The 40,535-nt window shown below is 37.9% G+C and carries 34 protein-coding genes and 3 pseudogenes; all 37 read right to left on the reverse strand.

Annotated elements, in window-relative coordinates:
* Positions 1 to 30: 30 nt before the first annotated feature.
* Positions 31 to 800, reverse strand: a pseudogene (recA, locus tag J416_RS09610) (recombinase RecA); the annotation flags it as partial.
* A 767-nt stretch (positions 801 to 1,567) separates the two neighbouring features.
* Positions 1,568 to 1,858: pseudogene (locus J416_RS09615) on the reverse strand (recombinase RecA); the annotation flags it as partial.
* A gap of 190 nt (positions 1,859 to 2,048) precedes the next feature.
* Positions 2,049 to 3,290 (reverse strand): competence/damage-inducible protein A, encoded by a 1,242-nt coding sequence (locus tag J416_RS09620; RefSeq protein ID WP_003469757.1) that lies wholly within the window; start codon positions 3,288 to 3,290, stop codon positions 2,049 to 2,051.
* Positions 3,290 to 3,868, reverse strand: a complete 579-nt coding sequence (pgsA, locus tag J416_RS09625) for a CDP-diacylglycerol--glycerol-3-phosphate 3-phosphatidyltransferase (protein ID WP_003469760.1) — start codon at positions 3,866 to 3,868, stop codon at positions 3,290 to 3,292. Before pgsA ends, J416_RS09620 begins: the two co-directional genes overlap by 1 nt.
* A 188-nt stretch (positions 3,869 to 4,056) precedes the next feature.
* Positions 4,057 to 4,989 carry a helix-turn-helix domain-containing protein gene (locus J416_RS09630; protein ID WP_003469763.1) on the reverse strand — a complete coding sequence of 311 codons (933 nt, stop codon included), beginning with the start codon at positions 4,987 to 4,989 and terminating at the stop codon, positions 4,057 to 4,059.
* A gap of 386 nt (positions 4,990 to 5,375) precedes the next feature.
* A pseudogene (locus J416_RS09635) lies at positions 5,376 to 5,632 on the reverse strand (DUF3243 family protein).
* 76 nt (positions 5,633 to 5,708) lie between these two features.
* On the reverse strand, positions 5,709 to 6,428 hold the full coding sequence (gene ymfI / locus J416_RS09640; RefSeq protein ID WP_003469769.1) for an elongation factor P 5-aminopentanone reductase: 720 nt from the start codon (positions 6,426 to 6,428) through the stop codon (positions 5,709 to 5,711).
* A 9-nt stretch (positions 6,429 to 6,437) separates the two neighbouring features.
* Positions 6,438 to 7,727 carry an EF-P 5-aminopentanol modification-associated protein YfmH gene (yfmH, locus tag J416_RS09645; RefSeq protein ID WP_003469770.1) on the reverse strand — a complete coding sequence of 430 codons (1,290 nt, stop codon included), beginning with the start codon at positions 7,725 to 7,727 and terminating at the stop codon, positions 6,438 to 6,440.
* A complete protein-coding gene (gene yfmF / locus J416_RS09650) occupies positions 7,714 to 9,003 on the reverse strand; it encodes an EF-P 5-aminopentanol modification-associated protein YfmF (RefSeq protein WP_003469771.1) in 1,290 nt (429 codons plus the stop codon). Before yfmF ends, yfmH begins: the two co-directional genes overlap by 14 nt.
* Positions 9,004 to 9,178: 175 nt before the next feature.
* Complete coding sequence (locus tag J416_RS09655; protein ID WP_003469772.1) at positions 9,179 to 9,904, reverse strand: GntR family transcriptional regulator; 726 nt, start codon at positions 9,902 to 9,904, stop codon at positions 9,179 to 9,181.
* Between the two features lie 79 nt (positions 9,905 to 9,983).
* Positions 9,984 to 12,290 (reverse strand): FtsK/SpoIIIE family DNA translocase, encoded by a 2,307-nt coding sequence (locus tag J416_RS09660; RefSeq protein WP_003469773.1) that lies wholly within the window; start codon positions 12,288 to 12,290, stop codon positions 9,984 to 9,986.
* Positions 12,291 to 12,418: 128 nt separating this feature from the next.
* The gene (locus J416_RS09665; RefSeq protein WP_003469775.1) at positions 12,419 to 12,661 is read right to left on the reverse strand and encodes a YlzJ-like family protein; all 243 of its coding nucleotides are present in this window, start codon (positions 12,659 to 12,661) and stop codon (positions 12,419 to 12,421) included.
* Positions 12,658 to 13,383 carry a ClpP family protease gene (locus J416_RS09670; protein WP_003469777.1) on the reverse strand — a complete coding sequence of 242 codons (726 nt, stop codon included), beginning with the start codon at positions 13,381 to 13,383 and terminating at the stop codon, positions 12,658 to 12,660. The genes J416_RS09665 and J416_RS09670 overlap by 4 nt, the downstream gene beginning before the upstream one ends.
* A gap of 159 nt (positions 13,384 to 13,542) precedes the next feature.
* Positions 13,543 to 14,415: a 4-hydroxy-tetrahydrodipicolinate synthase gene (dapA, locus tag J416_RS09675; protein WP_003469778.1), complete on the reverse strand. Its 873-nt coding sequence runs from the start codon at positions 14,413 to 14,415 to the stop codon at positions 13,543 to 13,545.
* A gap of 109 nt (positions 14,416 to 14,524) precedes the next feature.
* Positions 14,525 to 15,730, reverse strand: coding sequence for an aspartate kinase (gene dapG / locus J416_RS09680; protein WP_003469780.1), 1,206 nt, complete (start codon positions 15,728 to 15,730; stop codon positions 14,525 to 14,527).
* Between the two features lie 21 nt (positions 15,731 to 15,751).
* Positions 15,752 to 16,795: an aspartate-semialdehyde dehydrogenase gene (locus J416_RS09685; RefSeq protein ID WP_003469783.1), complete on the reverse strand. Its 1,044-nt coding sequence runs from the start codon at positions 16,793 to 16,795 to the stop codon at positions 15,752 to 15,754.
* 72 nt (positions 16,796 to 16,867) lie between these two features.
* Positions 16,868 to 17,464: a dipicolinate synthase subunit B gene (locus tag J416_RS09690; protein ID WP_003469786.1), complete on the reverse strand. Its 597-nt coding sequence runs from the start codon at positions 17,462 to 17,464 to the stop codon at positions 16,868 to 16,870.
* Between the two features lie 96 nt (positions 17,465 to 17,560).
* Positions 17,561 to 18,439 carry a dipicolinic acid synthetase subunit A gene (dpaA, locus tag J416_RS09695; protein ID WP_003469789.1) on the reverse strand — a complete coding sequence of 293 codons (879 nt, stop codon included), beginning with the start codon at positions 18,437 to 18,439 and terminating at the stop codon, positions 17,561 to 17,563.
* Positions 18,440 to 18,592: 153 nt separating this feature from the next.
* On the reverse strand, positions 18,593 to 18,835 hold the full coding sequence (locus J416_RS09700; RefSeq protein WP_003469792.1) for a YlmC/YmxH family sporulation protein: 243 nt from the start codon (positions 18,833 to 18,835) through the stop codon (positions 18,593 to 18,595).
* Positions 18,836 to 18,847: 12 nt separating this feature from the next.
* Entirely contained in the window at positions 18,848 to 20,071 is a 1,224-nt protein-coding gene (locus J416_RS09705; RefSeq protein WP_003469794.1) for a M16 family metallopeptidase, read from the reverse strand.
* A gap of 80 nt (positions 20,072 to 20,151) precedes the next feature.
* The gene (gene pnp / locus J416_RS09710) at positions 20,152 to 22,266 is read right to left on the reverse strand and encodes a polyribonucleotide nucleotidyltransferase (protein ID WP_003469809.1); all 2,115 of its coding nucleotides are present in this window, start codon (positions 22,264 to 22,266) and stop codon (positions 20,152 to 20,154) included.
* Between the two features lie 212 nt (positions 22,267 to 22,478).
* Positions 22,479 to 22,748, reverse strand: a complete 270-nt coding sequence (gene rpsO / locus J416_RS09715; RefSeq protein ID WP_003469811.1) for a 30S ribosomal protein S15 — start codon at positions 22,746 to 22,748, stop codon at positions 22,479 to 22,481.
* Positions 22,749 to 22,872: 124 nt separating this feature from the next.
* A complete protein-coding gene (locus J416_RS09720; RefSeq protein WP_003469814.1) occupies positions 22,873 to 23,817 on the reverse strand; it encodes a bifunctional riboflavin kinase/FAD synthetase in 945 nt (314 codons plus the stop codon).
* Between the two features lie 24 nt (positions 23,818 to 23,841).
* Positions 23,842 to 24,732, reverse strand: coding sequence for a tRNA pseudouridine(55) synthase TruB (truB, locus tag J416_RS09725; protein ID WP_003469816.1), 891 nt, complete (start codon positions 24,730 to 24,732; stop codon positions 23,842 to 23,844).
* A 292-nt stretch (positions 24,733 to 25,024) separates the two neighbouring features.
* On the reverse strand, positions 25,025 to 25,381 hold the full coding sequence (gene rbfA, locus J416_RS09730) for a 30S ribosome-binding factor RbfA (RefSeq protein ID WP_003469818.1): 357 nt from the start codon (positions 25,379 to 25,381) through the stop codon (positions 25,025 to 25,027).
* A gap of 30 nt (positions 25,382 to 25,411) precedes the next feature.
* Positions 25,412 to 25,690, reverse strand: coding sequence for a DUF503 domain-containing protein (locus J416_RS09735; RefSeq protein WP_003469821.1), 279 nt, complete (start codon positions 25,688 to 25,690; stop codon positions 25,412 to 25,414).
* On the reverse strand, positions 25,690 to 27,813 hold the full coding sequence (gene infB, locus J416_RS09740; protein WP_003469823.1) for a translation initiation factor IF-2: 2,124 nt from the start codon (positions 27,811 to 27,813) through the stop codon (positions 25,690 to 25,692). Before infB ends, J416_RS09735 begins: the two co-directional genes overlap by 1 nt.
* A gap of 4 nt (positions 27,814 to 27,817) precedes the next feature.
* Positions 27,818 to 28,138 (reverse strand): ribosomal L7Ae/L30e/S12e/Gadd45 family protein, encoded by a 321-nt coding sequence (locus J416_RS09745; protein WP_003469825.1) that lies wholly within the window; start codon positions 28,136 to 28,138, stop codon positions 27,818 to 27,820.
* Positions 28,131 to 28,412, reverse strand: a complete 282-nt coding sequence (gene rnpM, locus J416_RS09750) for an RNase P modulator RnpM (RefSeq protein ID WP_003469827.1) — start codon at positions 28,410 to 28,412, stop codon at positions 28,131 to 28,133. Before rnpM ends, J416_RS09745 begins: the two co-directional genes overlap by 8 nt.
* Before the next feature lie 13 nt (positions 28,413 to 28,425).
* On the reverse strand, positions 28,426 to 29,580 hold the full coding sequence (nusA, locus tag J416_RS09755; RefSeq protein WP_003469829.1) for a transcription termination factor NusA: 1,155 nt from the start codon (positions 29,578 to 29,580) through the stop codon (positions 28,426 to 28,428).
* Between the two features lie 16 nt (positions 29,581 to 29,596).
* Positions 29,597 to 30,067, reverse strand: a complete 471-nt coding sequence (rimP, locus tag J416_RS09760) for a ribosome maturation factor RimP (RefSeq protein WP_003469831.1) — start codon at positions 30,065 to 30,067, stop codon at positions 29,597 to 29,599.
* A gap of 258 nt (positions 30,068 to 30,325) precedes the next feature.
* Positions 30,326 to 34,621, reverse strand: coding sequence for a PolC-type DNA polymerase III (locus tag J416_RS09765; protein WP_003469832.1), 4,296 nt, complete (start codon positions 34,619 to 34,621; stop codon positions 30,326 to 30,328).
* A 168-nt stretch (positions 34,622 to 34,789) separates the two neighbouring features.
* Positions 34,790 to 36,496: a proline--tRNA ligase gene (locus tag J416_RS09770; protein ID WP_003469833.1), complete on the reverse strand. Its 1,707-nt coding sequence runs from the start codon at positions 36,494 to 36,496 to the stop codon at positions 34,790 to 34,792.
* Positions 36,497 to 36,530: 34 nt separating this feature from the next.
* Entirely contained in the window at positions 36,531 to 37,790 is a 1,260-nt protein-coding gene (rseP, locus tag J416_RS09775; RefSeq protein ID WP_003469834.1) for an RIP metalloprotease RseP, read from the reverse strand.
* A 34-nt stretch (positions 37,791 to 37,824) separates the two neighbouring features.
* Positions 37,825 to 38,976, reverse strand: coding sequence for a 1-deoxy-D-xylulose-5-phosphate reductoisomerase (gene dxr / locus J416_RS09780; RefSeq protein WP_003469835.1), 1,152 nt, complete (start codon positions 38,974 to 38,976; stop codon positions 37,825 to 37,827).
* A gap of 29 nt (positions 38,977 to 39,005) precedes the next feature.
* Positions 39,006 to 39,785, reverse strand: a complete 780-nt coding sequence (locus J416_RS09785; protein ID WP_003469836.1) for a phosphatidate cytidylyltransferase — start codon at positions 39,783 to 39,785, stop codon at positions 39,006 to 39,008.
* 13 nt (positions 39,786 to 39,798) lie between these two features.
* A partial coding sequence (locus J416_RS09790) for an isoprenyl transferase (protein WP_003469837.1) occupies positions 39,799 to 40,535 on the reverse strand: 737 nt, incomplete at its 5' end.

Below are 40,535 nucleotides of genomic sequence, written 5' to 3' on the forward strand. Positions count from 1 at the left end.
TAAACGGAAAAGAAGCAGTTCTTTAGACTATTATTTTAAGTCATCAAGCGTTTCTTGTTTTTCACCTTGATCGTCAGTTTCGTCGTCATCTTCTGGTGAATCTGTCAAGCCATAATGTGCACGAATTGCATCATGAATTTCTTGAGCTACCTGTGGATTTTCTTTTAAAAATTGTTTCGCATTTTCTCTTCCTTGCCCAAGACGTTCTTTATTGTAGGAATACCATGCGCCACTTTTCATCACGATATCTAGCTCGTACCAATATCTAATAATTCGCCTTCTTTAGAAATGCCTTCTCCGTACATAATATCGACTTCTGCCTGTTTAAATGGAGGTGCTACCTTATTTTTAACAATTTTTACTCTTGTTTTATTCCCTACCATATCGTTACCTATTTTTAACGTTTCAGCACGTCTAACCTCCAAGCGAACAGATGAATAGAATTTCAATGCTCGACCACCTGGGGTTGTTTCAGGGCTTCCAAACATAACGCCGACTTTTTCACGGATTTGATTAATAAAGATAGCTGTCGTTTTTGATTTATTAATCGATCCTGACAGTTTTCTTAATGCTTGAGACATAAGGCGAGCTTGTAAACCTACGTGAGAGTCTCCCATCTCACCTTCAATCTCAGCTTTTGGTACTAGCGCTGCAACGGAGTCAATGACAACCATATCAACTGCACCACTTCGAACCAATGCCTCAGCAATCTCTAAAGCCTGCTCACCTGTATCAGGTTGAGAAAGCAACAACTCATCTACATCCACGCCTAATTTTTTTGCATAAGCGGGATCCAACGATGGCGATAGGTAATAGTCATCCTCAGCATGACTGTTAGGAGCTATTTTCCCCCGCCTCACACCGTGCATGCGCGTTTCCACGCACACGGCGTTCCATCAAAGAAGAAAGCCGTTTATAAAACATGAAAAAATGATAGCTATATCGTATGGCTTGTCTTCACTTGACTATGCCCCTTCGCTCCACTTTCATTACAAAAGCTTCCTTACTACTACGGGCTGCTGCCCCTTCCCTTTAATGGTCATTTCCTACCATTTCGTGACATTAGGTGATGCTCCTTTTGCATTCACGGGGAAGGTTCTCTTGTACCGTATATCCTATCCTTCTCCACTCCCTTAGATGCCCACTCTAGCCCGTCAGTCATTCATCCGCTTATTGGTAAAAAAACGAATGAAATAAACAGCACTGTGCTGTATTTAGCCATGATAAGCACGAATACCATGTCTAAGACTGAAATAATTTAACGCCTTACGAGCTGTACCTTCGTGGATTCGTTCCAGTGCATACACACACGTTACTCATCATAGGAGTGTACTTAGACCCCCGGCTACTAAACTTGTAAAACATACAATATTTCGCCGCCCTCTCCGAACTTCGTACAACAATAAAGCACCTTATTCTTGCACGTCGGGGTATTAGGGCAAAGACGTTTACCAGCGTCTTTGATTTGGACTTTCACCAAACATATCAGATATACAATTAGAACAGTAAATTACTGTTCCTCTAACTTGATAGAGTATTTCTACTCTACTTTCGTTTAGAAACAAGACATACCATGCTCGGCGTCAATAAATGCTGCTTGTCCTCCAGACTTTTGGGCTTCAGCAATTGCATGCAATGAAACAGTTGTTTTACCAGATGATTCCGGTCCATAAATCTCTACTACGCGGCCTCTTGGATATCCACCGACACCAAGCGCAGTATCTATAGCTATGGAGCCACTCGATACAGTCGCTACTTTTTGCTCGGTTTGCTCTCCCAGTTTCATAATTGAGCCCTTGCCAAATTGTTTTTCAATTTGTTTGAGCGCCATATCTAGTGCTTGTTTTCGATCACTCAATGAAATACCTCCTCTTTTATTCTATTACTATCTTACAATGTTTTGTTCAATTCTACAAGCATTTTACGAATAAACGTTCCCTTATTTTCATAAGAAATCAAGGAAAAATCTACTTTTTATAAAAGAAAAAGCATTCACTCAGGGGAAAACGAGTGAAAATGCTTTTTTATTCCATCTATAATGACGATTTTCATTGCAACATCTGATAAAGTAATGCGTATCCTTTCTTTATACTTCTCGTTTGAATCGCTTCACGATCTCCATGGAACAAAAATTTATGAGTGGCGACATTTTGTTTTGTAGCAATCGAAATAAATACAGTTCCTACTTCTTTCCCTTCTGATGGATTCGGTCCTGCTACACCTGTAAAACTAATACCTACATCCGATTGATAAACATCTCTCACTTGTATCGCCATGTCTTCAGCACATGCTTGACTAACCGTACCATCATCATCAATGACTCGTTTGGATACGCCTAATACCTTTTGTTTTGATTCTGGCTGATAGACAACTGCACTACCATGAAAGATACTTGATGCCCCACTTCTTGCTGCAAGTTTTGAAGCAAAGCCTCCTGCAGTAAAACTTTCCGCAGATGCAATCGTTAAGTGTTTCTTTTGTAATAAATCAAATACTTTTTGATCAATCGATGTATCATTATAACCATAAAAATAATCGCCGACGCTACCCATGATACGATCTTCGACTTCATCAATTAATTGATCTGCTTCTTTTGGATTGAATGCTTTTGCTGTTAAGCGAATGGACACCTCTCCTTCTGTGGCAAGAGGAGCGATCGTTGGATTCGTTTGTTCAGAAATCATGTCTTGTAATTGATGTTCTAACTGCGATTCACCTATACCAATAAAGCGAAGCACCCTCGACTGTATAATAGCATCCAATGAATAATACTCAGCGACAAACGGTAATATCTTATTGTCCATGATAGCTTGCATTTCTCTTGGAACCCCAGGCATAAACAACCATTGTACATCGTTATATTCCACTTGTATCCCTGGTGCAATCCCTACTTGATTATCAAATATTTTTGATCCTTCAAAAACATGCGCTTGTTTTCGATTATTGGGCGTCATTTGCATGTTTCGCTTCTTAAAAAAATCAGCGATATGCTGCAATATATTTTCATCTTCTACAACTTTCAGACCTGAAACTTGTTCAAAAGCTTCCCTTGTTAGATCATCTTCTGTCGGACCAAGTCCACCGGTAACGAACACGACGTCTGACCGATCAGCCGCTAATTCAAACACATCTCGTAAGCGTTGTAAGTTATCACCAACTACTGTATGGTAATAGACAGACACCCCAATATTTGCAAGTTTTTTTGACATCCATGCCGCATTCGAATTCACAATTTGACCAAGTAAAAGTTCTGTACCAACAGAAATGATTTCGGCTTTGACGTTTTTCATTATTTTGAGTCCTCCATAACATGCCAGTTTTTTACAAAATATTCAACGCCAGAGATAATCGTTACAAGTACAGCAGCATAAAGTAATATATTCGCAACTGGTACATGGATAAACGCAAATGGAATATTATGAAGTAAAAGAGTAATGATCGCTAAGATTTGCAACACCGTTTTTAATTTTCCCATTTGACCAGCTGCCATCACTACCCCTTCACCAGCAGCTACTAATCGTAAACCTGTTACTGCAAATTCCCGACTGATGATTACAATAACAGCCCAAGCAGGTGCTAGTTCTAATTGGATCAATAAAATAAATGCAGCGGATACAAGTAATTTATCAGCCATAGGATCTAAAAATTTGCCCAAATTGGTTACTAAATTGTATTTCCTCGCATAATACCCGTCAACCCAGTCTGTCGCAGAAGCAACAGCAAATAAAATGACAGCCATCAATTGAGCTACGGGCAATGATTGATCAAATAATGTTACCGTCCCCCAGTTAAACGGATATGACAGTAGTAAAATAAAAATAGGAATAAGTAAAATTCGAGATATAGTGATTCGATTTGGTACATTCATTACATTCCACTCCTTCAATTCAATTATTCTTCTGTAGAAAGTAAAGTCATCATACTAAACATAAGAAGTCAAGGCAAAAAGAACCCCCTCTTCTTTTTTATATGAAAGAGGGAGACAGAACACCAAGATTTTTTAGACTTTATTGATAATATAAACATCTTTGTACTGTTTCACGTTTGGTATGAGCACTATTGATGCTGAATGTTTATATTAATATTCTGTGGTTGGTTTGGATTAATATCCTCTGGCAATTCAACTGCCATATCATTGATCATAATCGATAATTCTTCTGGAGCTCCAAAACTGAATGCTAAAGACTCAAGATCCGTAATACTGGTTTCGAATGGACTCGCTTCAGCTGTTAAATTATCAAAATATAGTTGCTCACCATTACCATCATAGATTTCAAGCCAATTTCGACTATTAGAAGTGACCGATAACTGTAATTCTTCTGCTGATGATTCTACCGTATAGTTGTGAGTTGTATCTTCTGATTGATTGAGTGTAACGGTGGTGCTTGGCTCTTCTTCTTGATTCTCATCTTGTTGAGTGGATTCTTCATTTGACTCATTGGTGTCTTCTGGCTGATTGGTTTCTTCACTGGATTCTTCGTTCGCTCCCTCGTCATCTGAAGCATTTGTTTCTTCTTGCTCTGGTGGCAACTCTACTTCATCGGCTGAATTATTTTCAGATTCAACAGGCGCCTCTTGGTTTGTATTGTCATCCGTAAAAAACCCTTGACTAAACAACCATATGACTGCCACTACACCAATGATGAGAACAACAACGATAATTGAAGGTAAGAGTGAAAAGATGGCTGGTACTTTTGTTGTGATTTTATTTTTTTTACTACTATTTACTCGGGACATCTCGACTTGCTCTTCTTGCTCAAATGGCAAATCTTGTTGATATTCCTCCATTAATTCACTTGGATCCAGCCCAAGAACTGTTGCATACTCTTTAATAAATGCACGAACATAGAAATTACCAGGCATCGCTTTAAAATTTTCTTGTTCAATGGCATATAAGTATCTCGTTTGAATCTTCGTTTCCTTCTGGATATCATCAAGTGATAATTCTTTTAATTCACGTTCTTGTTTAAGTCTTTCACCGATTCCCATATATGTAACACCATCCATCAATCATTTATCATATATTGTAAAGATCACATTCTATATCCAAATTATGACTCACATTAATCATATCTCAAAATGTCATATATGAAAAGGGGAATCTATCGACTACATAAAAAAGTGACAAACATCATTAACGATAACTATATTTTTCCATATAACATAAGAGAATGGTCTCCCCAATGAAACATTGTAACACCGTAGTTCTGGGTCATTTGATGTGTTGAAAAAAGAAGCGTATATCAACGGCGGTATGCATTTGTTGATTTTAACATTAAATAAAGAACCTTCTCACCTATCTAATGTATTTCATTTTGGAAAATGAAAAGAACCCTATAAAGTTGAGGTTCACTCTATAGGGTCTTTTGTCATCGTTATTTTGTACCTTCATTTTGAACGAGCTTGACCATAATATTTGCGATGGCATGTTGTTCTTTTTGATCAGCTGCATTCCATAAGTCACGCAATATTGCCTCTTCATTATTCTGGGCTTCGACTTGTGTTGATAAGTAATTCCCAATATCATAAGCCAATTCTGAAATCGCCTGATTACTAATACCATTACCTTGTGCGTCATGTAGCGATCGCCTAAAAAATCTTTCCATGAATCAAAGTTGTCTAATACAGACATCGTTCATTCCTCCTTTGTCAGCATACATTTATATCTTGCGAACAAAAAATGATTTTATGCATGCTTCGAGGAATTTTTACATCCAACCACCTTGGACGCGAACTATTTCACCTTGTATATAACTGGACTTCTCGCTCAAAAGAAAAGAAACAATATGAGCGACTTCATCTGGTGTCCCACTTCGTTGCAACGGGATTTCAGCATGCAACGCATTCTTTTCTTCATCTAATAAATGTCGATTCATTTTTGTCTGAATGAATCCTGGGCTGACACCATTTACACGAATGCCACTTGGCCCGACTTCTTTTGCTAAAGCTTTGACAAAACTATCCTGACCACCTTTTACTGATGAATAAGCAACCTCACAACTCGCTCCGAATTCACCCCATATCGAACTGATCAAAATAATGGCACCAAATTTTCGCTGTATCATATGAGGCAATAGATGCTTCGTAATTTTCCAAGGTGATGTTAAATGCAAATGAAGGATGTGATCCATATCCATATCATGCATCTCTTGAAATAGACCAAAGTAAGAGGTCCCACTAGCAAACACAATATGATCAATATCTACCGGTAATTCTAATAAAAATGAAGTTAAACCTTCTTTTGTTGCTAAATCAGCTTGAATCACATCATATATCGCATCATCTGAGATCAATGTTTTCAAATCAGAAATGGCTTCAAAATGGTGACAATAATGCAAAATTAGCTGATAATCTAAATCAGCCAGTTGTTTTGCAATTGCTGAACCTATGTCACCACTAGCTCCTACAATCAAACATTTTTTGCTCATAACAATACCTCAAGATTGATTGGATTGAACGATACAAGTAGCGATTCGACTTTCATCGATCCAATCATGTAAAAATTGATTTAATTCTTGATAATGTAGATCTTCTAACCATTGGATAGTCTCAAAGAAGTCAACCCCTAGCATGTCATAATGCGTATATTGGTTGGCCATAAACTCTAATGAATTCATCGCACGTAATGTCTGACCGAGCTTTTTGCGCTGTAAACGCTGGAAACTTTCCTCATCCAATTTTTGTTCTTTCAAACGCAACAAACTATGTTGAATATTTTCTGCTAACCCTTCTGGATCTTCCGTATTACCACCAATAATCGTAAAACCAAAATTGCGTTCTAAATGGTTCTCATAACTAAAGGATTGATCAATCAAACCTTCTTCATACAATTTTTTATACTCGATACCACTTTTAGAGAATAAATAATCAAGGATCATATCGATAAACCATTCTTTTTTTACAAATTCTTTCGGATCTTCTGGTAAGTCTGTTTCTTTTAATCCTACTAATGCTTTCGGAACAGCTACTGGCATATCGATACGTTTTTCTTTTTCAGCAACTGCTTTCGGTTCACTAGGGAATTGTCGCTTTAATGGTTCTGCAGGTTCAAAATTTTTGTTCTCTTGATTTTCTCTCACAAATGCTCCGATTTCTTCAGGATCAACATTGCCAGCAATAAATAACACCATATTAGACGGATGATAAAAGGTGTGATAACAAGTATACAAATCATCTTTTGTAATATTTTGAATCGAATCCACCGTTCCCGCAATATCGATTTGAACCGGATGATATTGATACATGCTTTTAATCGTCCCGAAAAAAGCGCGCCAATCCGGTTGGTCATTATACATCTGAATTTCTTGCTCAATGATTCCTTTTTCCTTCTCAACAGACTCCTCTGAGAAATAAGGATCTTGCACAAAATTGAGTAATGTACGTAAATTTTCTTTCACTTCAGCTGTAGCTGAAAATAAATAGGCAGTTTTTGTAAATGACGTATACGCATTCGCTGATGCTCCACGCTTTGAAAAATCCTGAAATACATCTCGATCTTCTTTTTCAAACATTTTATGTTCTAAAAAGTGCGCAATGCCGTCTGGAACTGTGATCGATTCTGATTGTTTAATCGGTACAAAAGACTGATCAATCGATCCATAATTCGTTGTAAAAATAGCATAAGCTTTCGTCATTTCTGGCTTAGGTAAAATGTGAACTCTCAAACCATTACTTAACTGATCACTATATATGGTTTCATTCAATTGCTCGTAATTATGACGCTTCATTTGAATCACCATCCTCACTTGTAAGTAAATATACCGTATCGAGCTGGATTTGTTTCGCCACATCCGTGACCTCTTGTTTGGTCACTTGTTGCACTTCTTGAATGAACTGTTCTGGTGAGCGCTGGCTATTACCAAGCACTTGTTGATAATGCAACTCCATCATACCTTGCGGGTTATCTAAAGTTTCTTTCAATTGATTCACTAACATGTCTTTTGTTTCTTGTATATCTTGCTCGGTAAAATCACCAGTACGCATTTGCTCCATTTGCTCTAAAATAATACTACGTGCGCGGTCATATTGATCTGGAGCGATTCCACTAAATACAAATAATAACCCTTTATGACTTTCCACACGGGACGCTGCATAATAAGCGAGACTGTGTTTTTCACGTACATTTAAAAACAATTTGGAACTCGGAAATCCACCAAACAATCCATTAAATACATGTAAAGCAGGGTATTTCTTATCATCATAAGTAATACCTGTACGATAGCCAAAATGTAGTTTGGCTTGTTGTACTTGATCTGTTTCAATAATGGTTTGTGACGATTCAATCTGTTGTTGTGTTGTTGGTTGTGTCAGTTGTTGCTGCGTGTTCCTTTGGATCATTTGATTTATTTTATCCATAACATCTAATTCATCGATATCCCCTATCGCAAACACATCAAGTCGATCTTCTTGCAACATTTTTTGATAATACTGATATAAACTTTCACCATTGATTTCTTCAAGGTCTTCACGATATCCATGCACACGTAATTGATAAGGCTCTGATTCACACATTTCCTCAATCATTCTTGTATTAGCAAATGACATTTTATCCTCAGTTAATGCTGTCATTTTGCTTTGTAGCGTTTGTTTTTCCCGTTCTACTTGTTGAGGATCAAATCCATTTCCCTCTAATTTCGGTCGATAAAGAATTTCTTCTAATAGTTGAATCGCTTGATCCAATAATGATGTTTGGCTTGAGATATATTGCTCATTAGCCATTTCTAAACGAACCGTTATGATGTGATTTTCCCCTTTTTTGCTACTGTCCATATGCAAAACGGCACCATATAATTCATCCAGTTGTTGCCTGAGTGCTATCGCAGTTGGATAATTCTGTGTCCCTTGTTGCAATACATATGGAAGTAATGCCCGTTTTGTAATCGAATCACGCGACAAATTGGTAACAAATTTAAAAGCAATATGTATCGTCTTAAATTTCTTCGTATGTAACAAGTGGATATCATACCCTTGTTTTGATATGACTTCTTCTACATTTTCTCTCATCATCAAGCTCCTTTTTCATATTTTTTATTAAACGATCGTTAAAATAAGAACTTAGTATATTTTATCTGATTTATCCGCAAATATTCTTGATCTGTGCGATCAGATAAAAAGAGATCTAGTACGTTTACCAGATCTCCAATTCTTGATTCAATTATGACATATCTAAAGTTGTTGTTTAACTCATTCGCTTACGGAGCACATAAAAACTAAAAACATCTGCACGAAAATAATTGGCTGAATATAAGACAGGTGTATGATCTTTCGTGTAGTGAATTTGTTTCAATAATAAAATGGCTTGATCCGGTTGGCAATTTAACATCGGTGAAATTCGCTCGTGATATCCAATCGGCTCTATATAAGCCACTGCATAGTCAATTTCAATTTTCGCATATCGTTTCAAAGCGTTAAAAATGGACTCCTGAGAATGGATCAATTCAAGTGGTAGTAAATGATGATCGACTTTATCAATCGCATATACGACAGGTTCACCATCCGCTGTGCGCAAGCGTTCCAGCTGAGCCAAATGACGAATCGAAAGCGGATCAAATCGGTTCATGTCTTCTTCTGTTGGCTCAACAATCTCAGCCGATATATATTGCACACCAGGTAGTTTCCCTGATTTTTCGATCATTTCAGTCACACTACCTAATTCCTCGATTCCCGATGAGAGAATAGGCTGCTTATTGACAAACGTACCAACACCCGGTCGATCAACAAGGACATTTTCTTCTTCTAAGATTTCGATCGCATCACGCACGATGCCACGAGTCACGCCGAAACGAGTAGCCAATTCATACAATGTAGGTAATTTTTCTCTTTCTTGATAAAAACCACGTTTAATTAAATCTCTGATTTCATGAACAACATCTAGCACCGAAGCGTTTTCCATGTTTGATAACATAGTCCCCCAACCATTCCTTATATAAATTATTATTACTACTAAATATAACACTTTTCTCACAATTTATAAAGATTTTTTTCTAAGAACTATTTGTCGTTGTTTGTTCCTCTACTTGACTTACTAATACATTTCTTGGTTTAGACCCTTCATAAGGCCCAACAATTCCGTGATCCTCCATCGCATCAATGAGCCGAGCCGCTCTTGTATAACCAACCCGAAAACGTCTTTGGATCATAGATACACTTGCACTTTGCATTTCAAGTACGAGTTGAACAGCATCATCATATAATTCATCATCGACTTCTTGAACCGTTTCACTCTCTTCTTCAGGAATCATTTCTTCTTGGTACTGAGCTTTCTGCTGTTCAATACAAAAGTCAACGATTGTTTCAACTTCCGTATCAGATAAAAATGCACCTTGAATCCGAACTGGTTTCGATAAGCCAACAGGGATAAACAGCATATCGCCTTTACCAAGTAGTTTTTCCGCCCCACCAGCATCTAAAATTGTTCGCGAATCTGTTTGTGATGATACGCTAAAGGCAATACGTGATGGAATATTTGCTTTAATCACACCAGTAATCACATCGACAGACGGACGTTGGGTAGCAATGACTAAGTGGATGCCTGCCGCCCGCGCCATTTGAGCTAGTCGTGTAATCGCATCTTCTACTTCATTCGAAGCTACCATCATTAAATCTGCCAACTCATCGACGATCACTACAATATACGGTAAATGAGGCTGATTTTCACCCGTGTCTTGATTATATCGCGATATATACTCATTATAACTTTCAATATTACGCGTTGCTGTTTCGGAGAAAAGGTCATATCTGCGCTCCATTTCACTAACGACTTTTTTTAGTGCACGAGATGCTTTTTTTGGCTCCGTAACCACAGGCGATAATAAGTGCGGAATCCCATTATATACATTTAATTCTACTTTCTTCGGATCAATCATCATCAATTTCACTTCATGAGGTTTTGATCGCATTAATATGCTCGTAATAATTCCATTAATACAAACACTTTTACCACTTCCTGTAGCACCGGCTACGAGTAAGTGTGGCATTTTGTTCAATTCTGCCATGATTGGTTCACCAGAAATGTCTTTGCCTAATGCGAACGAGAGCTTGTTCGACTGATTGTTTTTCTTCGATTCTAAGACTTCTCTTAAAGACACCATGGCTGTTTCCTCATTTGGCACCTCAATGCCTACAGCCGATTTTCCAGGTATTGGCGCCTCAATCCGAATTTCTTTCGCTGCGAGCGCCAAAGCCAAATCATCATGTAAATTGACGATCTTACTCACCTTGACCCCAGCTTCTGGATATACTTCATATTTTGTCACAGATGGTCCTACATGCACTTTCGTTACTCTCGCTTTAACACCGAAACTTTGAAACGTTTTTTCGAGTTTTCTTACAATTTGTTGAATAAATGACTTATCTTGTTGATTGACGGGATTTTTTGGTGCTTCAAGCATATTCATCGTTGGTAGTTGATAATCGATATTTTCATGCTCAGTCATCGGTAAAGTTTCGATGGAAGCATCTTCTTGTTCCATTTCAACTGGTTCATCCGTAGGTTCGACTTCACTACGATCATATGTTTTCTCTTGTTCTGTATCGTCAATTACGGAAGATTCATCCTGTGCATAAGCAATTGCTGGGAATTCTTCTTCCTGCTGTTGGTTGGTCTCAATAACTGGTTCTTGTTGATTGGTTATCTCTGCTTCTTTTTGGCGCTGTTTTTTCGATTCTCGCCAAGCTTTTACTTTTTCCATTTGGTTACTTAACCCATTTTTTAGTTTTTGGTATGCTTTCTGCAACAATTCACCCACTGACACATTGGTGAACGTAATGATACCGACACCAATCATGAAAAAGGAAACAAATAATGCCCCATAACTGGAAAATAGAAAGCTAAAAATTGCAAACAAGACAGCACCAACCATTCCTCCGCCAAGATAAACTGTATCACGTTCACCATCTAAATAACCGGTATAAAAATTAAAAGATTGATTGATAATGGATGGATCGTTGTTCATATCAAAAAGATCCATAAATAAATCAACATGTGTGTATACCAATAAACCCAGTAAAATCATGTATGTACTGTACCATTTTCGAGTCAACAATTGTGGCCATTTTCTTTTGATCATGACGTATACACCAATAAATACAAAGAAGATCGGTATTACAAAATACCATTGACCGAATAATAAGCGAAATATGTTTTCTAAAAGTGAAGAAATTGCTCCATCACTGATCATAGAGGCTCCACTACTAAAAATCGCGAGAAAAATAAATAGAATGCCGAGTAACTCCAACTTTATCTTATTTCGTAATGACTGTTTCTTTCTTCTTTTTTTCTTTTTTGCCATTTCTTTCACCTCTACATGCTAGATTCATAGCATACTTGTTTATGTCATAACGAAGCTACCCCTGCCATATCGGCAAGGGTCATTTAGACAATTCAATCGTTGATCTATTTCCATTATAGCATATTTAGCTAGGAAGGACGAACATCCTTTCCATAATCATTATCTGGCTTTACAATTGTTCCCGGTAAAAATTGTTCATTAAGGAAATCATTTGGATCTGTAGAGAGTAATTGAACTAAACGTAAATCGCCATTTTCTAATCGTTCCACAGCACAACTTTTTTCTTGAACTTGTACAACTGACTGTTTTTGATAATCAGATGAAGAAGCTTGATAAATATCTTCTTGTGCTAAAGGAGTATACAAAATCAATGCACATCATCTCCTTTTTCATCATCTTTTTGTTCTTCGATATATTGATTCAGTTTCTTCATTGCACCACTGACACCACCCACTTCATTAATCAATCCATTTTCAACTGCATCTTCACCGACTACATTCGTACCAATATCTCGCGTAAGGTTTCCTTTTGCAAACATCAAATCTTTAAAAGTTTCCTCTTCAATATTGGAATGGTCCCTAACGAAATGAATCACGCGATCCTGCATTTTATCAATATATTCAAATGTTTGTGGCACTCCAACGACTAACCCATTTAATCGAATCGGATGGATGGTCATTGTAGCTGATGGCGCGATAAATGAATAATCGGTGGATACAGCAATAGGTACACCAATCGAATGTCCACCGCCCAATACAACGGAAACAGTAGGTATAGATAATGAGGCAATCATTTCTGCTAATGCTAACCCTGCTTCCACATCACCTCCCACTGTGTTTAAAATAACAACAAGACCTTCGATTTTAGGATTTTGCTCGATGGCCACGATTTGTGGAATTAAGTGCTCGTATTTCGTTGTTTTGTTTTGTGGCGGCAATTGAACATGTCCTTCAATTTGCCCAATAATAGACAATACATGAATATTCGAATCTGGTGCCTTTGGTAAGTTGGATTGACCGAGCTGCTGAATTTTTTCTACAAGCTTGGATGCCTGTGCTTCATTATCTGTAGACTCTGAAGGATTTTTATCCATAAAAAACTCCCCTTTCACAATCGTTGTTCACTTAGTATGATCGTTACCTTGTGATTTCATACGTTCGAACAAGATCGTAAAGAGGTATATTTACTTCATTAAAATAAAAAGAGGGCTGTACCCAATCGTCAATATAAATATGACGTTTGGGACAGTCCCTTAGCTATACTGATCAATTAAACGATATAAGTTTTGCTCTTCAAATGGTGACAGTGGTACAAGTGGCAAGCGAACTGAACCTACATCTATATCCTTGTAGGCAAGTGCTGCTTTTACCGGTGAAGGAGATGGTGCCATAAACAAGGCTTTCATCACAGGTAACAGTTGACGATGTTTGTGGGCAGCTTTCGCCACATTTCCCTGTTCAAATAACGAAATCATTTCTTTCATTTGATTACCGATGATATGTGAAGAGACAGAAACGACACCTGTACCACCAATCGATTGAATTGGAAGTGTTAAACTGTCATCACCACTATAAACGGTGAAATCTTCCGGAACTTGTTCCAATAAAGATGATATGCCATCAAGATCTCCAGTGGAATCCTTTACCGATACAATATTTTCGATCTGTGCTAGAGCTGCGACGGTTTCAACTGTCATCTTCACAACCGCACGTGACGGGATATTATATAACATGATGGGAAGATTCGTTTCCTTGGCAATAGTGGAAAAATGATGATATAAACCGTCTTGATTCGGTTTATTATAATAAGGTGAAACTAACAGCGCCCCATCAACACCAATTGCTTCAGCTTCCTTTGTTAATTGAATCGATGCTTGTGTATTATTGCTTCCCGTACCAGCAATCACTGGAACTCTGCCATTTACGATCTTTACGACATGTTCAAATAAGTCCAACTTTTCCTGTAGACTTAATGTCGGGGATTCACCGGTCGTTCCAGCTACAACGAGTCCATCGGTGCCATGGGATAATAAATATTCGATAAGCGTTGTTGTTTGATCGAAATCAACGCGATTATCTTGATTAAATGGAGTGACCATCGCTGTTAGAAGTCGGCCAAAATCCATGATGTCACCATCTCCTTTCTTATCATCGCTAAGCCTAACGCGATGCCTCTATTTCCTATAATCTATCGTAGTTTCTCTTCACAAGCAAATCATCCAATTTGCATTGTCATCACTCATCTAAGCGAAACGTATGGTGCAAAACATTGACGGCTTTTTCTAGATACTGTTGTTCAATGAGTACCCAAATGGTTGTATGACTATCTGCAGATTGAAGGATCGGTATGTTTTCATCCGTTAATGATTGTACAATCTTTGATGTCACCCCAGGGACACCACTCATACCAGCCCCAACGATCGAGACTTTTGCACAATTTCTTCTTACTGTTGGGCGTAAATCTAATTGTGTTAAAATACGAACAGCGAGCTGTTCGTATTTGCTTAAGATCGTATATACAACACCATTTGGAGAAATATTGATAAAATCAACAGAAATGCCTGCTTCAGCCATTGCCCGAAACACATTCACATGAATTTGCTGTGGTTCTTTGCTTTCTTCAATTTTTATTTGAACGACGTCTTTCATATAAGCAATTCCAGTAATTAATCGATCATAGGACTTCTTTTTCATATGCTCATCCGAGATAATCAATGTACCGAAATCATTACTTTTCGTCGATCGAACCCGAAGAAGTAAATTCTCCTGCATCGCCAGTTCTACTGCCCGTGGATGAATCACCTTTGCTCCTTGATATGCTAAATGACATATTTCTGTGTAGGACATTTCCGTTCGTTTCTGAGCTGAAGACACCATCTGTGGATCAGCTGTCATAATTCCTTCCACATCTGTGAAAATATCCACATAGTCTGCTTGCAAAGCGACACCTAAAGCAACAGCAGAGGTATCACTACCACCTCTACCTATCGTTGTCACTTCGCCATCTTCCGTTTGCCCCTGAAATCCAGCAACAACCACAACTTGATACTCTTTCAATAACTGTTGAATGTTATGTTGCTGTATCGTTTTTATTTTGGCATTGGTAAAGTCGTTCGTTGTTATCATTCCCGCTTTAGCTCCGGTTATAGCAATAGATTGTAGATTTTGGTGTTGCAGCTCATTTGAAAACACAACAGAGGATAAAATTTCACCACAAGACAACAATAAATCCTCTTCTTTTTCCGAAATTTTCCTACTCTCTCCTAGTAATGCTAGCAATGAATCCGTTGCATATGGAGAAGGGGATCGCCCCATCGCTGAAACGACGACAACGACTTGATACCCTTCACGCACTGCAGATTGCACATGTTCGATCGCATACAGGCGTGTTTCTTTATCCTGTAATGAAGTACCGCCGAACTTTTGAACCAATATGGACAATGGTTTCCACCTCAAATTGGTTTAGAGCCAGTTATTTTTAATTAAGGATTCTGCAATTTGAACAGAATTCCACGCTGCTCCTTTTAATAAGTTATCTGATACAACCCATAAATGATATCCATTTTCTACATCTAAATCTTTACGAATACGTCCAACAAAAACTTCGCTTCTTCCAGCAGAAGCTAATGGCGTTGGATAGACTTGATTAGCAGGATCGTCCTCTAATTCAACGCCATCCGCTTGACCAATCACTTGTTTTAGTTCGTCAGTCGTAACATCAGTTTTGTCAACTTCAACATAAACACTTTCTGCATGCGAAGTGAAGAATGGTAGACGTACACACGTTGCCGATACTTTAATCTCATTGTCATGCATAATTTTCTTCGTTTCATTAATCATTTTCATTTCTTCAAACGTATAATCATTGTCTTCAAAAGTATCAATTTGTGGCAATGCATTAAATGCAATTGGGTAATGATGTTTGTCACCTGAAACCGGTAGTAATTCAGCATGTAAATCTTCACCGTCTAAGAATGCTTGTGATTGTGTACGTAGTTCCTCTACTGCCTCCGTACCTGCTCCAGATACAGCTTGATAAGTGGACACAATTACACGTGATAAACCAAACTCATCTTGGATTGGTTTTAATGATGCAACCATTTGGATTGTCGAGCAGTTTGGATTAGCAATAATCCCGTTATGTGTTTGAATATCTGATTCGTTCACTTCTGGTACAACTAACGGAACTTCAGGATCCATTCGGTATGCACTCGTATTATCTACAACAACGGCACCTTTCTTTACAGCCTCAGGTGCTAGCTTCTTAGAAACAGATCCACCAGCTGAAAATAGTGCAATATCTATTCCTTCAAAGCTTTCAGGCGTTGCTTCTTGTACGACATACGTTTCACCTTTAAATTCCATTTCTTTTCCTGCTGAGCGTTTTGAAGATAATAGATGTAGTTCCTTTATCGGGAAGTTTTTATTATCTAATGTTTCAAGCATTTTCTCCCCTACGGCTCCAGTAGCACCTACTACGGCTACATTATAGCTTTGTTGTGTCATTTGTTTCGTCCCCTTCCATTTTCTTTGCTAGATTTATTTTAACATAAACGTGAGCATCCTTATATTATTTCATCACATTTCGCTATTTCTTGCAATAAGTACTGGCTGAATTTGTTTATATTCTAACGCATGCTCAATGGTTTGCGGAATGAAAGTCATATCTGCTACTAATGAATTCGGTTTTTTTACTGGATCGTCTTGCCCATAAGGAACAAAATACATTAACTTAGTAGCCATTAGTTTCATTAAATTCACACCATTTAAACCAAGTGCGTCATTTGTGGAAATAGCAAGTACGATAGGATTACCATTGCGAATCGTTGCTTTAGTTGCCATAAGTACTGCTGAATCAGTAATTGCATTAGCTAATCGACTCATCGAGTTTCCTGTTAATGGCGCTAATACCATACAATCCAATGGTGCTTTTGGTCCTAATGGTTCTGCATCAACAATAGAAGTGACCGGCTCTTTACCCGTTAATTTTCGTACGTAATCCATATGGTCGCTAGCCTTCCCAAACTTTGTATCTGTCGTTTGAAAGGTATAAGAAGCTACCGGCACTACTTCCGCTCCCATTTCAACAAGCCGTTCAATCTGCGGAAAAACATCTGCATACGTACAATGTGATCCTGTTAAACCGAAACCAATTCGTTTCCCTTTTAGCTCCATGGTGAGACCTCCTCATGAAGATGATGATCATTCACTTGATTATTCGTTTGTCAGCTAATGCCCAGTATATGCCTAGACATCTGTTTTGCTACTCTTTCATGAGGAAAAAATAATTTTTTCAATACAATGAGCTAATATTTCTCCTGCTGTTTTCGGTGCCACTAACCCTGGTAAACCGAGCGCATGAATCGCGTGAATCCCTCTTGTTTTCGCATAATCAAAATCAATCCCACCCGGTTTTGAAGCTAAGTCAATAATTATCGCATGTGCTTGCATTTCTTGTATGATCGAGATATCCACTACATGTGCTGGTATGGTATTAATCAATACATCACATTGATTAATATATTTATGAACATCATTCAAATGATAAGACGTCCATCCTCTCTCAAATGCTCTTGCTAAGTCTTTTTCATCGGTAGAAATAACGGACACATTTGCCCCAAGCCCACTAAACACAGTAGCACATGTTTCTCCCACTCGTCCCATACCAAAAACGTAAACATTGGACTGATGAATCGTGATGTCAGTATGTTGTATGGCAAGCATAACTGCACCTTCAGCTGTTGGAATCGAATTGTAAATGGCTACATCATCTCGTTCCATTAACTTATTTAATGACAGTTGAGAAGCAGAAGTATATTGGATTAACGTTTGATTCGCAATTCCTGTAAATACTTCACAGTGTTTCGGCAATTGATCAAACCAATCTTTCGTTAAGTAAATCGTCTCTTTTGAAAATACTGTTTCGACAATGCCTTGATCGTCAATACCTGTTATAGGCAAAATCACGGCATCTAATGTCTCTAATCTGAGTTCATTTATACGCAGTTGTTTCACACCCGTATAGCTTTGTTCCACTTGATCAAATCCGATTAATTCTAGATCTACACTATCATTTTTATTTAAAGTATGAATAAGTGGCAAATATCGAGCATCACCACCAATAATCGCAATTTTTTTCTTATTACGCATGCTGTCACCTCACCGATATTTATCTTCTTTTCATCATATGACATCACGAAATAGAAGTGAATCCGCTTATGACTCATTATCATTTATAAAGAAAAACGAAGCGACATTTCATCGCCTCGTTATTATCAGTTACTTCATATTCACGCGAGTTTTTCATCGAATTTGATCCGTTTCAACAATAATCATATCTTCGCCGACTTTCTTTATTTGTCGCCAGTGAATTCTTGAATACGTATCGCTTTTTCGTAACCCAAGAAAACGATATTGCGGTATGGTAAATGAAATGATTTTTCCCGTTTTCTCATCGATTTCCAAATCCGTTTGACCAAGTACACCTAATCGGCTACCCGTGGTTAGATCAATTAATTCTTTGGAACTAAGATCATTAAAGCGCACTATATCACCTCCCTAACCGAGTGATGATGGGGTGATTGTGGCATGTGCTGTTCCCCTTTCAAATAAGCGGGTGACTACGTGATTGATTTGCGAAACATCGACTTGATCAATTTCTTCTTGCACTTGATCGATTGTAGGATGTTCAGAAATGGCCCACTCATTTCGTGCATTTCTACTCATTTTACTACTTGTACTTTCTAAACTTAACATCAACATCCCTTTTAACTGTTCTTTTCCATTCGTAAGTTCTTTATCTGTAATGCTTTGCGTCCATAATTCTTCAATCATGTCATCAATTTTCTGATCAACTGTATGGCGCTGTTCATTTGATGTACCCGCATAAATTGTTAATAAACCTGTATCAAGAAATGTACTATGATAAGAAAAAATGGCATACGCTAATCCATGTCTTTCGCGAATATCTTGAAACAACCTTGAACTCATGCTTCCACCAAGTAGATTATTAACAAGCAACATACTGTAAATATTGTCATCTTGCATCGAAATTCCTTGGTATCCTTTGCAAATATGTGCTTGTTCGATTTCTTTTTGCTTAACAATCTGATTTGATGTAAAAACAGGTGTTTCCCAGTTCATATGCAATGGTTGACTAGATAATTTGCTAAAATCCTTTTCAATTTGTTGAATAAAATCAGGTTCAACATTTCCAGCAACCGATATTACGATATTTGATGCAACATAAAACGTATCTTTAAATTGAAGCAGTTCATCTCTTGAAAACCCTTGAACATTTTCCTTCGTGCCAAGAATCGGTAATCCTATCGAATGATGTGGAAAGGCCGATTCTTCTAATAAATCATGTACGATATCATCTGGCGTATCTTCTGTCATATGAATTTCTTCCTTTACGACTTGTTTTTCTCTTGCTAATTCTTCGTCATCTATCGTCGCATTGATCACGATATCAGCTAATACTTCTACAGCTAAATGTTTATGAGTATCTAAAACCTTTGCATAAAAACAAGTAAACTCCTTAGAAGTGAATGCATTTAATTCGCCACCCATTTTATCAAATACTTCGGCTATTTCTTGCGCCGAACGATTCACTGTTCCTTTAAACATCATATGCTCTAATAGATGTGATATGCCATTATTTGAGATAGTTTCCATTCTCGATCCGGTCCGCACCCAAATGCCAATTGTGAGCGATCGCACCGCTTTCATTTCTTCTAAAACAATTCGAAGTCCATTGCTACACGTATGACGATAAATCAAAAAAATCCTCCGTTCTCCCTTTATAAAACATTTTTATTTATACATGAAAAAAGAAACTGGTTGGCCAGCTTCTTTTTTGATTAGTTATTTTCTTTTGTCTCATTTTGTTCTTGTAAGACCGCTTTGTGTGATAAATTGATTCGTCCTTGTCGATCAATTTCTTTCACTTTGACCATTATTTGATCACCTATAGAAACGACATCTTCAACTTTTCCAATTCGCTCTTCAGCTAATTCGGAAATATGAACAAGTCCTTCTTTCCCTTTAAATAATTCAACGAATGCACCAAATTTTTCAATTCGTTTGACTGTACCAAGATACATTTGTCCGACTTCTACTTCTCGAACAATATCTTCAATTCGTTTTTTCGCCGCTTGATTCATTTCACTATCTGTTGATGATATAAAGACATGACCGTCTTGTTCAATATCGATCTTCACACCAGTTTCTTCAATAATTTGATTAATTTGTTTACCGCTTGGACCGATGACATCACGAATTTTATCTGGATTAATGTCCATTGTTAAAATTTTTGGTGCGTAATCTGATAACTCATCTTTCGGCTTACCAATGGTTTCAAGCATGTGTGATAGAATATGCATTCTACCTTTTCTCGCTTGGTTTAATGCTTCTTCTAAAATTTCTCTTGATAATCCTTCAATCTTAATGTCCATTTGCAGTGCCGTAACCCCTTGTTCGGTACCTGCCACTTTAAAGTCCATATCTCCTAGGAAATCTTCCATCCCTTGAATATCACTTAATATTGTATAATCATCACCTGATTTTACAAGTCCCATAGCGATTCCTGCTACCGGTGCCTTGATCGGTACGCCTGCATCCATCATCGCCATTGTACTCGCACAAATACTTGCCTGTGATGTTGAACCATTTGATTCAAGCACTTCTGATACTAAACGAACGGTATACGGAAATTCTTTTTCATCTGGAACAACCACTTCTAATGCACGTTCGCCTAATGCACCATGTCCAATTTCGCGACGACCCGGTCCACGAATGGGTCCCGTTTCGCCTACACTAAAAGATGGGAAGTTATAATGATGCATAAACCGTTTGGACTCTTCGGTATCTAACCCATCTAAAATTTGTACATCACCTAAAGCACCTAATGTACAAACACTCAAAGCCTGCGTTTGTCCTCTGGTAAACAATGCTGAACCGTGCGTTCTAGGTAACAAACTCGTACGAGAAGACAACGGACGAATTTGATCAACTTGACGTCCGTCTGGGCGAACATTTTCTTTCGTGATCAAACGACGGACCTCTTCTTTCACGATTTTATCCATCACTGATTCCACTTGTGTGATCGTTTTTTCATCCGCCTCTTCCGCTTCATAAGCAGCTAGTACGTCTTTTTTTACTTGATTAATGGCTTCATCACGTTGATGTTTTTCCTCTACTTGAATCGCTTGAATTAAGTCATTTTTCGCTTTTGCCTCAACTTGAGATTGAATGGTTTCATCTAGTTCAAATAATTGTACATCCATCTTCTCGATATGAAGTGCTTCGATAATCTCTTCTTGAAATGCAACGATTCGTTTAATTTCTTCATGACCGAACATAATCGCTTCTAGCATGACATCTTCAGGGACTTCCTGTGCGCCTGCTTCAACCATATTAATTGCATCTTTTGTTCCGGCAACAGTTAAATCAATATCACTTTTTTCTTGTTGTTCAACAGTCGGGTTGACGACAAATTCACCGTCAACACGTCCGATAATCACACCCGCAATTGGACCACCAAACGGGATATCGGATACACTTAAAGCGATTGATGAACCAATCATTGCAGCTATATCTGCTGGATGATCTTGTGAGACACTTAATACCGTACTGATTACTTGAACATCGTTACGAAATCCATCAGGAAACAACGGACGAATCGGACGGTCAATAAGGCGAGAAGTTAATACAGCTTTTTCGCTCGGCTTTCCTTCACGCTTAATAAATCCTCCTGGAATTTTACCAACCGCATACAACCTCTCTTCGTAGTTGACTGTTAATGGGAAAAATGGTAAGTCTTTCGGTTCCGTCGACGCTGTAGCTGTTGATAATACAGATGTATCTCCATATTGGATAAAACATGCGCCATTGGCTTGCTTAGCTAACTCACCAATTTCAACACGAAAGGTTTGTCCAGCGATTTGCGTGGTAAATACTTGTTTTTCTTCTTCCATGCATTTGTACTCCTCTCAGGAAGCAACTTACGAATTGCGTTCCATTTTAATCAATCATAAAAACATATGTATAGCATCCTACTGCCCTATAAATATTATAGCCATAGTATTTTCGATTTACAAAGATTTATCATGAATTTTTTAAGATAAACTTACGCTTTTTCTCTCATGATAGAGAAAAAAGCGGGATATCTCCCGCTTTGTCAATTGGTTTAGCGACGTAAACCAAGCTTTTGAATTACATTACGATAGCGTGATACATCTTTATCACGAAGGTAGTTCAACAAATTACGACGTTTCCCTACCATCTTTAAAAGACCACGACGAGAGTGGTGATCTTTATTGTGTGTACGTAAATGATTATTCAAGTTCGTAATTTCCTCTGTTAGGACAGCGATTTGAACCTCTGGAGAGCCTGTATCACTCTCATGTGTTCTAAACTCATTAATAATTTCATTTTTACGTTCTTTTGTAATAGCCATCCTTTTCACCTCCTAATACATGAATTGAACCCCTATTCCCTAGCAAGCGTCGGAGTTATCGCTTTGCCAAGCAATGGTTCCACCTAAAAATGGTACAATGTTTTTCATAAAAACGCAAGGATTTTTAGTCATTCTTTGCAAAAAATTGCCGAGAGACGTGTTCATCTTCCTTTAATTTATCGATCAATTCATCAACATGATCAAACTTCTCTTCATCTCGTATATATTTTCGCCAATAAAGCCGTAACGTTTCACCATATAAGTTTTGTTGGGTATCAAACAAGTGTACTTCGATTTTAGGTTTTAATAAGTGGTCGACAAATGTTGGGTTATATCCTACATTTGCCATCCCTTGAAACCACTGTCCTTTCCAATCGACTTCTACTGCATAAACACCGATTCTTGGCAAATAATATGGTTCATCTACATATAAATTAGCGGTAGGATAACCAATGGTTCGTCCTCTCTGATCTCCGGTTACCACTTCACCCCTTACAGATATTGAGTAGCCCAATAATCGGTTGGCTTCATCAATATTTCCTTGTTGTAGTGCATGACGTATTCGGGTAGAACTAATTTTTTCTCCTTGATCTTCTACTTTTTCGACAGCAGAAACGTTGATATTTTGATCAACCATCGACCGAATATTCTCCATATTGCCTAATCCTTTATAACCAAATGTAAAATCGAAACCAGCAATAATATGTTGAATATTTAACCCATGAATAAACAGATCAATAAATTCCTCAGGAGAAAGCTGACTTAGGGCGTGATTGAAATGGATCACGTACAATTGATCGACTCCTAACCGTTCAAAAATCTGTACTTTTTCGTCATATGGCGTTAAATATGTGATTTCTTTTTTTGGCTTTTGTAAAACGACTGAAGGATGTGGATCAAACGTTATAACAACGGAATGTTTTTGTTCTTTTTGGGCAGTCGATACAGCTTGACGAATCACTTTTTGATGTCCGCGATGAATCCCATCAAAAAAACCAATCGCAGCGATGGATTCTGGCAAGTCTGACTTCATTTCATCATTTGGATACGAAAGTGTGATGACCTCCACACCAATCACCTTCTTTCTTCTGTTTTACAGCACGCGAGCTGGCTTAATTTCTGTTTGATTTTGATGTAGCTGATAAATGGCGAGTACCTCGTCTTGATAAAGCATGCGAAAGTAATCCGTTTCGGGTAAATGATCTGGTACAGGTAATTTTTGTCCATATTGTACTTTTCGTTTCGTCTCAGCATCTACTGAAATCGCCGGTAAATGACGAATCCCCATATTGATTGGACATATATACGATGTTATCTCTTGGTGATGATCTTCTATCTCAGCTAAAGGAATGCTATTCGATTTATTAAATGAACCTACTTCTGTTCGCTTTAAATCACTCATATGCGCTGGGACCCCAAGCGCTTTTCCAATATCGACACAAAGTGTACGTACATAAGTCCCTTTCGAACAAGTGACATCAAAACCGATATGTTCAGTTCTCTCGCCAGCATGATAATGGATATCTTTTACATGTATCGACGAAATATAAATGGACCGAACGGGTCTTTCGACAGGTATGTTTTCTCTCGCATACTGATAAAGTTTTTTTCCGTTGACTTTCACTGCTGAGTATAGTGGTACTTGTTGTTTTTGCTCACCATGAAATTGTTGAATGACTTCTTCTATTGTCTCATTTGCGATTGGTTTTTCCAAATGTTGAATCTTAGTCACCGAACCTGTATGGTCTTGTGTTTCAGTGGCTATTCCTAATGTTATTGAAGCTTGATACGATTTTGATACGTCCGTTAAAAAGGGAACGATTTTGGTTGCTTTTCCAATGCATAATGGTAATACGCCTTCAACTTCTGGATCAAGTGTACCTGTATGACCTATTTTTTTAATCCCTAACCACTTACGCACTTTCATAACACAGTCATGCGACGTATACCCTTTAGGTTTCCAAACTGGTAATATACCCTCCATAACTACCTCCGTACTCATATAGCACTACTTTTTATGTACCATGGTTCAGTGTAGAACCCTTGTTATTGTCTTAAAATATAAGATATTTCATCCAGCACAAAGGGAAAATAAGCTCGTTTTAGCTAAAAAAACATAGAGTCTTTTTGCGAGCGAAGAACGCCCGCTTTGAACGCACCTTTAATGTTCTTTTTAGCGTATCGCCTATTTTCCCGTTGATCTATTTCCTATTTTATCTATCATTGTTTCTTCCACAAAGTGAAAGGTTCTATCTATAACCATGCTTATTTCATGATTACTCATGATCACTTGATTGATTTAATTCACGAAGAATGTGTTCAATACGATTACCTCGTTCCATGGCATCGTCAAATTCAAATTGTAACTCAGGTGTTTTTCGTAGACGAATTCTTTGACCAATTTCTGAACGGATAAATCCTTTTGCTTTTGCAAGTCCGACTAATGTTTCTTGTCTATTCTCTTCTTCTCCAAGAACAGAAATAAACACTTTCGCCTGTTGCAAATCGCCAGTTACTTCTACATCGGTAATCGTGACAAAACCAACCCTTGGATCTTTGATTTTTCGTGAAATGATATCGCCGAGTTCCTTTTTCATTGATTCAGCTACACGATTCGCACGTAAATCACCCATTTTTCCACCTCTTTCTCACAGCGTCATGACTTAACGCACCTCAACATTTGTAATGGTTCTCTCTACTTCAAGAAATGAATCAATAAGATCAATGGCTTGTTGGATAATTTTTTCACTGATATCTTTTGATGATGAGACGGTAACGATTGCTAGCCTCGATCGTTGCCAAATATCTTGAAAATCAATTTCACTCACCGCAACATTTAACTGTTTGTGTAATTGATTTTTTAATCTTGATAAAATGGATCGTTTGTCTTTTAAAGAATAAGGCTCATATAGCAATAATTCCACTTCTGCGTATACAACCATTAGACTTTGATCTCTTCCATAATATAGGCCTCGATTACGTCTCCTTCTTTTATATCATTATAGTTTTTAATCGTAATACCACATTCGTAATTTTGGGCGACTTCTTTTACATCATCTTTGAAACGTTTTAAGGTATCAACTTCACCTTCATAAATCACCACACCATCACGAATTAATCGGATGCCGGAGTCGCGAGTGATTTTGCCTTCCATGACATAACTACCTGCAATGGTACCGATTTTTGAAACTTTGAAAATTTCACGTACTTCCACTTGACCAATGACTTTTTCTTCATATTCAGGATCGAGCATTCCTTTCATCGCCGCTTCTACTTCTTCAATGGCTTTATAAATGACACGATGTTGACGAATATCAACTTGTTCAGATTCTGCTGCTCGTTTCGCATTTGCATCCGGTCGTACGTTAAAACCGAAGACAATTGCATTAGATGCAGAAGCAAGAATAATGTCAGATTCTTTAATGGCACCTACACCCGTATGAATAATATTGACTTTCACACCTTCTACCTCAATTTTCTCTAATGATGCAGCAAGTGCTTCCACTGACCCTTGGACATCAGCTTTTACAATGACATTGATATCTTTAATTTCTCCTTGTTTGATTTGATCAAACAAATCATCAATGCTAACTCGCGCTTGGTCATTACGTCTTGCTTCAATATGCTGTTGTTGACGTTTTTCACCAACTTGACGTGCTGTCTTCTCATCTTCAAAAACAACAAATTGATCACCTGCTGATGGGACATCGTTTAATCCTGTAATCTCAACTGGCGTAGATGGTGTGGCTTTTTTCACACGTTTTCCAATATCATTTACCATTGCACGTACACGACCGAATGTATTACCAACAACGATCGGATCACCTACTTCTAAAGTCCCGTTTTGAACAAGTAATGTTGCTACGGACCCACGACCCTTATCAAGCTGTGCTTCGATAACTGTACCATTTGCTAAACGATCAGGATTTGCGGTTAATTCTTCCATCTCAGCAACTAACGTAATCATTTCTAAGAGTTCGTCGATGCCCTCGCCTTTAATTGCGGATAAATGGACAAAGATAGTATCTCCGCCCCAGTCTTCTGGAATTAATTCGTGTTCTGTTAATTCTTGCATGACACGATCGGGATTGGCTCCTTCGACATCCATTTTATTTACCGCTACAATAATTGGCACCTCGGCTGCTTTAGCGTGGTTAATCGCTTCTTCTGTTTGTGGCATGACACCATCATCAGCTGCGACAACTAAGATGGCAACGTCAGTTACTTGAGCACCTCTAGAACGCATACTGGTAAAAGCTGCGTGACCTGGCGTATCTAAAAAGGTGATTTTGTTGCCATTTTCTTTTACTTGATAAGCACCGATATGCTGGGTAATACCACCTGTTTCGCCTTCAGTCACTTTCGTATGGCGAATAGAATCAAGCAATGTTGTTTTACCATGATCAACGTGACCCATAATCGTAACAACAGAAGGGCGTTCGATTAATTTAGCTGGATCATCTTCTTCAATATAAGTCGATAAATCTGATTCGTCCACTTCTACCTGCTCTTCTGCTTCTACACCATATTCACTACAAATGAGCTCGATTGAAGCATCATCTAGATCTTGGTTTTTCGTAGCCATGACACCAAGAAACATCAATTTTTTTATAATTTCATTGGTTTCTTTATTTAATTTTTCTGCAAGCTCCTCGACAGTAACCGCACCAGAATACGTAATTTTACTAGGCGTTCCTTGGTTCTTACCTTTATCTTTGGTTTGCTTGTTGTTTTTACCTTGTTCTTTATGGTTATTCTGTTTGTTTCCTTTATTTTGTTGCTTCTTGTTCTTTTTATTCGACTTCTTCTTGTCGCTATTGTCATTGCTTGATTGATTTTTGTTTTGATTTTGATTTGATTCATTCGCCTTATGATTTTGAGAAGCTTCTTCTTGCTGATTCGTTCCGTTTACTTGAAAAGACTGATCCAATGTCGCTCTCATATCATCGTCAATCGTGGACATATGATTGGATACGGATAATCCTAATTCTTTCATTTTTGTAATCACTTCTTTACTTGACTTATTTAATTCTTTGGCATACTGATATACTCGTATTTTAGCCATACATTCACCCCCGAATATTGTTATCCAGTAACGATATCAATTTATCTCTAAATCCTTCATCATCAATTGAGATCGCCACTCGACCTTGTTTGCCTACAGCGTGAGACAATGTGTTTCTGTCTTCGATCACTCGATACGGAATATGATAAGAAACGCTTTTATCAATTAGTTTTTTCCTCGTTTGTTTTCCAATATCTTCAGCAATTAAAATGAGTTTGGATCGATTCGCTTGAATTTGTTTCACAATCTGTTCTTCCCCAAAAGTGCATTTTCCAGCTCGATTGGCGATGCCGATAAGTTGTAAATGCCGCTGTTCATTACCCACTTTGATCCCCTTCTATCTCATACCTTAATTCTTGATAAATTTCTGTAGGTATCGATGCGTTCAAATGTTTTTCTAATTCCTTCGATTGCTCTGCTTGATCGACTACAGAAAGATCTTTTGACACATACGCGCCTCTTCCATTCTTTTTGCCAGTCGTATCAACAAAAACGTCCCCTTCTTTATTACGCACCACTCGAATTAATGACTTTTTCGGAAACATTTCTTGTGTAATGACACATTTACGCATTGGCACCTTTTTTTTCTTATTAGGCATTAGATTCTCCTCCTTACTTAAACAGATCTTCATCCATGTCTTCGTAAGAATCTTCATAGTCTAAAGAATCATCATCATCTAATGCTTCAGTTTCATCATCTTGTTCTACTGCATTTTCTGATAAAATGCCTTCTTCTCTAGCTTCTGACTCACTCTTGATATCGATTTTCCAATTCGTAAGCTTGGCTGCTAATCGCGCATTTTGCCCGCGCTTTCCAATGGCTAGCGATAATTGATAATCTGGCACAACGACTGTTGTAGCTTGATCTTCTTCATCAACTAATACTTCGACTACTTTTGATGGACTTAACGCATGAGAAACGAAAACAACGGGATCTTCCGACCATTCGACAATGTCAATTTTTTCACCTTTTAATTCATCAACGATCGTCTGTACACGTTGTCCTCTCTGACCAACGCAAGAACCTACTGGATCAATCTCAGGATCCGGTGCATAAACAGAAATTTTTGATCGATCTCCAGCTTCTCGAGCGACAGATTTCACTTCGACAGTACCATCATATATTTCAGGTACTTCCATTTCAAATAACCGTTTTAATAGCCCTGGATGACTTCTAGACACAAAGATATTCGGCCCTTTGTTTGTATCTTCTACTTTTGTAACAAACACTTTAATTCTATCATGTACACGATACGTTTCAGTTGGCATACATTCATTAAGCGGCAACTTTGCTTCAACTTTCCCTAAATGTACATAAATAAATCGATTATCCATGCGCTGAATAGTTCCATTCATAATATCTTCTTCACGGTCAATAAATTCATCATAAATAATGCCTCTTTCAGCCTCACGAACACGCTGGGTCACTACTTGTTTGGCAGCCTGGGCAGCAATCCGCCCAAAATCTTTTGGTGTGACTTCAATTTCGACGACATCCCCAACATCATAAATCGGATTGACTTGTTGGGCTTCATCAACGGATATTTCTTGTTGTTCATCTTCCACTTCATCTACTACGTTCTTTTGGGCTAATACGCGCATAGATCCTTCTTCTTCATTTAAGTCAACTCGAACGTTTGTGGCAGATTTAAAATTTTTCTTATACGCTGAGATTAATGCCGCTTCAAGTGCATCCATTAATATGTCCTTATCGATCCCTTTTTCATTTTCCAAATAGTTCATTGCTTCGAATAACTCAGTATTCACCTTTTTTCCCCCTTTATCAAATATCAACGGCCAAATGGGCTTTGGCAATTTTCTGAAATGGTATCTCCACTTGGTGTTGCCTTGTCTTGATACGATAAGTGATTGTGACAGTATCATTTTGAAAATTTGTTAATTCGCCAGTATATTCTTTCTCACCGTCAATTGGTTCATAGAGCTTCACGAAAATATTTTTTCCAATATGTTCTTGATAGTCCTTTCTCTTCTTTAACGGACGTTCTACACCTGGTGAAGATACTTCAAGAAAATAAGCATTGCTCACTGGATCTACTTCATCTAGTTTCTCACTTAACTTCTCAGAAACTTGGCCGCATTCTTCAATATCCACGCCACCTTCTTTATCAATGTAAATTCTGAGAAACCAATTAGGTCCTTCTTTTTCATACGTAATATCAACAAGTTCCAAATTCATTTCATCTAGAATCGGAGTGACTAGTTCTTCCGTTTGTTTCACTATTTTTTGAGCCATAGGCACCCTCCTTTAGTCACGTCTTCTTTTATGTAGGATTTCATATTTATCATGGTAAAATGTCTGTAGCGCACATATGTCAGTGATGCGTTGAATGATAAATCCCTTGCCATCAAAGCCGGCAAGGGATAACATTCATCCAATCGCACTATGAAGAAAGAGTGGGGGCGTCCCCACTCTTTCTCCTTTCTAAGATAAAGTCTGATTTAACTATAGCACGAAACCATTCACATTGCAAACGAAAAGGTGACTCATCCATTAAAACAGAGAGAGTTGGTTCTTTTCTGCCATACCATCTAAGCAACCATGTTGATCAAGATACTCTAATACCGTTTTCGAAATTCGACTCCGTTCACGTAAATCTTCTTTCGATAAAAATTCACCATCTTCTCTTGCTTGAACGATATTAATCGCAGCGTTTGTTCCTAGACCATCGACAGCATTAAACGGTGGTATTAACGCATGCCCATCAACAATAAACTCAGAAGCCGTTGAGCGATATAAGTCAACTTTCGAAAATGTATATCCTCTCTCATTCATCTCGAGCGCCAATTCCAATACAGTTAACAAACTCTTTTCTTTTGGCGAAGCATCTAAGCCCTTGTCTTGAATATCTTTTATTCGGTTACGTATCGCTTCTGCCCCTTTTACCATCGTCTCTAGCTCAAAATCACTCGCACGCACTGTGAAGTAAGCAGCATAAAAATACAATGGATAATGAACTTTAAAATAAGCGATTCGAATCGCCATTAATACATACGCTGCCGCGTGTGCTTTCGGGAACATATATTGGATTTTCTTACAAGATTCGATATACCAATCAGGAACATCGTGCTTTTTCATTTCTTCAATCCATTCATCCTTCAAGCCCTTACCTTTACGGACAAACTCCATGATTTGAAAGGCCATCGATGCTTCAATTCCTTTATGCATTAAATAAACCATAATGTCATCACGGCAACCTATGACATCAGGTAGATCACAAATTCCTTGACTGATTAGTTCTTGAGCATTGCCAACCCATACATCAGCACCGTGACTTAATCCTGAAATCAGCACTAATTCCGCAAATGTTTTCGGATTGGTTTCTTCAAGCATTTGGCGAACAAATCGTGTACCGAATTCTGGAACACCTAACGTACCTGTCTTACACATAATTTGTTCAGGCGTAACCCCTAATACTTCAGGACCAGAAAATATTTTCATTACTTCTTCATCATCTGTCGGAATTGTGGTTGGATCAATGCCACTTAAATCTTGCAACATTCGAATCATGGTTGGATCATCATGACCTAAAATATCAAGTTTTAATAAGTTGTCGTGAATGGAATGGAAATCAAAATGTGTCGTCCGCCATTCAGAATTTCGGTCATCCGCTGGGTACTGAATCGGCGTGAAATCGAATATTTCCATATCATCTGGCACGACGATAATACCGCCTGGGTGTTGTCCGGTTGTTCGTTTTGCTCCCGTACACCCTTGTACGAGACGATCCACTTCAGCATTCTTTAATTGTAACTCATGATCACTAGCATAGCCTTTAACGAATCCATAAGCTGTTTTATCCGCTACTGTACCGATTGTTCCCGCTCGATAGACATTATCTTCTCCAAATAATACTTTCGTATAATTGTGTGCTCTTGGCTGATATTCACCAGAAAAATTCAAGTCGATATCAGGTACTTTATCACCTTTAAAACCTAAAAACGTTTCAAATGGAATATCTTGTCCATCTTTATTTAATTCTGCACCGCATTTTGGACATTTCTTGTCTGATAAATCAAATCCACTACCTACAGATCCGTCGTTATAAAATTCACTATACTTACAAGATGGGCATACATAATGTGGTGGTAATGGATTCACTTCGGTAATTTCAGTAAATGTCGCGATTAATGATGAACCAACTGATCCGCGAGAACCAACAAGATACCCATCATCGAGAGATTTTTTTACCAGTTTTTGAGATATTAAATAAATAACTGCAAAGCCGTGTCCAATAATACTTTCGAGTTCATTTTCCATTCGTTGCTGAATTAATTCTGGTATCGGATCTCCATAAATCGATGTGGCATAAGAATAACTAAGATTGCGTATTTCCTCGTCTGCGCCTTCAATATTTGGCGTGTATAAATCTTCTTTTACTGGTTTCACTTCACCAATTTGATCTTTAAGAGCATGTGGATTGGATACCACAATCTCTTTTGCCTTCTCTTCACCAAGAAATTGAAATGCATCGATCATTTCATCCGTTGTACGAAAATACGTATTCGGCAGTGTCTGGCGATTTAATGGATTTCCGCTTTGTGAAGCGATCAAAACTTGTCGATACAATTGATCACTTTGTTCCAATTGATGAACATTTCCTGTTGCTACACATAACTTACCCATTTTATCAGCAAGCTCTACGATATTTCGTATAATATCAATCACTTGCGCTTCATTCTGGATAAGTTCTTTATCCAGTAAATGAACGTAATTGCTAGGTGGTTGCACTTCGATATAGTCATAAAATTGAGCGACCTTCTCAGCCTCTTCCTTTGATTTCTGCATCATTGCAGTAAATACTTCACCTTGATCGCAAGCTGTACCGACTAGAATACCCGTTCGATAACTTTGCAATTTCGAACGCGGAATCCGTGGGACACGATAAAAATAATCAATGTGAGACAAGGAAATGAGTTTATAAATATTTTTCAGCCCTTCTTGATTAGTGGCTAATAACGTAGCATGAAACGGTCGTGATCGCTGATATGCATTACCTTCCCCCATATGTTGGTTAAATTGATTGTGATTCGTGATTCCTTGTTCAACGGAACGCTTCACTAGTTTCCAAAGTAAATAACCAGTAGCTTCAGCATCATAAATTGCTCGGTGATGCTGGGTTAATTCAATATCTAGCTTTTTACACAATGTATTCAATCGATGATTCTTTAACTCAGGAAATAAGAATCTTGCCAATTCCAATGTATCAATGACTGGATTGGTAGCTTCAGGTAAACCGATATGCTTAAATCCTGTATTTATAAATCCCATATCAAATTCCGCATTGTGGGCCACTAATACAGCATCTTGCATCCACTCATGGAACTCACTTAAGACTTGATCCACTTCTGGCGCATTTTGCACCATGTCATCAGTAATGCCTGTTAAATCAGTGGTCGTTTGAGATAATGGGTGATGCGGGTTGGCAAACGACTCATATCGATCAACGATTTCACCATTTTTCACTTTAACTGCAGCTAATTCAATGATCGTATCGTAAATAGCGGATAAGCCTGTTGTCTCAACGTCAAAGACAACGTACGTATCTTCAAGTAATTCACGATCAGTTTCGTTATATGCAATCGGAACACCATCATCAACAACATTCGCTTCTACACCATATATCACTTTTACACCATGCTTCTCACCAGCTGCATGGGCTTCAGGATATGCTTGTGCGACAGCGTGATCAGTAATTGCGATGGCCTCATGCCCCCACTTGCTCGCTTGTTTAATCAATTGTGAGGCTGAGACAACTGCATCCATTTGGCTCATTAAAGTATGAGCGTGTAATTCGACACGTTTTTCACCATCTTTTCCTTTATCATTACGCATTTTAGGGGAAACTTCTTGTATATCTCTTGCCATCATCGTCAGTTCGTTCGTATAGTTATCAGTTTGCACGGTACCCTTAGCTTTTAGCCACATTCCTTCTTGAAATTGTTGAAATTTCTCAACATCTTGATCACCTTTTGAAAACATCTTAATCTGAAATGAATCGGTATAATCCGTTACCTTTAGCATTAATAAATGTCGACCAGAACGTAACTCTCTCACTTCAGCTTCAAACAAGTACCCTTGGAAAACGACATTTCGCTCTTCTTCGGTAATTTCTTGCATCTGTATGGCTTCATCTTTTATCGGATAACCGAGCGTAACTGGACCGGTAGGGCCTGATGATTCTTCTTGTTTTTGCTTTTCACGCTTCTCTTGTTGTTTAAATGCCTCTTCTACTCGTTTTTTATCTTCTAAGGCTTTTTCTTCTTGAAATTTATCAATTTGTTCTTGCTGCTTTTGCACTTCAAATTTGATTTGTTTCTTCGGTAATCCTGTTTGATGACAAAATGCTAAAAACTGTTGTTGTACATCTTGTTGAAATGACTGTTTTTCAATTTCATTACCAACAGTTAACATAATATATTTATCGTCTATTAAAGGTTTTTTCTGTTCTAATGCTCGATACTTAGGCGATGTTTGACTTAATTCAGAAATAAAAATGCGCCAATATTGAAACCATTCTTCTTCAGACAATGTCGGGGTTTGAGATGTTATTGTCCAGTTCACTTTTGCAATAGATGAAAAAGCTTCTGTTAATTTCATTACGAACGCTTGATACACATCCGCAGGCAATACAGATTCCGTGTGAAAATGAAATTGCCATAGCGCGTCAGCTTTAAATACTTCCAATTTCTCAATCGTTGCATTTTGGAAATACTTATTTTTCATATCATCTGGTAAACCAATTTGCTTCATTAAAATCTGCAATTTTTCGGAATTGGAAATACCCATTTTCGATCTCCTTTATTTTACGTTTACTCTATTACTTGTCAGTGATTCGTGAAAAGAACCCATTATGCAGGAAACATCCCTTGTCATTCGATCGACAAGGGATGTGTTTCGCTAACAGATTTATGAAAAAACGAAACATCAAATCGTGGAATCATAAGGGCTATGTTCTTAATGACTCGATTCCAATAACGCTGTTAGTTTTTCGTCTAATTCCGATATATGGATATCAAATTGTTCACCAGTAGCTCTTACTTTACATTCAACGTAGCCTTCTTGTGCTCTTTTGCCTACCGTTAATCGTACGGGCAAGCCAATTAAGTCACTATCTGCAAATTTCACACCAGGTCTCTCTTTACGATCATCATATAAAACAGAAAAGCGCTTCTGCTGAAGTTGTTGATAAAGGGATTCTGATAGTTCAAATTGGTCTTGATGTTTAGGATTCATTGTCAGTAAATGAAGGTCATATGGCGCAATAGCTTTCGGCCAAACGATCCCGTCCTCATCATGAAATTGCTCAACAATAGCAGCTAGCGTTCTTGATACACCAATTCCGTAACAACCCATCGTCATGGTTTCTTGTTTACCTTGTTCATTTAAAAATCCTGCCCCGATTTTATCTGCATAGATGTTACCTAATTTGAATACATGACCCACTTCAATACCTCTAGCAAATTGGATCGTCCCTTGTCCATCTGGAGATGGGTCACCTTCTTGTATAAAACGCAAATCATAATAGGCATTGACTTTGAAGTCACGATCTGGACAGACATTGATAAAATGCTTATCATCTTGATTCGCTCCACAATACCCATTCATAATTGATCGAACTGCATGATCTGCGATGACATCGATTTGATCGATATGTACAGGACCGACTGAACCGGCATTCGCTCCGAGTACTTCATTTATTTCAGCTTCTGTTGCCATTTCTACATTCGTCGCTTGATATGCATTTTTTAATTTTACTTCATTTATATCATGATCTCCTCTACTCAATACAAGGACAAATTCTTCATCAACCTTAAAGAGCAACGATTTCATTCCGTTTGCTAATGGTTGATCCAAATATTGTGCTACATCATGCATCGTATAACGTCCAGGGGTGTCTATAAGCTCTAACGGTTTCGCTTCTTCATTTGGTTGTAAATACTCATTGTTTACCGGTGCCATTTCAATATTAGCTGCAAAAGAAGAATGATCAGAATAAGCAATCGTATCTTCACCAATTTCTGAAAGAACCATAAATTCATGGGTATCCTTTCCACCCATGGCACCTGAGTCGGCAATAACTGCACGAAAGTCTAAACCACAGCGACGAAAAATATTTGAATAAGCGCGGAACATTTTATCATACATGTCATCAAGAGATTCTGTTGATTGATGAAACGAATATGCATCCTTCATCGTAAATTCTCTACCTCTTAATAAACCAAATCGCGGGCGTTTTTCGTCACGGAATTTAGATTGGATTTGATAAACCGTAAGTGGTAGCCGCTTATAACTTTTCACTTCATCACCAATTAATTTTGTAATTACTTCTTCATGAGTGGCGCCTAATGCGAATTGGCGTTCATGCCGATCATTTACTCGCATTAATTCTGCACCAAAGTTATACCAACGCCCAGATTGTTTCCACAAATCTGCAGGTTGTAATGCAGGCATTAGCATTTCAACAGCACCCACACGGTCCATTTCTTCTCTAATAATTTCTTCTACATGTTTAAGCACTCGATTGCCAAGTGGTAGAAAGCTATAAACACCAGCAGCCGTTTGCCGAATATAACCAGCACGGACTAAAAGTTTATGACTAGCAATTTCAGCATCAGCCGGTACTTCTTTTAACGTTGGAATTAAAGTTTGACTATGTCTCATTATGCATTTCACCTCAATTTTTCAGTTTCTTTTCTTATAGGAACAATCGTTGAATATCATTCCATGTGACGACAATCATTAACAATAACAATAATGCAAATCCAATTAGATGAACAACGCCTTCTTTTTGAGGATCGATTGGTTTTCTTCTAATCCCTTCAAGTCCGACAAATAATAGTCGTCCACCATCTAATGCTGGAAGCGGTAAGAGATTCATAATCCCTAAGTTTACGCTTAAAATAGCTGTCCAATAAATAAAGTTTATCATGCCAGTTTGAACAACTTGATCCGTCGCATCATAAATACCAACGGGGCCAGCTAACGCATCAATAGAAAACTGTCCAGTAACAAGCTTCCCTAAAGTTTGCAAAATTAACGTCGACATCTCATATGTCTCATTTACACTATAAGGAATACTGCGCAACAGCGACTTCTCCATTACCGGAGTCACACCTACCTGACCAATATTTTCTTGTTCAGGTACTTCTACTTCTCTTGGTGTAACTTGAACGACAATTTCCTCTTGATCACGTTGAACAAGCATTTCTAACGTTTCATTGGGATGCTCTTGGATCATCGACTGAAATTCATCCCACTTATCAACTGGTTGGTCATCGATTGCAGTAATTCGATCACCCGATTGGAAACCCGCTTCTTCTGCCGGACTATCTTCGGCAACTGTACCAAGTTCAATATGATCAACAGGAATCCCCTGTATCATTCCAACAATGATAAAAAGGATAAAAGCTAAAATAAAGTTCATTAATGGCCCTGCAAACACTTGCATGGCGCGTTGCCCAACAGATTTCGCTGCAAATTGACGATGATAAGGGGCAATTTGCGTTTCTCTCTCATCCATGACAAAATCTGCTTTTTCAGAGACATGAAACAGTTGTTTTTGTTCTTCATCGATTTCATAGCCTTCTATTGTTAATGCATGATCTAAGTCGATACGTTCGACTTCCATCACCATCGCATCTGGATGTTTGGATTTATGGTTGACAATAATTTTATTCACTTTACCATCTTCATTAAAAGTAATTCCAATATGCTGCCCTGGTTTAATGTCAATAATTTCAGGATCTTCCCCAGCGACGCGAACATAACCACCCATTGGTAATAATCGAATCGTATATAACGTTTCATTCCACTTAAATGAAAAGATTTTGGGACCAAAGCCGATGGCAAACTCTCGAACTAACATTCCGGCTCGTTTTGCAAATATATAATGGCCGAACTCATGCACAAACACTAAAAGGCCAAACATCAATATAAACGCAATAATTGTCTCCAAAAAAACACACTCCTTTTTTCGTCAATGGAAGCGACTAACGATGCGCTTCGTCTATCTTTATTCGTGTTTCTTGATCAATTTGATTAATCGTTTCTAAATCTGGAGATTGAATCAAGCGATGTGCTTGAAGCGCATGTTCCACAATCGTCTCAATCTCAAGAAACGTAATTTTTTCCTGTAAAAACAAAGCGACAGCTACTTCATTAGCGGCATTTAGAACGGTAGGCATCGAACCACCCTTTTTTCCAGCTTCATAAGCGTATCGAAGCATCGGAAACCGGTTCATATCTAACTCTTGAAAATGTAGCTGATGAAGTTGTTTTACATCTAATGGTTCAAAACTTAATGAGGATAGTCTTTCAGGATAGGTTAACGCATATTGAATTGGGACACGCATATCTGGCGTTCCTAACTGTGCGATGACACTGCGATCCACATATTCTATCATCGAATGAATCACACTCTCTCGGTGCTGAACAACATCAATTTTTTCATAAGGAATATCAAACAGCCAATGAGCTTCGATGACTTCCAATCCCTTATTCATCATTGTTGCAGAATCGATCGTAATTTTGGCGCCCATATCCCAATTTGGGTGATTCAAAGCATCGTTTACCGTGACACCTGATAAATCTGCTCGGGTCTTATCCCGAAAACTTCCACCTGATGCTGTTAAAATAATTTGATTGACTGACTTCTTATCTTCTCCGTTTAGTGCTTGAAAGATGGCCGAATGTTCACTATCGACTGGTAATAAGTTGACGTTATATTCCTTCGCCTTCTCCATAACGAGATGCCCTGCTGTTACCAAAGTTTCTTTATTAGCAAAAGCAATTTGTTTTTGGGCTTCAATCGCTGCGATCGTTGCTGGTAACCCCATACTTCCCATGACAGCATTCACAACTAGGTCAATTTCACGATCACAACTAATGTCGATTAATCCTTCTTCACCTACTAGGATATGTTGTGGTGCAACATCGATTTGTAACGTTAATTTCTCTTTGATGTCATGATCAGCTACAACAATAGTCTTTGGACGATGGTATTGGATAATGGGTATCGCTTTTTCGATATTTTTACCAAAGGCTATCGCGGTTAACTGAAATTGATCTGGATGCTCTTCGATGACTTCAACTGTTTGTAATCCGATTGATCCAGTTGCACCTAAAATTGAAATTTTTTTCATTGACTAACGCTCCAATATAAATTTTATCATTAAAAAAGAATAAAATGTAGAAAAGGAAAAACGAATAACCAGCTGTCAAAGCGATCTAAGATACCACCATGACCTGGCAATATATTCCCTGAATCTTTAATATCAAAATGGCGTTTAATCGCTGATTCAACTAAATCACCCACTTGAGCAAAGATGGAAGCGAATATTGTTACAACGAGTAGTATCCATACAGACGAGTGCACCGTATAAAACTGTTGAAAGATAACAGCTACCAAACAAGCGAGCAAAATCCCGCCTACAGCTCCCTCTACTGTTTTTTTCGGACTGATTTGTGGCCATAACTTTCGCTTACCAAAAGCTCGTCCACAAAAGTAAGCCCCCGTATCAGTTGAAAGTATAACTAGAATAGCATAAAAAATATAGACGAGTCCATCTTCCTGGAATCCTCGTGTTTGCATAAAATAATAAAAACCTAATCCGATATATAAGGAAGATAAGATGAGATAACCAGTATCTTCAAACGTAAATTTATTCTTCACCAATACAGTATATGCAAGCAACAGTAATACAAAGAACATTAAAATTTCTAAGCGATTGGTAAATAAAATATGGTCCTCTTGATACAATAATGTCCAAAGCAATAATAACGTCAACGCTGAAGGAATAAGATAATTTGTCGTTTGACGCATATGTAATAATTCAAACAACCCAATTGTAGCAAGAATATACATAACAATTTGAAAAGGAAGCCCACCCATGAAAATAAACGGGAAAAACACCAATATTGCTAAACACGCCGTAATGATTCTAGTCTTCATAATATCTCACATCCTAAATGCCGCCAAATCGACGTTTTCTTTGTTGATATTCGGTAAGTGCCTCTTCAAATTGTGCACCATCAAAATCTGGCCATAACGTTTCAGTAAACCATAATTCTGAATAGGCTGCCTGCCATAGTAAAAAATTGCTTAATCGCAATTCACCACTCGTGCGAATCAATAAATCAGGATCTTTCATATTTGCTGTATACAGATGTTGATCAATCAACTCTGCATCAATATCATCAATGGATAATTGTTCAGACTGTACCATTTGACAGATCTGTTTGACGGATTGAGCAATTTCATAGCGCGATCCGTAATTAATCGCTAAATTTAAAATCATGCCCGTATTATCAATTGTTTGATCAACAGCTTTTAAGACGGCAGATTTTGTGTGTTTCGGTAACGTCTCTACTTCCCCAATTGTTTGGACACGAACATTTTGTGCAATTAACTCTGGTAAATAGTCTTGTAAAAAATCAATCGGCAGTTTCATTAAAAATTCAATTTCATCTGTTGGGCGCTTCCAGTTTTCTGTTGAGAACGCATATAATGTTAAAATCTGTACCCCGTGATAATCAGCCGTTTTTACAATCCGTTTTACATTGTCCATACCTTCTCTATGTCCTGCAATTCGAGGTAAACCACGATTTTTTGCCCATCTACCGTTTCCATCCATAATAATTGCTACATGCTCGGGCGGTGTACCAAGCGATACAGATTCAGGTTCAGTCTTTTCCTTTTTTT

It is taken from the genome of Gracilibacillus halophilus YIM-C55.5, assembly GCF_000359605.1.
Taxonomy (GTDB): Bacteria; Bacillota; Bacilli; order Bacillales; family Amphibacillaceae; genus Gracilibacillus; species Gracilibacillus halophilus.

What these genes read in the sequence shown, in the direction of transcription:
- J416_RS09630 (WP_003469763.1), bottom strand. Translation starts at nt 4,989, where the DNA reads ATGGGAATCGGTGAAAGACTTAAACAAGAACGTGAATTAAAAGAATTA.
- rimP (WP_003469831.1), bottom strand. Translation starts at nt 30,067, where the DNA reads ATGGCTCAAAAAATAGTGAAACAAACGGAAGAACTAGTCACTCCGATT.
- yfmF (WP_003469771.1), bottom strand. Translation starts at nt 9,003, where the DNA reads ATGAGAGAAAATGTAGAAGAAGTCATATCAAAACAAGGGTATGATATC.
- J416_RS09670 (WP_003469777.1), bottom strand. Translation starts at nt 13,383, where the DNA reads ATGGATAAAAATCCTTCAGAGTCTACAGATAATGAAGCACAGGCATCC.
- rnpM (WP_003469827.1), bottom strand. Translation starts at nt 28,412, where the DNA reads ATGCCTAATAAGAAAAAAAAGGTGCCAATGCGTAAATGTGTCATTACA.
- ymfI (WP_003469769.1), bottom strand. Translation starts at nt 6,428, where the DNA reads ATGAGCAAAAAATGTTTGATTGTAGGAGCTAGTGGTGACATAGGTTCA.
- dpaA (WP_003469789.1), bottom strand. Translation starts at nt 18,439, where the DNA reads ATGCGTAATAAGAAAAAAATTGCGATTATTGGTGGTGATGCTCGATAT.
- J416_RS09765 (WP_003469832.1), bottom strand. Translation starts at nt 34,621, where the DNA reads ATGGGTATTTCCAATTCCGAAAAATTGCAGATTTTAATGAAGCAAATT.
- J416_RS09690 (WP_003469786.1), bottom strand. Translation starts at nt 17,464, where the DNA reads ATGGAGCTAAAAGGGAAACGAATTGGTTTCGGTTTAACAGGATCACAT.
- yfmH (WP_003469770.1), bottom strand. Translation starts at nt 7,727, where the DNA reads ATGAAGCGTCATAATTACGAGCAATTGAATGAAACCATATATAGTGAT.
- truB (WP_003469816.1), bottom strand. Translation starts at nt 24,732, where the DNA reads ATGGAGGGTATATTACCAGTTTGGAAACCTAAAGGGTATACGTCGCAT.
- J416_RS09735 (WP_003469821.1), bottom strand. Translation starts at nt 25,690, where the DNA reads ATGGTTGTATACGCAGAAGTGGAATTATTGCTATATGAGCCTTATTCT.
- J416_RS09660 (WP_003469773.1), bottom strand. Translation starts at nt 12,290, where the DNA reads ATGGCAAAAAAGAAAAAAAGAAGAAAGAAACAGTCATTACGAAATAAG.
- rbfA (WP_003469818.1), bottom strand. Translation starts at nt 25,381, where the DNA reads ATGGGTGATTTACGTGCGAATCGTGTAGCTGAATCAATGAAAAAGGAA.
- infB (WP_003469823.1), bottom strand. Translation starts at nt 27,813, where the DNA reads ATGGCTAAAATACGAGTATATCAGTATGCCAAAGAATTAAATAAGTCA.
- J416_RS09655 (WP_003469772.1), bottom strand. Translation starts at nt 9,904, where the DNA reads ATGTTATCAAACATGGAAAACGCTTCGGTGCTAGATGTTGTTCATGAA.
- J416_RS09770 (WP_003469833.1), bottom strand. Translation starts at nt 36,496, where the DNA reads ATGAGACATAGTCAAACTTTAATTCCAACGTTAAAAGAAGTACCGGCT.
- dapA (WP_003469778.1), bottom strand. Translation starts at nt 14,415, where the DNA reads ATGGATTTTGGCCGACTTCTAACAGCGATGGTCACTCCATTTAATCAA.
- pnp (WP_003469809.1), bottom strand. Translation starts at nt 22,266, where the DNA reads ATGGAAGAAGAAAAACAAGTATTTACCACGCAAATCGCTGGACAAACC.
- J416_RS09785 (WP_003469836.1), bottom strand. Translation starts at nt 39,785, where the DNA reads ATGAAGACTAGAATCATTACGGCGTGTTTAGCAATATTGGTGTTTTTC.
- J416_RS09620 (WP_003469757.1), bottom strand. Translation starts at nt 3,290, where the DNA reads ATGAAAAACGTCAAAGCCGAAATCATTTCTGTTGGTACAGAACTTTTA.
- J416_RS09685 (WP_003469783.1), bottom strand. Translation starts at nt 16,795, where the DNA reads ATGACACAACAAAGCTATAATGTAGCCGTAGTAGGTGCTACTGGAGCC.
- rpsO (WP_003469811.1), bottom strand. Translation starts at nt 22,748, where the DNA reads ATGGCTATTACAAAAGAACGTAAAAATGAAATTATTAATGAGTTTAGA.
- pgsA (WP_003469760.1), bottom strand. Translation starts at nt 3,868, where the DNA reads ATGAATGTACCAAATCGAATCACTATATCTCGAATTTTACTTATTCCT.
- dxr (WP_003469835.1), bottom strand. Translation starts at nt 38,976, where the DNA reads ATGAAAAAAATTTCAATTTTAGGTGCAACTGGATCAATCGGATTACAA.